This is a genomic window from Anaerobacillus alkalilacustris (genome assembly GCF_001866005.1).
In the GTDB taxonomy this organism is placed as follows: Bacteria; Bacillota; Bacilli; order Bacillales; family Anaerobacillaceae; genus Anaerobacillus; species Anaerobacillus alkalilacustris.
Genome location: NZ_MLQR01000003.1, coordinates 1 through 50,367, shown reverse-complemented (window position 1 = coordinate 50,367; position 50,367 = coordinate 1). Strand labels below are relative to the sequence as shown.

Sequence of the window (50,367 nt, the reverse complement as noted above, 5' to 3'; positions counted from 1 at the left end):
TTTATTTTTATTAACGTTAGATAAATCTTCGGTAGTGTATCTCCTGTGCCCTCCGGAAGTTCTTGTTGAAGTAATTTTACCTTCTTTTTCCCACCTACGTAACGTGGAACTAGAAACCCCTAAAATGTTTGCGGCTTCTTTTAGTGTATACATGAAAACACCTCCTATAAAACCATTTTATAACAACCTATTAATTATTTGAATAAAAAAATCTTACCTAAAATAGTGAATTTTAGATAAGATTAAATACTTTTAACTAAACTGTTATAGAGCCCCCAGAGGAAATAATACGATTAATGCCGCAATTACATTTACGAAATCATAAATGCAATAACACCTTCTATAACCAATGCTAATTTCTTCCCTTGCCCACCCTCGCTATTTAAAATCCTTTATTACAATTACTATATCAAAGTAGTTAATTTATGAACCATTCATCTTTCACAACGAAGCAAAAGCTAAACGAAGATTTGTAAACCTATCACAAATGAATTAGTATAACTGCACAGCTTTCGAGTGTTGAAGCTAGCCCCCTCAATAATAGTTGTTGACTTATTATTTAATACAACAAAAACACTAAAATCTATTAGGAAAACCGTCTATTAATTGCCCATTCCTAAAAGAATGGCATATTTTATGTATCATTTTATTATAAGCTTTCATAATTTGTACTATAAACCATGAAAGGGGTGTTCGTATGGGATATTATGGTGAACCGACTTATTCGACATCACCTATTAATCCATGCTGTCCTCCACAACCAATAGATCCTTGTTACACTCCACAACCTGTTTTTATTCCTGCATATCCACCACCACCGCCATCACGTTATGGTTCGGGTTTTGGAGCTGCATTAGTCGTTGTAGTTGTAATTCTTCTAATTATATTAGGGGCTGTTTATTATTATCAATCACCCAAAGTAAAATAGAGCGCCATTGCGGTGCTCTATTTTACTAAGTAGTAAGTAAAGTAATTTAAATAAGCTGGCTAATTTTTTTTCGCTACAAAACAAGCATCACAAATAGCAAAATTAAAGTTCCATGGTAATATTTTACTACAACGCTTGCATTTTTTAGTGAGGGTTCGAACATCAGTTTTTAGTCGCTCATGAACCTCATCACTAATTTCTTGACGAATTCTTTCCCAATATATTGCTTCTGTTCCTCGTCCTAATCGATACAAAAATAAAAGATGCAAACCTAATGATTTGTAGGAAAGCTCTAGCTCCTCCAAACTACCTCTTTTTATAACAGGCTCAGGAAGCTCATTTTGACGTACAAGTGCAAACATCGTTTCTCTCCACTGCTTAATTAGCTCTGGATCCTTTTGTGAAAAAGGCAAATGTAAAAATCCATAAAGGTCCATCATCGAGAGACGCGCTTCAACTTCAGTATCTCGTATAGTTGCGTAGAGCTCTCGTTCCTCTGATAAAGATGCTTTCCTTGTACCTTTTGGACTTTCAAATTTATACCAAAGCTCAAAAAATTTACTAAGGTCTCTATAGTACTTCTGAAATCTTTCAAACACTGCACTTGTTGGCGCAATGGCAAACGTAGAAATCAAAACATCTTCTTGATGTAGTAAACGTCTCATTAACTTTACTTCTCCAGTAAACGCTACCTTGCCAACATCGTAAATACCTTTCCTTCCGGCTCTCCCTGCAATTTGTTTCACTTCTTGTGAAGTTAAACGGCGCCGCCTAACACCATCAAACTTTTCATTCTCTAAGAAAATAATACGACGTATTGGCAAATTTAATCCCATACCTATTGCATCTGTTGCTACAATTACTGTTGTTTCCCCATTTATAAAGCGTTCCATTTGCTTTTTTCTCGTTTCTGGTGGCATACTCCCATATATCATACTTACAGAATGCCCAGCATTTTCTAACCTTGAAGCAGTCTCTAATACTTTCCTTCTTGAAAAGCAAACGAGAGCATCACCTTTCGTTGTATGATTAATCTTAAACTCCTTTTTTTCAACAATAAGAGGAATGTCACGGTAATATTCACGAATCTCTATTTCTGAGTTACCTAATAATTGAATAATCATTTCTCTTGAATTCATGCTACCAATAATATGAACCTCTTTGGCATTGGCTTTAGTAATTGCTTTATACCAAGAAAAGCCGCGATCCCGATCTGTAATCATTTGAGCTTCATCAATTACGACTATGTCAAAAAATGACTTTTCGTGAAACATTTCAACAGTACAAGATAAATGACTAGCACCCTCTACTTCCTTCTCCTCTTCACCCGTTTTTAAACCACACGAGACTCCTTCTTTGTTTAATTTATCATATACCTCTAAAGCTAATAATCTTAAGGGGGCAAGATATAAACCCGTTTCCGCTATTTTCATTTGTTCCAAAGCATAATGCGTTTTACCTGTATTAGTTTCTCCTATATGAAGAACATAACGAATATTGCGACCAGCAGATGGACTGTATTCTCTTCCGAAAATATCTTCTATCATTCGAGCTTCCTCTTCTTTTTTTCGCTCGATTTCAGCCAATTCTTCTTCTTTTTTTCGCTCTCGATCCTTTATGTCGTGTTCATAAATAGCCATATGAGCTCGGAGGTCAAAAGGTATCGTTGCCAATTTCAAAAGATCTTCCACATACTCTGCTTTAATTTTTGAGAAATAATCGGATTGGAGTGCTAAAAGATAATCTTGGATCATTTCTTTTAAATGGGTAATTGTAAGAGATTGTTTAGTTATCTCTTCATATTCCTCTACAATCGGCGAGCGTAGTTGTTCAATAATACCATTTGAAACAAGACCAGTAACATACTTGTCAACTAATGACTTATATTTAAATTCATACGTTACATATTCCCAGTGAAAAGTTTTATGGACTTCACCAGTTAACTCTGTAAAAAAGGTCACCATCGTTGTATATTTTGTAGGGTCAAAATGACCTTGTTCTACTAACTTTTCTTCAATTTTATAAGCTTCAACAGTTGAGTACTTCTGCTTCTTCTTAAAATCAGCAGTAAGTTTTATAGCTACATAATTCCTAACGAAAATGTATAAAGTAGTAAAATTGTCTTCAATGTATCTTGCTACGCATTCATCAATCTCATTTTTTATTTCGCGCTTTTTATAAGCTAAACACTCTTCTTCCATTCTCTCCAAATAGCTAGCTCGTGCTATCGGGTATCTTTGCCGCCAAGAATTTTCGTTCTCAAGAAATTGTTCATTTAGCCATTGTAATACTTCAAATGACGGGAATGATCTCATTTCATTTCGAAAAAGTTTATTAATTAATTTTTTATCTACCCCTTCAATTTGATAGCCCTTTTCAAATAAATATCGTTTTTTTTCTTTTCTTGGAACATCATTGTTTGTCATGTTCAGCCATACATTAATCCATATTTGTTCAACATAAGTAATTCTTTCAGTTATATATTGACTATAACTTTGAGCAACTGTTTTTGTTTCAAGAAAACGATCAATGTCTTCATATACTTTTATCTTTGTATGTTTAATTGCCTCTGTATAGAGGTCGTTTATTCGATCCATAAATACTCTCCCTTCTATGGATGAATTCTAATGTTGAGAAGAGTTTTGTAAGAAACTATCCAAATAAGAGTCATATATTATAGTTTCTACCTTCTTATTCAATTTATTTATCTATCCTTTTATTTCTCCTAATTCACTGTATTAATGGATTATGTAATATAAACATGTTAATCAATTTTATCATTGATTATTCTCGCCAATAAGGTACTATATTAAGTTACGTTGAAGCGCACGTCACTTAATATAGATTTATGTGAGTCACTTTTGGTAATTATAAAAATACTCATGTTAATAAACATTTCGACATAATTACATAATTTCCTTTTACAATTCTCCTCACTCCAATAAATAAACTTACTAGAACAAGTGCAAAAAATGTCTAATTATGCGATAATGGATTTAGCATGCGATATTCAAGTAGGAGGGATTTACGTGAAAAATAAAAACAAATTTCAAACGAATGATAAAGTAAGCATCCTAGCAACAGGTCAAACAGTTACAGTTAATAAATTTAAATACGTCCCAAATATGAAAAGATACTCCTACACTGTAAATGAAAACCCTCAAACTTTTTACTTTGAAGAGGAATTAGAAGCTAAAACAGAACAATAGTAAAGGACTCCTAGTGAGTCCTTTGTTGTTTTGTTTGCTTCATCCCTATTCAACAAATTAATTTTCTAAGTCTGATTATAAATTTTTATCTATTGAGTTAGTACGTTTGCAATTAAATTTAGCTAATTATCTGTTTTATTTAGCTTATGAAATCACTCACATAGAAAGGATAAAATAATATTATGAACGATAAAGATAAGCAAATAATTGACAACTATTTACGTGATGAGCAAATGATGATTCTCATTTTTGCCCAATGGTGTGTTAATCATGATTTAGACCCTAATCAACTATATAAAAGAGCTTATCCACAGCAATCTAGTAACGCCGCTTTAGAGGAAGCCTTAGCTAATACCGTTTCAAAAGAAGAATCCGAATGTATAACTGATGAAACACTTCTAACCGTTCTATCGGTATTTGGAAATGAAGAGCTCGCTTTTATTGTTACAGAAGAAATAAAAAAGCTCAAAATTTAGCGGGAATTCAAATGACATTTTTTGACAGTCCTTAATCTGGGCTGTTTTTTAATTCCAAACTAACTCCATTAAACGGTCTTTTATTTTTATCTCCTTAATATTATGTAATGATATACCTTTTGAAAGGAGATAAGTATATGTATCAAATATCTGGTATACCGAAGCAAACACCTCCATTAATAACGGTTTATGGAGAAGGCTCTTTATCGATTTCTCCCGATCAAGCAGCGGTTACCCTTGGTGTTATTATTGAGGGGGAACAATTACAAGAAGTTCAACAAGAAAGTGCTATGATTATTACAAGAGTAATAAATAGCTTGCTACAACTAGGAATAAGCTCAGAAAACATCCAAACTGTTGTTTATCGTATTGACGTCCAATACGACTACAAAGACGGCAGGCAAATTTTTCGGGGTTATCAAGTTAATCATCAGCTACAAATACTGGTTGATAATATTGAGCTTACCGGCAAAATTGTTGACACCGCTGTTTTAAATGGTGCTAACTCTGTTACAAATATTGAATTCAAAGTAGCTCATCCTACTCTCTATTATCATAAAGCTCTAACTCTAGCAATGAAAGACGCCCATGGAAAGGCTCGAGTTTTAGCTAATGAATTAAATGTCAGGATTAACCCAGTTCCACAAAAAGTTGACGAATTAATATCTGCTCCAATTGTTCCATTTTCTGGTCCGCTACTTGCTAAAGCCGAAACTACGCCAATACAACCTGGTGAAATTACCATAACCGCTAATATCCAAACAAAGTACTCCTTTTATTAAACTAATTCCTCCCTTGTGATTTCCTTATACATAAACTTTATATATATATCGCAAAATATATAAGGTAGGAATAAGGGGGGATACAATGAAGACAGCTTCTGGTGAAAAAGAAGAAAAGCCTTTAGCTTGGTGGCAACTCTCATTATTAGGTGTAGCTTGTACTATTGGGACAGGCTTTTTCCTCGGATCAAGCATCGCTATTAACATGGCCGGTCCTTCCGTCTTGTTAGCTTATGCTCTAGCAGGGTTAGGTACCTATTTTGTTTATGAAGCATTGGCAAAAATGATGATTGCTAACCCACAAAAGGGGTCTTTTCGTACATATGCTAAACAAGCTTATGGTCGTTGGGCTGGATTTACTAGTGGTTGGGTTTATTTCCTCTCAGAAATGCTTATTATGGGAAGCCAAATGACCGCACTATCGATTTTTACAAAGTTTTGGTTTCCAGACATTCCGTTATGGATATTTGCTAGTGGCTATGCTGCGTTAGGGCTACTTGTCATCTTAGCTGGTCCAAAAGGCTTCGATCGAGTTGAAAATTTATTAGCGGTTTTAAAGCTCGCAGCGATTGTCATTTTTATCGTATTAGCCATTATCGCACTTTTTGGTGTATTCGGCGGAGCTGAAGAGACGGCTAGATTTCCTAGAACTTATGATGGCATCTTCCCAAATGGCATTAGAGGTTTAATGCCATCACTTATTTTTGGATTTTATGGTTTTGGTGGTATTGAGATTGTTGGTTTACTAGCAATACGTTTAACGAATATGAAAGACGCTCCAAAAGCCGGAAAAGTAATGCTTTTTTCCTTATCTTTTCTTTATATCGGCTCAATTGGACTTGCATTGTTTATGGTAACTCTAAATAATTTCACAAACGATACTAGCCCATTTGTTACGGCATTAAATAATTATGCAATCCCCTATGTTACTCATATTTTTAATGGTGTTTTTATTATTGCAGGATTTTCAACCATGGTTGCTTCATTATTTGCTGTCATTAGGATTTTAGTAACGTTAGCCGAAGATGAAGATGCTCCGAAAGCACTAGCAAAAAGAGTTAAAAATAATAAAATAGCTATAAATGCGATTTTATTAACTACTGTTGGTATCATTGTCTCAATAATATTAGCCATTATTATGCCTGGCCGGATTTATGAGTACATTACTACTGCTGCTGGTTTAATGCTATTGTATAATTGGTTATTTATTATTGGTTCTTACGGAAAATTACTAGAGATGACGACAATTGATAACACAAAGCGTTTTCTCGGTTTTTTCCTTGTTGTATTAGCGGTAATTGGTACCTTGTTTCATGGAATAAGTAGACCTGGTTTTTTTGTTAGTATTGCCTTTGTTGCAATCATTGCGGTCGTAACCTTATTTATGAAACAACATTGGAAAAAACCGAAAAACCCATCAACCCCTTCTGTTTTTACGAAAATAAAACAGTAGCAGCTTGAATACCAAAATACACACCAAAACCAATTAACGATATTCCTGATAAAATTGAAATTACTACTAATAGCTGATTTGTTAAAAATTTACGTAAATTACTAGATAAAAGGGCCATTGTAATATCCCAAACGGTAATTCCGATAAAAATTGCTGCACTATATAACAAAACCGTACTTAATTCATTTTGAGTCAGTGTTTTCGCTAAAATAGAGCCAAAAATACCGAGCCAAAAGAGAATCGTTAATGGGTTAAATAACGATATAAAAAAACCAGATAAAAAGGATTTTAAATACGATGCTTTATTACGATATTCATAATTTATTGTAGCAACTTCCCGAGCACCAAGAATACTTTCAAACCCTGTATAGACAAGTACAAAAAAACCGAATAACCAAAGAAAGGTTTGCATAAAAGGAATTTCTAAAAAGTTAACGACGCCTACAAATACTAAAAGCATATAAATGGCATCGGCAACAGTTGCCCCTAAGCCAACTAACCAAGAATGTAAAAATCCATTTTTTATTCCCTTATCAAGCTGTGCAGCATTTACAGGACCTATTGGTGCGGCTAATGAAAGTCCTAAAAATATGTAACCTAAAAAGACGCTCATAAAAATATCCTCCAGTCTGTAAAAAGTCATCTAAAGTCAGTTGGACAACCGACCGCTTGTACATTGTATTCAGCAAAAAGACTTCTTACGACTAGAGGATGTTTTAACTTTACTAATACTTTCATTCTTATAGCAATTAAATTATTGCTTATCTAATTCGATATCTACCTTCTTACCACCAACAGAAATAAAAGTATAAACCTCTAACTCAGTATTTATTTTTGTTAATCCTTGCAAATACGGTTTTATTAAATCTTTAAAATCTTCACAAATTCCTTCTTCTTTCATATTGGCAAACACATACATTTTCGTTTCTTCCATTACAAATGATAAGTATCCAACAGCTTCATTCCGATCTGTAACTATATTTAAAACTTGAGCATTTTGATTGATGAATTCTGGGGAAAAATATATTTGCAAATGAATTCTCCTTTCTGTCCTTTGTTCAATTATTTCACTTTAGGTTTATAAATAAACTTCATAACTTTATAAACAAAACGCAAACTAAACCAGTAAGGAGGGATTACATGGTTAACAACAATCAAGATTTCGAAAAAATTTATGAACAATATCGAAATGAAGTTAAAATTTTTGAAGGTAACATTGAGGAAGGTAAAGAAAAAATTGTAGCTGTTCGTAAAAATAATGATGGAGACTTAATTGCATTCAAAACAGAGAGTGGACGTGAATTAGATTACATTACAGCTCTAAATGAAGCAAAGGCAGGATTATTAGCTCATGTTGATGTATTTCATAAATACGAAAGAGACATTTTACGAAGTGAACCAGATGGAATTAAAGAAAACAACTTAGATAATCTACCTGAATTTTAATATAACGTAAATAGTGTCAGCCACCCCAATACTAACAGTTTGAAGTAGCTGACACTTATATTATTACTCTTAACACGGAATTTCAAAAGTTTGACCACAAACTTCTTCGATCAATTTACAAAACAACCCAAACTCTTTAGGGAATTTATTACTTCCACTTTTACAGATTTTCCCTTCCTCTGTAAGGATTTGTACACTCCATTTATTACCACCCACTAAATTTGCCTTTTCATATTTAGGATTCCAATGAAGTATATTCGTATTTTTTAATTCATCTCTAAATTTTTCACACTCTTCATTAGAAAATGTGATTACCGTTTCATCATACGTCCCACTTTCTTGTGCCCATACACCTTGATAATTTTCTAAATTTAAGTCCACAGTAAAGGCCTTCCCAAAATATCCACGAACAGTGGCTTTTATTCTTTTAATTTCACTATAATCAATATTTATTTGAGCGTAACTAAGGTCTTTAACCTTTACAGATTTTTTTGAAATTTGCTTTTTGCGTTTCATATTTAAATTCAATACTTCTACCCTTTTGGTGAAAAATTGAGTACTAACTTTAGAATTTTCCATTGAAATCGCCTCCTACTTATATAAAAAAACCAATATCTCGTCACTTTTTCTGACAATAATGTAAGCGCTTTTAAAAACATGGGCAATAGAAACGATTCCACAAGTATTTGAGGTTATTTTTGATAGAAAATCTTACATTTCCCCTCAAAAAAAATTTCAGTTGAAACCGCTCTAAGCATTGATATATAAGGAATTTTCCTAGTTATAGTTTACCTAATTACGGCAATTTTTCCAAGGGTAATTACCAATTTTTTTAAAATTTATGAAACCATTTGTTCACATTTTGAACAATATTTCTACCATGGAAAAATTCATTTCTATGTTTATCATAATGATAATCTTTTTTCCACTCTTCTATATTTTCAATGATTTCAGCTATCGCATTCGTAATAAAAACTATTTCTGAATTAGTCATTGTTGGATGTAATGATAAACGTACCCACCCTGGTTTAGTTGAAAAAATTCCCTTATTGATGTTATCTGTAATTTTTTTCGATTTTTCTTTACCTATTTTTAATAAATAATGACCGTAGGTTCCTGCACAAGCACAACCGCCACGTACTTGGATCCCATACCGATCACATAATAGCTTCGTCATTAAATTATAATGGATTCCTTCAACTGTAAAAGATATAACACCAAGTCTTTTTATCGTATCTCCTTGTAAAATGGTTAGTCCTCTAATTGAGATAAGTTTATTAAATGCTAAATTTAACAGTTCTTTTTCTCTTTGGAGGATTTTATCTTCCCCCATTTCCTCTTTCAGGGTGATACAAAGTGCTGTTTTTATTACTTGTAGAAAACCAGGAGTCCCTCCATCTTCACGCATCTCTATGTCTGGATAATATTTCTTCCCTCCCCATGGATTTGTCCATAGAACAGTACCACCCCCTGGATGATCTGGAATATGACTTTCATATAAATTTTTATTAAAAATTAACACACCACTCGTTCCCGGTCCCCCTAAAAACTTATGAGGCGAGAAAAAAATTGCATCCAACCGCTCTAGTTCATTATGTGGTCTCATGTTAATCTTTACATATGGAGCGGAACATGCAAAATCTACAAAACAATAACCGCCATACTCATGCATAATCCTAGCCATCGCATGATAAGGTGTTTCAATTCCGGTCACATTTGAACATGCAGTAAATACACCAATTTTCAGCTTGCGATTTTTGTATTGTTCTACAGTTTTACGTAGATTTGTAAGACTTATACAATTATTTTTGTCAGGTTCTACTACTATAACCTCTGCAATCGTTTCAAGCCAAGACGTGTGGTTCGAATGGTGCTCCATATGTGTCACAAAAACAACAGGACGATTTTCGCTTGTAAGGTACATTCGTTTTTGGTATTTTTCCAGGATCCTAAGCCCCAGCATTCGTTGAAATTTATTTACAACATCAGTCATACCAGCCCCTGATGTAATTAGGATATCATGTTCCAAATCAGCATTTACATGCTTTTTAATTAGTTTCCTTGCATAGGAATAGGCAGCTGTCATTGCCGAACCAGTAATATTTGATTCAGTGTGGGGGTTTGCAACAAAAGGGCCAAATGTAGTCAGTAACTTTTTTTCAATCGGCTTATATAGTCTTCCGCTAGCAACCCAATCAGCGTAAAGAAGCTTTTTTTTCCCGTACGGTGTTTGATAGGTTTCGTTCAAACCCACAATATTTTTTCGATATGCTTTAAAATAGCGCTCTAAATTAGACATAGTATCTCTCCCCCTTTTCCACTATGTAAAAAGCCCTTCTTACTTATTGTATTTGAATTACATAAAAATTGTGATTTTGCCTCATAAATTAAAAGTGGTAAATTTTCCTATTGTATTTATTGTGTAATGGTGTTATATTAAACAAGCGATGAGCTCAAGTTGCATAAGTCGAGATTGACACACCTTTATGGTAATGCACTATGTGGAGTGCAGTCTCTCGCCGCAAGACGCAAGAAAGACGCCCTTTGGGCGTCTTTCTTTATTTTATCCAAGTAATAACATCTTCTTTTGCCTTACGTGTTTTAGGTCGTGGCTCGTCGATACGATAGCCGAAAGCCACCATAACAGAGACATCTAAATGCCCACCCTCTAATAAACCTTCTTCCTCAAAAATCTTATGTACACCATCATAGTTAAATCCTTCGATAGGACAAGAGTCAATACCGATTTGTGCTGCAGCCGTCATCATATTTGCTAAAGCAATATACGTCTGTTTACTTGCCCAATCAAACATTGTGCGTTCGTTGTCTAATAAGTGTTGATCTGACTCCTGAAAGTTTTTATAGCGTTCATGAACTTTACCAATTAAATCTTCTGGCAATCCTTTAACTTCCAATAAATGATTTTTTATATATTCAGAATCATATTTCGTATCTTTCATAGTTCTAGCTAATATAGCTACATAATGACTAGCAGTTGGGATCTGACCTTGAGCCCCCCAAGACACTTCTTTTAGTTTGTTCTTTAGGTCCTCATTTTCAATTACTACAAACTTCCACGGTTCAAGACCAATCGAACTCGGTGACCATCTTGCAGTTTCCAAAATAAAATCAAAATCAGCCTCTGATATTTTTTTAGTTGGATCAAACTTCTTTGTTGCGTGTCTAAATTGATACGCATCTAGAATTTGCTGTTTTATTAATTCCTTATTTTCCACATTAATACTCCCCTTTTTAATTCATACTATAACATTAACTATTGTTATCTATTTATTATAATAATAACATTTCTAAAGCGAAACAAACATAAACACTTTTAACAGTATTGTCACTCAAATATTCTACTTAGGACTAGAGATTATTCCACCTTCTAAGATAGACTTAAAACATAACGAAAGAAAGGAGAAAATCTTTCAACTCCTTTCTTTTCTGCTACCGAATATAACTTATTTATTTTTACTCAAGTTAAAGCATACTACTTTCGGCTCTGTCATTGCTTCAATTGCATACCTTACCCCTTCTCGACCTAAACCTGATCCCTTTATCCCCCCGAAAGGCATGGCGTCAATACGATAATCACTACTGTCGTTTACCAACACACCGCCTACTTGCAAGTTCTTTATTGTAAAGAAAGCCTTATCTAGGTTAGAAGTAAAAATTCCTGCTTGGAGACCAAAATTTACAGCATTAGACTTTTCAATTGCTTCTTCCAAACTTTCAACAGCTGTAACCATTACTACTGGACCAAAAATTTCTTCTTTCGCTATTTTGGCTGTTGCTGGAACTTCCGTTAAAATTGTAGGTTCGTAAAAGCTACCGTACCTTTTTCCACCTAATTTAAGCTGTGCTCCTTCATCTAAAGCTTCATTTACCCACAATTCAACTCGTTTGGCTTCTCTTTCAGTAATCATCGGACCAACATTTGTTTGTTCATCCATTTTATTTCCAATCCTGAGCAAGGCTGTTTCTTCAATAAATTTCTTTAAAAAGCTATCAAAAATTTGTTTCTCAACAAAAATACGTTGAACACCTATACAATTCTGTCCAACTGCCGAAAAAGCACCCGAAACACATGAACTCACGGCTTTTTCAAGATTTGCGTCGTTTAATATTATAACTGGAGAGTTAGAGCCTAACTCCATATTTATCTTCTTAAGCTCTGCTTGACGGATAATTTTTTTGCCAACTTCTAACCCTCCAGTAAAAGATATCATCTTTACAGATGGATGGCGTACAAGCGTTTCACCTATGTCACGACCCGAACCTGTAATTACAGATAGATAACCCTTTGGTAAACCTGATTGGGTAAATGCTTCGGCAAGTAATAAAGCACTTATTGGTGTTACTGATGCTGGCTTTACAACGATAGCATTTCCTGATGCAAGTGCTGGACCTATTTTATGTGCGACGAGATTTAGAGGATCGTTAAATGGAGTGATTGCACCGACCACCCCAATAGGAAAGCGATAATAATACCCTAATCGATTTTCACTTCCTTCTCTCTGGTCAAAGTTTATTGTTTCACCATTTATTCGTCTAGCTTCTTCAGCACTTAGTAGAATAGTTTGAATCGCGCGATGAACTTCACTTCTAGCTTCGCTTATTGTTTTACTACCTTCTAAACTTATTGTATATGCATATTCCTCAGCATGTTTTTCAATAAAGGCTGCCGCTCTATTGAGTACCTCTATTCGTTTATGAGTAGGCCATTTTTTAAAATTTCTAAACGCTTCAGCACCTTTTTCAATTGGACTAACCATCTCTTTCTTTGTTGCTAATGGGACTTTCCAATAATTTTATTATCTTGGGGATCTATGACATCAAACGACTGATTCGAATAGACCCAGTCACCTGCAAGAAGCATTTTCCGTGATTGGATTTTCATCCGCATCACACACCACCTTCCCCATTTATTTGTATTGCCATTGGTAATTAATGATATCAATTAACAAAGAATAACCTGTCTCTACTAGACCTGCTCCGGCTCCCGATAAAAATATCGGACCAGCTAAATCACAATCATACATAATTGCATTTGTCGCACCTGTCACACTTGCTAATGGGTCATTTTCATCTAACAGTTCAGGTTTTACACTCGCTATTACATTCCCATTTTCTTTTTTAATTCGAGCAAGTAACTTCCACTTCTTTTTCTTGCGTAGAGCTTCTTGAACCATTTTTTCGTTTAAATCGGTTATTCCCATACACGTTACATCTTCAGTAACTATTTCTCCCCCCATAATATAATTAGCTAATATCACTGCTTTATAACGAGCGTCATAGCCTTGGACATCAGAAGTTGGATCTGCTTCTGCATACCCTAATTTTTGCGCTTTTAGTAGTGAATCTTCATAAGAATGTCCTTGTTCCATTTCCGTTAAAATAAAGTTAGTCGTTCCATTTAGAATTCCTTTTATTTCTGAAATATCATTTCCAGCTAATGTCACGGTAGGCATTCTAAGTGCGGGAGTTCCACTCATAACTGTTCCTTCAAAACCAAAGAAAACATCGTTCTTTTTTGCTAAATCAGAAAGCTCCTTGTATGCGATTGCAACAGGGCCCTTATTAGTCGTAACGACACTTTTTTTCTGTTTAAAAGCGGTTCGACAATGGTCAATAGCTGGCTGTCCTGTTTTTACATCAGTATAGGTTACCTCAACAATCATATCAGCATTTGAATTTTTAATCGTTTTCATACTGTCCCAGCCTTTTATAAGACCAGGGGTATTTGGATAGTTTTCAACATTTCCGGTATCATTGACTACTTGTAATACTTTTTCAATATTTAATCCCTCTGGATGATAAACCGAACCTTTTTTTTTGTCACAAACCGATACTACGACTGGTTGTAAACTATACAATTTTTCTAGTTTCTTCTTTTCTTCTACTAATAACTTAGCTAACGCCTGACCGACTCCGCCAAATCCTATAAATGCTATATTCATAGGTGTTGTTCACCTCCAATATAGAGTAATAGATTTTGAGCGCATTTCGTTAGTAATGCTGTCCCGACTGGAAGAGCATCTTCGTCTAATTGAAAATAGGGCGAATGAAGCTCGCCTCTTAACCCACATCCTAAAAAAAACATCATACTAGGAATTTTCTCAGCAATAAAACTAAAATCCTCGCCACCCAAACCAAAAGGCTCTTCCAAAATGTTTATTGAAGGATATAAAATTTTAGCTGTTCGTTTCACAACCTCTGTAATCTTTTCATCATTGTATAGAGCTGGTTCACCATGTTCAATTTTAAGTTCGTAGCTACCACCTAAACTTTCTACGATGCTAGCTACGATTTTCAATTCATCTATTAACTGTTGTCGGACTTCTTTTTTATAAGAACGGATCGTTCCTCTTATCTGTACACGATTAGGAATTATATTAGCAGTTGTGCCACCATGTATTTCCCCTACACTTATTACCGCTACGTCTAGTGGGTTCACACGTCTACTTGTTAAACTATAAATTCCTTGTAGAACGAAACTTGCCATCCAGAGAGGATCTTTTCCTTGGTGTGGATACCCACCGTGTCCACCTACTCCTTTAATTGTTAGCATAAAATTGTCGATGTTAGCCATACTTGGCCCTTTGTTCACCTGTAATTCACCTGTTTTTCTCCAAGGACAAACATGCAATGCAATAGCTGCTTTCACATCATCAATGACTCCTGATCGTAAAAGGTGTGGGGCACCTGTAAGGCCTTGTTCATCAGTATTTTCTTCAGCTGGTTGAAAAATTAGTTTCACCGTACCATTTAGCAATCCGGCATCTGCATCTTCTTTTAATAGTTTTGCTGCACCTAATAACATCGCTGAATGAGCATCATGGCCGCAAGCATGCATCACTCCATGATTAGTTGATGCATATTCTAATCCCGTTTCTTCTTGAATTGGTAGGGCATCCATATCTGCACGTAGTCCGATGACTGGCCCTTTTTTTCCACTTATTGTAGCTACTATACCGTGTCCACCAATCCCAGTATGAAACTGTGTAAACCCTATGGCTTTAAGCTGTTCCAAAATATACGCACTCGTTTTAACTTCTTGAAAACTTAGTTCTGGGTTACTATGCAAATGACGACGCCAATTAATAAGTTCTTGTTTAAGACTTTCTGCTTTCGTTGCTATATTCAAAGGTGATCAACTCTCTTTTGGTAGGGCATCAAATGCTTGCTTCAGATCATAAATAAGATCGTCAATGTCTTCAATTCCTGCTGAATAACGAATTAGCCCTTCTGGGATCCCCATTGCTGCACGTTCTTCTGGGGTACATTCTACATGACTTGTCGTTCTAGATGGACCAACTATTGTTTCAACAGCACCTAGGTTTGCTGCCCGATTTGCGTATTTTAATTTCGGTAATAAATGCCTAACTGTATCTACGCCACCTTTTACTGCAAAACTTAACATTCCACCAAAATTAGACATTTGTTTTTTCGCTATTTCATGGCCTGGATGATCAATTAGTCCTGGATAAAACACAGCTTCCACCATATCTACTGTTTGCAAATATTTTGCAATGGCCATAGCATTTTCATTTTGTCTATTAATTCTTAAAGAAAGTGTCTTCATACCACGAAGCAATAAATAAGCGGCCATCGGATCAAGTGTCGCCCCATTTATTTCTCGGTAATGATAAATCGCTTCAACTAATTCTTTTTCGCCACAGACTGCACCACCTAAAGCGTCAGCATGCCCACCTAAAAACTTTGTTGCACTATGAATAACAAGATCAACACCAAGTTTTATAGGTTGTTGGTTGATTGGCGTGGCAAACGTATTATCAACAATAACCAGTGCATTTTGTTTTTTGGCTGCTTTTGTAATACGGTAAATATCAGTAATTTTCACTGTTGGATTAGTTGGCGATTCAATATAAACAACGTTACAACCTTTGGCAATCTCATCCTCTATTTCTTCATGATTACCGGTTTCGCATAAGGTTACATCGACTTTTTGTTTCGGTAAGAATTCTGTAAATATTTTATTTGTCCCTCCATAAGTATCTTTTATTGATACAACACGGTCACCTGGATATAAAAATGTACTTAACGTATTACTAATCGCAGCCATACCAGTTGAAAAACTAGTAGCAGCCTCTGCTCCTTCTAATATTCGAATCTTTTCTTCAAAAGCTTGAACGGTTGGATTGGTATTTCTGCCATAAATATGGCCTTTCTTATTTCCAATTGCCACTTCATACCATTCATCCATATCGTCATAGCCAAAAGATACACTATGAACGACAGGAACTTGGGTTGCTCCAAAAGCAAGATAGTCACGCTCACCCGCCCATACGACCTCAGTACCAATATTTGTTTTCTTCATATAGAAACCCTCCTTAAATGAACGATTTTGCCTGTTAATAAAAGTACTAACAGGCAAAAGGATGTCTTAGCTAATTTTCCCATCTTGGTTCGTATATGAAAAAGGATCCTGTAGGATTAATTGGCGTGGAAACGTCGTAAACGTTTCACACCCTTTTTCTGTTACTCTGAACGTTTCACTAATCTCTATGCCATAATTATCAAACCAAAGTCCTGGTATGAGGTGGAACGTCATATTCGGCTTTAAGATGGTTAGATCGCCATTTCTAATACTAGCCGTATGCTCTCCCCAATCTGGTGGATAATTTAAACCTACCGAATATCCTAAACGTGATTCTTTTTCAATTCCATGTTTCTTAAGACTTTTACACCAAGCACTCTCAAGTTCACCACATGTTAAACCAGGTTTGACTGCTTCTAATACTTCATTTAGACCCTCGATAACTATAGGAGACAGTCGCTTTAATTCTTCTGATGGAGTTCCAATTGTAATGGTTCGTGCGAGTGGGACATGATATCGTTTATAACAGCCTGCTAATTCAATGATAACTTCATCTCCCTCTTTAAACATACGATCAGTCCACGTTAAATGAGGACTCGATGTGTTCTCCCCTGAGGGTAACAATGGTGCAATCGCTGGATAATCCCCACCATACTCATCTGTACCAGCTATTATTGATTGATAGATCTTCGCAGCTGCATCACATTCTCTTAAACCAGTACGTACATATTCAACTCCATTTTTCATCGCTTGATCAGCAATTTTTCCTGCACGCTTCATATATTCAATCTCTTGATCTGACTTCACTAGTCGAACGAAGTTTACTAGTAACCCTGCATCTTTAAACGTTGCATAACATAGATGCTTACTCAGTTGCGCATATGCCTTTGCCGAAAAATAATAATTATCCATTTCCACTCCGATATAGCGTTTGCCATGCCCTATTCCCCTTAAAATATCGGCAATAAAATCCATTGGATGATGGATAGTTGAGTGAACGTAGTAATCTGGATAACCAATGACATTTTCAGAAGATAGCCACGTTGTTTTTTTGGCTCCATTACCATCCTGATTTCTCCCAATCCAAATTGGTTGAGCCTCATCTATAATAATCATTAGCATCTGATGCACATAAAAGGACCAAGCATCATAACCAGAAAGATAATTAATATTTGCAGGATCCGTAACAAGTAAAACCTCAATTCCTCGCTGGGCCATAAGCTGCTTCGTCTCACTTAAACGGTTTTGATATTCTGATATATCAAATGGAAGCATCGGATCCCCTCCTTGTGTTAATAGAAAACCTTGCTAAACTACCATCTGAAGAAAAATTATACTTACTTCTCGATAGTGTAAAAATGTTGGTTATTTGTTACTATCATCATATTAATTTCTTGGTTTATACGGAATGTTAAAATTGTATGAAATTTGGACGAATGATTTTATACAAAATAGTTAGACAATGTAAGATTTCCTACGAAAAATGACGAACAAGTGAAATATAACTTTATCTCAAAAAAATAAGGTATAGCTACCAAGCTTCGTAGCATACACCTTATATTTCCTTTAACATCCAGAGGCGAACACTTAGCTCTAATAAAAACAAATCATCAGAATCTACTAATGACAATTGAGTTAGAGACTCGATATTTCTTAATCGATGTAACAAAGATTGACGATGTAAATTTAAGACCCTTGCAGTTTGACTTACATTACCTTTGTATTTGTTATAAATCATAAATGTATAAATTAAATCAGTTTGCCTTTTGCGATCATAGTCAAGCAATGGTTGTATTGTAGTTTTCACAATTTCAGCTATTTCATCATCTTTGGAAATAGCCATTAACAATCGATTAATTTTCGTATCACTAAAAAATGTACGCTGTCCAACGTCTTTCTGTCGCTTGCCAATATCAAGTGCAGTACTGGCTTCTTTATAGCTTTCATGGAAGGCATAATGTCCATCTTTATGTGTAGCGATCCCCCACGATAATACAACCCCTGTTAATAATTCATATAACCTTCGTTCTATTATATCTAAAAATTGGTTAGCTGTTTCCATATATGGATGATGATCGGCTTCTAAAAAAACAATGACTTCACCATCCTCAAACGTTATCATATTACGTCTGTGCAGTAATTTAGCTGCATTAGTAATTTCCTTTTGCAAGTAATAATTTAAACTTTGAAGAGATTTGACTTCCTGTTGAACCTTACGTTTATTTTTAACTTCTTTAAGAGAGACTTCACCAACAATACATATATAAGGACGAGTTAAATCATGTCCGAGTAACTGTGCTTTTGAAATAATTTGACTTGTCACTACTCCCTTCGTTTTTGCCAAATTTAATATAAAATTATCATTTAAACGAATTTTCGTCATTTCTACCGCATTTTCCTTAACAAAATAAAGTGCACAAGCAGTTAAGGCGTGTTCAAGCACATTCATAACAAACCATGTTAACTGTTCCCTATCCTCTAACTGAATAAATAAACTTCCTTGACTTTTTTGATTGTTTAAAATGGAGAGTTGGAAGCACATTTGATCATTAACCATATATTCTTCCATGAAATGATAAAGTGGATGTTCACTAAATAAAATGTTTAAATGAGGAATTTGCTGAAGTTGCCCTAGTTCTTTTTCGAAAAAAACTTGTATTAACTTTTTATCAAAATGACGTTCTGCTCTAATTGTTTGAGTTTGATCTGTGATCGCAACTGGAATTTTTGTATATTTATAAAGTAAATTAGCTATATCTTGTAAACTTTTCCCGTGAAGAACACAGTTGATTAGTTCTTGTCTGACAGTTTCTGCTTTCTGTCGTTCTCCTTGCTTATCTTGATTTATTTTCTCTAAAACTATTTTTAGTATATCTCCAAATCTAATCTCCCATGGAATTTCAAGAATGATAAATTGATGTTTTTTCGCTAATTCCAATACTTGGTCTGGAATATCATAAATATATCTTCCTGTGGCTAATCCTAAGACAGAAGCCTCAGAATCAATAATATCTTTAACAAATTGTTCCAATAAGTTTGGATCGTCCTCACAACCGATACCAGTGCTTAATACAAGTTCGTTTTTTTTCACGAAATTTTCTACCGGAAGTTCAATCACTGTTACCCACTCAACCACTTTCTTATCTAAAAATGATTTCCCACACCTTATTTTAGCTGTTTGCATAATTGACATTTGGACAATATCCCTAACAGTTAATCCCACTAAAACACCTCACCCGTACAATATTCTACTTAATTACCATACTATGTTTTTAACCCACCTAATCATGACCCCAAATAGAGAATTATTCAAATCGAAGGCTAAATGACTAGTATTGGGGACAAAATTTTCAAAAGTTGTTGACCAATTTTCTTGAAATCAAATAATAACTACCCGGTACTGAAATTGGCAGAAAAATTTATTCTATAATTGAGTGAATATCATAATTACTAGGATCGATCGACATAAATCTATACCTAGTTACGAACAGTTCAACGTACATAGATATAAATTCTTAGTACGAGAATAATGAATGAAGCAATTCATTAAAAATTTGAAACATTTCTTTATCTTTAACGACTACATATTTGAATAAAAAATAATCACCTTTGGGGGTATAAAAAATGAAAAAACAATGGAAAATTTTATTATCTATCGCATTGGTTACTGTATTAATAACAGCTTGTGGGACTGGTGGGGAGACATCAGAAAACCAAACAAGCGGGAACGAATATGAAAATCTTACTGATGCTGAAAAACAAGTGGTTAACTTTGAAGAAATGGTTACTGCAAAAATTGAGTTGTTAGACGGTCAGTATTTCTTTACATTGATAAATAACAGTGACGAGGATATAGATTTGTCCTTTAGCAGTACTCAAGAATATGAGTATACGATAACAAACAGTAACAAAGAGCACCTATATACGTATTCAATGGATAAAATGTTTGCAGAAATGTTCGTCGAAAGAACGATCGCTCCAAATAAAGATTATGTAACAGAAGTCGATGTAGAGTATTTGGTGAACCTTGAAGATGGCACATATACTTTAGAAATTTGGTCAGTAGCATTAGAGACCAATGATTTAAGATCAAAAATTGAAATTACAATTAATCAAGAAAATCTCGGTACCTACGTTGGGCAAATTGACAACAATTCCGTTGAGATTATTGATAGTAACGGGGAGCCAAAAGCTTATCGTCTTACTGACGAAGTTAGATCATCTATTTCTACCCTTGAAACAGATGATAAGGTAAAATACCTTTTCTATGAACAAGATGGACAATTATTTTTAACACTAATTGAAGAAAGCAACTAATTCAAGAAAAGCGTAGGCGCTGGAAGGCCTTTGACAGAAGCCGCTCTTTGGCTTCCACGTGCTTCTGCGTCTAACAACACTGCTTCGAAGTAGGCTTCTTCGAAGTAGGCTTCCTCGAAGCAGTGTTTTGTGCGACGAGTAACCGCAGGAGCAAAGTAGCATGAAGTATCTTCAAAGAAGGAATCCAGAAAGTCATTGAAGTCAGAAACTTGACTGAAGTGACCGAGCTCGTAGGCTGCTTGCGCTAGACAGTTTCCAAGTTAGAAATTTATAAATTCTGATACTGTAAGAAAAAACTAAGACTCAAGCTATAATTAGGTAGCGAGTAGTCTTAGTTTCTCTTTACACGTTAGGATTTTTATTTACAAAAAATGAACTACATCGTAAGGTCTTCAACTAAATCTTTTAATACACGAGCCGCTATTACACAATCATTTAATGATGTCCATTCCATTGGATTATGGCTAATACCACCTTTGCTCCGCACAAACACCATGGCAATAGGGAGGTGGCGGCCAACAATCATTGCATCATGCCCTGCTCCACTAGGTGATAAATGGGATGACCTCACATGATTTTCAACAGCTTTCATAACTTTCCCTTGCATTTGAATGCTAATTGGCACAGGTGTAATTCGAAAATTCTCAGTTATTTCTACTGATATTCCTCGATCACTTGCTACCTGTTTTGCTGATTCAGTAATTTTATCTACCAGAAGATCTCGTGTCTCTTTATGTATATCCCGAATGTCAACACAAAGAGTTACTTTACCTGGAATTACATTCACTCCATTCGGGTGTACATGAACTTTGCCAACAGTTGCTACTGCTGAAGGACTAACCTTACTCGGTAACGTTTCTACTTGTAAGATAAATTGGCTCGCTGCAGTTAAAGCGTCTGATCGATCATTCATTGGTGTATTTCCAGCATGACCTGCAATCCCTAAAAACGATACTTCTATCCAACATGGTCCTGCTATTCCTGTTACAACGCCTACAGGTAAATTTTCCTTTTCTAATTGTTTTCCTTGTTCAATATGAACTTCAACAAAGGCTGCAATTTCCTTCAAATTACGTTTTGCTGATAAATAACCATCAACTGTTAAGCCAGCTTCTTCGAGTACTTGTTCAAATGAATTTCCAAAAACATCAATTAGTTTTAGCTGCTCCTCACGAATCACCTCTCCCACCATTGCTCCACTACCACTTAATCCACCATTGAACCGAGATCCTTCTTCATCAGTGAAAATGACTACTTCATAAGGTTTCGTTGGTTGGTAGCCCTTTTCTTTCCAAGCTGCTACTACCTCTAAGGCAAGTAGAACACCAAGAGTACCATCAAAGTGGCCGCCATTAGGTACAGTGTCAAGGTGAGATCCAGACATCACAACAGGCGAATCATTCTCTTTTCCTTCTAAACGTCCAAAAACATTGCCAGCTCCGTCTTCACGAACTTCTAAGCCAGCTTCTTTCATCCATTCTTTAACAAGTTTCTTTGCTTTTCGTTCTTCTTCAGAAAAACCCATTCTACTTGAACCGTTGTTAGGAGTTAAACCAATTCCAGCTAATTTGGCTAAACGCTCAGCAAGACGCTTACCATTAATTCCTTCAACATTTAACTTATGATCATAATCTAATAGTAACCTTTGATAAAATCGCTTTGGAAAATCTGTCATTTCATTATGCATGTTTTCTCTCCTTTACACTCTGAGATAACGTTTTTTCTATTCTAAGATAAAATAACAATCGTAATCATAACACTAATTTCCACATTGTTAGAAGAAATAACTTGTACTTTTTATTATCTATTATTCTTTTTTAATTTTAAAGAAGAATATTCCTATAAAGCTGACCTAACAATCATTGGGAAAGAACCCCCCACTGATTGTTAGTTATTCTATATCAGACCTTTAGGGACAGTTAATCCCCAACCTAAACTTTTCGATTTTCTTAAGCTTTGAGGTGGCGGTCTGACTGCCTCTTAAGAGTGGGATAAAACAACAACTCTAAATAAAGAATTATGTAATTCTTTAACTTTATGAATTGAAAAAAAGTATGTTATGATATTTTTATCAAAATTAAGGAGAATGTATGTGCATTATCGTTGGATCGCATTATGGTGGATCTCTCTAGCTCAATTATTTGCACTAAGCCTTTGGTTCAGTGCCTCTGTTATTATCCATGATTTAAGATTAGCTTGGGGGTTAAGTACGTTTTCAGAAGCATTTATTACTTCATCAGTTCCCATTGGCTTTATTGTTGGTGCTCTGTTTAGTTCATATTTTGGTTTAGCTGATCGATTTAACGCAAAGAAAATCTTTGCTTTCTCGGCACTATTAGGGGCAATTATTAATGCCTTGATTTTATTATCAACAACAGCATGGGTAGGTATTGTTCTACGTTTTATAACAGGTGTAACATTAGCCGGCGTTTATCCGATAGCTGTAAAAATTCTCACACAATGGTTTCCGAAAAATCGTGGACTAGCAATTGGCATATTAATCGCTGCCTTAACCATTGGTTCAGCGCTCCCTCATTTTATCGTTGTATTTTTCTCAGGCTTTCATTGGCATTTTATTATAATTAGTAGTTCTAGCCTAGCCATGCTTGCTTCTATCATCATGTGTTGGATTGTTAGAGACGCTCCTAACACCATGAACAAAACTGCCTTTTCCTTTACATTATTAAAAAAAGTAATTCAAAATAGACCTGTCATGCTAGTAAACTACGGTTATTTTGGTCATATGTGGGAGCTTTATGCCATGTGGACATGGCTACCGGCCTTTATGACAGCAAGCTTTATGACATTTTCACCCGAGATTAAGCCATGGTTTAGTGCTTTGGCTTCATTTATTTGTATCGGAATTGCCGGGGCTATCGGGTGCATTCTCGGTGGCTATGTTGCTGATAGAATTTGCCGAGCTCGTTTAACAATTATATCAATGGGGATCAGTGGTCTTTGTGCTGTTCTCATTGGATTTACATTTGGCAGAGCAATCTGGCTTACGATGGTGGTCGCAGTAATTTGGGGTGTTTTCGTTATTGCTGATTCAGCTCAATTTTCAGCAGCGGTTTCAGATTTTGCAGAAATAGAGTACGTAGGAACTGCATTAACATTTCAAATGTGTATCGGTTTTATGATAACCATTATTACAATTCAACTTTTTCCTTTATTACAATCATATATCGGTTGGGAGTTGGTATTTCTATTCCTTGCCGTTGGACCTTTATTCGGAATTTTATCAATGCTTAAATTTCGTTTATATGAATTTAACAAGCCGACCTAGTGTGATCGGCTTTCTTTTGATTGTCTATGATTTCTGTACTTTTCTACTAAACGTGCGCCAGTTCACGTTCTTCAATATTAAGTGGTGGAGGTACTAACCAACCTTTTTCCTTTTGAATACGTAATAAACGAAGTCCATATGTGGCTTTTTCCACATGGTATTTACCAAATATTGTAGCAATGTCTTCACGAATTGCTTCACCCATAATTTGGCTACAAGAAACTAAACCAGTAGCAATGTTTTTGGCAATAGTCATAGCTATTTCACTATCGTTAAACCGTGCCCCTACCGGAATACTTTCCAAATTTGCTATTGGTCTTTCAGGTGGTGCTGGTGGAAGTGCAATTCCATTTTCTTTTAATAAGGCTTCTAGTTCTTGTACCTGTGGCTTCATCTCATTACGGATTTTATCCTCAATGAATTTCTTTAAATCTCCATCCCCTGTATGATTAATAAACGTTTGATATGCTGCAATCGTACTATTAACTCCTGACAGGTACACCCAAATTGAAGATACTTCGCCGTAATGCATTGGTTCATCTTTTGGATTTCCACTTAAGATTCCCATTTTTAAATCCCTCCATATCGTTGTTAGACAATGTGTCTACAAAACATAGATTAACCTATCTGTAACAAAACTCTCCTGATAATATTTGGAGAGGATAAATGATAATCAAGAAGTATGACCAAGAAAAATATCATTACGGGAAGAAAAAATTCACATGCGCTACATATCATAAAAATTCTGTTTTACAATGACCGAAAATAGTTTCGACCGTATCCAGTTAGAATTACTAGTGTTTTTTCTTTTTTGGAAATACTTTTTTTCACATTTTAATTGTTCGTATTCAATCATGTTACCTGCTACCTTCTTTTCTTCAACTACAACCCAGTGATCATTTTTTAAAGTCAAATATACCATCACATTTGTATTTGACGTTTCTTTGTATAGGAAATAGGCATGATAAGGTCTAACAAAGAGTCTTGGTGTACCCCTTGTACTTGCTTTTATATTTTTAAAAAGACCTGACAACGTATGATAGTATTGATCGTTTTCTTTACCTCCATAAGCCAAATGTGCGGCCTCAATATCTCTTATTGTAAATTTTTCATAAGTGTCGTCGATATCAAGTTGAAAGCTATTAATAATATCTTCCATTACTTTTTTGTTGAATAGTTCATCTCTCAATTTTCCTTCTTCCACACACTCAGGAGAAAGTGACTCAGATGTATCATCACTTCTTACGAGTAGTGTATTTAGAGAAATGCTCATAACAAACATCGAGAAAGCGACAAAAAGATACTTCAACTCTCTTTTCACCTCAAATTATTTTTTTGTTATTATCTACCAAACAATTGAGATTATACAGTGGCATTACTCGTTACATCTCTGCAATAATTTTTTGCGATCCTCCCATTTGTGCACGCTCTTTCCAATTTATGCACCATTCCTCCTGGCTTCTGCTACTATGGTCAGTTAGAAATTTATAAATTCTGATTATGAAAAAAAGTTATGATCATTTATTAATCATAACTTTCTTCTAAAACCTTCAATTCTGTGATAACTTTTCTACACTTACCCTTCCAGAGAAAAATGTTGCTCCTCCACCCATATCTGCAATTCGATCAGGCGTAAGTGCGTTGACAAAATATTTTGTCCCTAGTGCATCAGCCCATAAACCTTGCGTAACGACAACACCCGGAAGTACATTTTGTCCTACTGCTGCAAGAAGTTCACATTCACCACGTTCATTCCAGATTCTTACTTTGTCACCATTTTCAATTCCCAGTTTGAAAGCATCCGTTTCATTTAAATGCACTCTAGCCACCTTCTCTAAACGAACATGCTTTTCATTGTTAGAAAACGTAGAGTTTAAAAAATTATGATTAGGTGCAGGAATAAATAAAAACGGATGCTCGCTCTCTTTTACAAGAGGCATATATGAAGGCAATGCTGGAAATCCTTGTATTGTCAGAGCTTCAGAATAAAGCTCAATTTTTCCACTAGGTGTCGGAAGCCTTTCCTCTAATATCGATTTCCTCTTTGCTTTTATATATTGTTTCTCACTAAGAGATTTGTAATCTATTCCTAGTAAATGAGGATTGTTACAATTCAACCCTTGATGAATCATCTCCACGTCGCTATCTTTAAAGCATTCTTCTTCAAATCCAAAACTTTGTGCAAGCAAACGAAACACATCCGTATTAGATTTACTTTCCCCGTAAGCCTCAATAACAGGTTGTTGAATTTGAACAAAGTGATGCCAATATGACGTATAGAAATCTGTATTTTCATAGGATGAGGTTGCTGGAAGAACAAGATCTGCATACATTGCTGTTTCTGTTAAAAATAAATCGTGAACAACAGTAAACAAATCTTCTCTAGCTAGCCCCACGCGAACTTTATTTCCTTCCGGTGCTACTATCGCCGGGTTGCAGTTATAAATAAATAATGAACGAATTGGCTGATCCTTATCCAAAAGTGCCTGTCCAATCACGTTCATATTTATGATACGTGTATCCTTTTTTTCTAATAAATCAAGACGCTCGAGAGCTTCACTATTATGATTTAAAATACTACTATTACTTTTTATCGCACCGCCGCCTTTGATACGCCATTGACCAACTAAAGCAGGAAGGCAAGCAACTGTTCGAACACACATTCCACCATTATCATGATGTTGCATTCCATTTCCTATACGTATAAACGATGGAGAAGTTTCACCGTACATTCGAGCTAGTTTGTAAATGTTTTCAATTGGAACTCCAGTCAGTGCGGAAACTGTTTTGGGATCATATTGTTTCACATGCTCCTTTAACTGTTTATGCCCTACTGTATAACGCTCTAGAAAATCATTATCTGTCAGTTCTTCCGCAAACAATATATGCATAAGACCTAAAGCAAGGGCTGCATCAGTTCCAGGTAATATTGAAATAAACCAGTCCGCCCAACGTCCTGTCTGGTTTTTATGAACATCAATTACGACTATTTTTGCTCCATTTTTCCTCGCTTTTTCGGCAATGGCAACTTGATGCATATTTGTACTTACCGCGTTAACGCCCCAAAAAATAAAAAGTTTTGTGTTGATCGTTTCTTCTGGGTCTGTTCCAAACCCTCCACCCATTGTATATTTATATCCTGTAGAACCCGCATCTGAACAAATCGTTCGATCTAATAGACTCGCTCCTAATCGATGAAAAAAACGTCGATCCATCCCTTCAGAATTTAACTTACCCATATTTCCATAAAAACTATAAGGTAGAATACTTTCTGGACCTGATTCATCGATTAATTTTGACCAACGCATACGGATCGTTTCAATTGCCTCATCCCATGAAATTCTCTCGAAATTCCCTTCTCCTTTAGCACCAACTCGCTTTAAAGGGAATGAAAGTCTCTTTGGATCATAAATACGCTCTGTCATATGGCGTACCTTATTACAAATATTTCCCTTTGTTACTGGATGATCCGGGTCACCTTGAACTTTTACAATTTTACCATCTTCCTTAGTAATAAGTAATCCACATTGATCTGGACAGTCAAGGGAGCAAACAGATGGAAATACTCCATTTTTCTCACTTACATATTCGTTCATACTATATCACCTTTAATATCCAAAATAATTGAAGTGCAAAGCACGATGCACTTTGCACTTCAGTCTAAACTTATTTTACTTCCGTTGTCCAGTTATATGGATCTGCGATTTTACCTGTTTGAATGCCAGTTAATGTGTCATACAATTTTTGAGACAAATCTCCAATTTTATTGTTATTAACTGTGATCTTTTGCCCATTCCATTCTAACTCGCCAATTGAAGAAATAACTGCCGCTGTTCCTGTACTAAACACTTCTTCTAAAGTTCCTTCTTTATGATATTGGAAAATTTCTTCAATGGAAACTTTTCTTTCGGTGACAGGAACTCCCCAATCTTTTAACATTTCAATAACGGACTTTCTCGTAATTCCAGGTAAGATACTCCCACTTAATTCTGGAGTTATAACTTCACCATTTACTTTAAAGAATGCATTACTTGTACCAACTTCTTCAACATATTTCTTCTCAATCGCATCTAGCCATAATACTTGAGTGAACCCTTCACTAGTTGCTTTTGTTTGTGCGTTAAACGTTGCACAATAATTCCCTGCTGTTTTGGCCATTCCTGTTCCACCACGGACAGCTCTTGTATAGTGTTCTTCAACTTTAATACTAACCGGTTTTATCCCACCTGTATAATATGAACCTACAGGTGAAAGAATCATGACTAATTTATATTGTTTTGATGCAGCTAACCCTAAAAATGCCTCTGTTGCAATAATAAACGGTCGAATATAAAGCGATGTTCCTTCTGCAGTTGGAACCCAATCTTTTTCTACATTGATTAATTGCTTTAAGTACTCTAGTACTTCTTCTTCATTTACAGGCGGCATAGCTAAACGTTCGCTAGACATGTTTAATCTTTTGAAATTTTCATCAGGTCTAAATAATAGAATTTTATTATCGCTCGTACGGTATGCCTTCATTCCTTCAAAAACTGTTTGTCCATAATGGAAGATAACCGCTGCTGGATCTAATGAAATTGGCTCATAGGGTGTAATTTTCGGTTGAATCCAACCTTTCTCAGACGTATAATCCATCACAAACATGTGATCAGTAAAATATTTTCCAAAACCTAATTTATCATCATTAGGCTTTTGCTTTAAATTTTTTGATTTAACAATTTCAACTACTGTGGCACTCATAAACTGATCCCCTTTTTCAAAAATTCTTGTTCAATTTAAATTTTTCTGTTAATTTCATTTTAAGTTTTATTGATCGATATGTACAAGGGAAATTTCAAGAAAATTCAACATTATTTTTCGAAACCATTATTTTTTTGACAAATTTTTCAGAAATAAAAATCTCCCCCTCCTAGAAATAACCATTTTTCATTGTACAAATTTCGATTTTATCCAATAATTTTAATTTTTTACAAATCTATAAGTAATTGTACAGGACAGTGGTCACTACCAATGATATCTGCATGAATTTTCGCATCGACGATCTTTTCTTTTATATTATCGGAAACAACAAAATAATCAATTCTCCAGCCAATGTTACGTTCCCTGACTTTATTCATATAGGACCACCACGTGTATACTCCCTCTTTATCCGGGTAAAGGTGTCTATAAGAATCAACAAAGCCGCTCTTAAGTAGCTCTGTCATCTTTCCGCGCTCTTGAATTGTAAAGCCAGAATTACCATGGTTTGATATTGGATTTCTTAAATCTTTTTCCTCATGAGCAACATTTAAATCTCCACAAATGATCACAGGCTTTACCTTTTCTAATTCAAGTAAATAGGACCTGAAATCCTCTTCCCAACAAAGTCGGTATTCAAGTCTAGACAAGTCACGTTTTGCATTTGGTGTATACACGTTAACCAAGTGGAAATCATCATACTGCAAAGTGATTACTCTACCTTCTTGGTCGTGTTCCTCGATACCAAGACCATATTGAACGGATAGAGGCTCCTTTTTTGTAAAAACTGCAGTTCCTGAATAACCTTTCTTTACAGCATAGTTCCAATATTGATTATATCCTTCTAGCTGTAAATCAATTTGACCTTCTTGCAACTTAGTTTCCTGAACGCAAAATATGTCTGCATCTATTTCATCAAAAAAGGCTAAAAATCCTTTTTTAACACAAGCCCTTAGTCCATTCACATTCCAAGATATTAATTTCATACCGTTATTTTGATCTCCTTGCTTTAATAATATAACAACATGTTAGATTATACTCTCATTTTTACAAAAGGCACAACGAAAAAAGCTTTAACTTTATGTTCAGCTTTTTCAAAAATCTGGAACACTGGAATAAAACCTCTACTACAAGAAAAGCGCAAGCGCCTTGGTCACGAGCGATAGGCACTGGAAGGCCTTTGACAGAAGCCGCTCTTTGGCTTCCGAAAAGGTCTGAAGTGACCGAGCTCGTAGGCGCTGGAGCTAGACAGCTTCCAAGTTAGAAATTTTATACTTTCTTACCTTGTAAGAAAAGCGCAAGGCGCCTTGGTCACGAGCGAAAGGCACTGGAAGGCCTTTGACAGAAGCCGCTCTTTGGCTTTCTACGTGCTTCTGCGTCTTCTATTATTGCTTCGTAGTAAGCTTCCTCGAAGCAGTGTTTTGTGCGACGAGTAACCGCAGGAGCAAAGCTGCATGAAGCTATTCAGAGACGTTATTCATGTAGTTATTGAAGTTAGTAGCTTGACTGAAGTGACCGAGCTCGTAGGCTGCTTTGCGCTAGACAGTTTCCAAGTTAGAAATTTATAAATTCTGATTACTATGAAAAAAAACTAATGTATATTTTAAACGTTAACATAGTGGAAACGAGACAAAACGTGATAAAATAATTAAAAACGAATGAAAGGGTGATTGCATGACTCAACAATTTGAAGTTGGCCAAATTGTTACAGGGATTTATAAAACAGGGAAATACATAGGGGAAATCACAGTAATAAAAGAATTAAATTTTGTCATACGTGTCTTAGCCGTTCTCAAACACCCTACACAAGGTGATCTCCATAATCCTAAAAAGATAGATGTAGGATTTTTTCATGAACGACGAGCCTTAGCTTTTTGTGAACAAGTAAATATTCCAAAAGTATACGTAAAACCGTATGAAAGCGAAGTACCAACTTATGAAGAATCATTAAAAACCGCATTGAATGAATTAGTGAAAGAACTAGCCGAAGATCGTACTCCTTTTGCGAAAAAGTCTTTAGACATATTAGACTCACTTAAAACTGATTATTTCAAGTAGTATTAAACTTCCGAAATTATTTAGTATACCATTTAGCTTCGGAAGAGAAAACAGCACAAAATAACACACCAATTAGCTTATTGGTGTGTTATATTAATTTTTCTTTTGTTAACTGCAAAATAATTTATTATAACTTTACTTTTCCTTGTGTATCTCTTATGTGTTCTTCATGTTTATTTTCATCTTTGATTTTGCTTAATAGATCCTCTAATTTGCACTCTTTTTTCTGAGTTTGTTCTTTTTCACGACTCATTTTTCAGTACTCCTTTATATCAGGTTTTTCCAGAGTGAAACTAGGTGCTAAATCAGCTTTTTTCTCCAAAGCCTGAAACCGTCAACTACATCCGCTCTTCTCTTAATAATATGAATGACTTTTTTTCTTGTGATTTTCACCACCATTACGTTTCGATAATATATCTTCGATCATCTCTGTATGTACATGCGCCCATGCATTTTCACGAAAATGAACAATGACACTTGTAAGTAAAATGAATACATAAAGAATAATAAATACAACCCATAAGTAAGCACCCTCTTGGAACAACCACTGTTGTAATTGCTTTGAAAAAATAAATAATAGCCAAGGAATTGCACTTACAAAAACCGGTATCATCCCAGAACCCTTTTTTTCTTTTAACATTCGATAACGAATGTTTATTAATGCTCTATCTTCTATTGTTTCATAAAAAGTTTGAATTTCATCTAGCTCATTTAGTTCTTTTAATTCATTTAAATTTCTACCTTTTTTCTTAGTTCTTCTTAATTTACAATAAAACTTCCATGCATCTCCTCTAAATGTTATCACCTAACCCCTCCTTTCTTATTAATATGGGCATCTTTCACAAAATTAGTGATTATTATTACAAAAACCTTGTATTACGCTGCCGACTGTGGAACACTATTGATTACATAATAATAAAGCTGAACTTCAATCAGTGAGGGTTTTATTCCATCCCCACTAGATTGTTAGTTTAACTTATACCACAGGCATAAGAGTGGGATAAAAACAAACTAAATTATGTAGGAGTTGAAGAAATTGAAAAAATGGGCGTTTGTATCAGATTTTGATGGAACAATTTCAAAACAGGATTTTTATTGGCTAGTTATTGAAAAATATTTCCCTGAAGGACAAGAACTATATAAAAAATGGAAAGCTGGGGAACTATTAGACATTGATTTTCTTAAAGAAGTCTTTTTATCCATTCACCAGGACGAAGAAAAAATAATCAACGACATTGTCTCAATAGCGATTGACGAATATGTACCTACCTTTTTCAAAAATGTTCAAAATAATAACGGTGATGTATACATCTTAAGCGCAGGAACAGATTATTATATACATCACCTTTTGAAAGACTATAATATAAAAAACGTAAAAGTACTTTCTAACCCTGGGTTTTTCCATGAAAAAAATGTACATTTAAACATCGATGAAAACCATCACCACTTTTCTAGTCGATATGGGATTGATAAGTCTAAAGTCATCCAAGACTTAAAAAAAGAGTATGAAAATGTTTACTTTATCGGTGATAGTGAACCAGATAGCCACCCTGCCGTTTATGCAGACATCACATTTGCTAAAGATGCACTTCAAGAGATCCTAGAGGAGAAAGGTGTGAGCTTTGTTCCTGTGGAAACGTTTAATGAGGTGGAGATATATTTACAAGAAAAAGGAGTTATGACTGTATGAACAATCCTGTGACTAGTGTACCCATACCAGCTATTTTGGAAATAAATAATGGGGCCATACATAAGTTGGGGAATATTTTACAGAAACATCATTTTTTTAATGTTGTAATATTATATGACGATTTTACATTTGAAGCTTTCAAAGATGATATTGAGAACTCTACAAAAGGGATAGAGGTTGAAACAGTTATTCTCCATTCCAATTTGGACATCCAAGATCTAATAAAGAAAGCATTTGCTATGCCGCGTTATGACGTCGTTATCTCCATCGGTGGCGGATCAATTATAGATTATGGTAAATATATTGCTTATTCTAGAAGAAGTCCATTCATAAGCATCCCTACCTCTGCTTCAAATGATGGGTTTGCTAGTAGTAATTGTTCCATTCACGTGAACGGTAAGAAAACGACTGTTCCAGCGAAAGTTCCATATGGAATTATTGCTGACTTAAATATGATTCAACACGCACCAAAACATTTTCTACTAGCTGGAGTCGGTGACTTAATGAGTAATATTACAGCACTTTATGATTGGGAGTTTGAAGAACGTCAAGGTGTCTGTCTTGTTAACGCCTTTGCGTCTATGCTAAGTAAAAAAGCTGTTAACAGTTTTGTTCGCACACCCATGAATGATATTAATAGCACGATATTTCTAAAAGAGCTAATAAGTTCAGCAACTATGGGAGGAATTGCTACTGCTATTAGTGGAAATAGTTCACCAATAAGTGGTTCGGAACATCTTATTTCTCATGCTCTTGATAAAATCTCAATAAAACCCGAAATGCACGGAATTCAAGTAGGGATCGCAACATACATCATGGCTCATGTTCAAGAGCACCGAGCAGAAAGAGTGAATAAAGTTTTACAACGTACAGGATTTTTTGATTACGTGAAAGGTTTACAGCTAGTAAAAGAAGAGTATATAAACGCAATAAAACTAGCACCTAGCATCAAACCAAACCGCTATACTTTTATTCACGATGAAATAAATAGAAACAAAGCAATACAATTACTTGACGAAGATCCTATCTTACAGGAGATTTTTAATACTTAGGCAAATACTTAATTTTTTACGTATTTAAGTCTAATACCCATCCGTTTTTATCGTTTCTACATAGCTATATAGTGTAGCCAAACAAAAAGGAGGGTTTTCCATGATGTATGGCGCACCACAACAATTTCACGCATATCCTAGTGCTCACGGCACAGGTAGTGGGTTCACACTAATCGTTGTTCTGTTTATCCTACTGGTTATTGTAGGTTCAGCTTATATAAAATAACAGACTAACTAGGCAAGGGATTGCTCCCTTGCCTTTTTCACATGGGCATTAGTTTATTTTGCCATGAAAAGTTATAAATGATCCTTTTTTTTACAACAAGGATACTACCACTACATTTTTTAATATCTTCAAGATAGGTTTGGATACTCCCTTCAACAAAAAACGATTTCTTCTTCCTTTGAACATTTCGTCAGTTCAGTACATAATTCCCATATATATTCGATCATTTCTTTGTTATCTGCATATTTAGGATAAACTCCTTTATCAAAAAATTGTTTTATACTATCACGCCCATTGGCACCATATTGAGATGGTTGAACGACTTCAACCTTATCATTAATTAATTTACCTGTTACATCGCTCCATTGTTTTGAAGTACAAATGGAAAAGTACGTTTCAGCCATTGTTGAAGGATTTGGAGTAAACAAATTTTGAATTCTCGCGGCTGTTCTCCACCAAACAGAATCTATTTTTTGAATTGTCCTTTTAGATATCTTAATGGCAGGAATTTGTATCGCATTAACTTTTATATTTTTATTCTTGTATTCGTCTGCCATTTTAATTGTCGTCATTAATAATGCCATCTTTGAATCGCCATAACGTTTATAAACGTTGTAAGGCTCATCTTTCTCTCCATATAAGTTATCAAGCTCAATTTCCCGTTTTGGATCAAAGAAGTGACGGATATTTGTCGTGCAGGCATTTAGAATTCTAGGATCTTCTGATTTTGCAAGCTCATCAACTAGCAGTTGTGTTAATAAGAATGGTCCAAATAAATTTGTAGCAAATGTTAATTCAAGATTATCGTTAGACAGCTGAAATTTTTTCTCACCATGATTAAAATATGCTGCATTATTCACTAGAACATCTAACTTTTGGTATTTGTTTTTAAATTCGGAACAAAAAGTACGAATAGAGTTAAATGAAGATACATCTATTTGCATTAAGTCTACGCGGCTAGAACCTGTAACCTCCTTTATTTCTTCTTGAACTTGCTTACTAATTTCGAGATTCCTACATGCCATGACAACATGATAGCCAGCCCTCGCAAACTTTTCGGTTGCTGCTTTCCCTATTCCTGAATTAGCTCCTGTTATTATGACAATTCTCTCACTCATCTCTAAACACTCCTTAACTTTCAATGTTATACAAACAATACAAAAGCGCTCCATCCTTCTGAAGAGTACCCCGAAAAACCATCATTGCAAAACTAATAAACAATGATGGCAAGATTAATAACTATTATTTAGATGACTAAATTCTCACTTTCATATATTAATCCATTTGAAATAATAACTATTCTTGATCATTACAATTATTACCATTCACAAAACCTTTTCTCTAGAAACTGGGAACTTAATAGTAAAAAAAAGTTCCCCACCTCTTGTTTACTAGTAACATCGATACGACCGTGCATTGATTTTACAATGCTATATGTAATTGAAAGAACCAACCCCGGTTCCTATTTCTTTTGTAGAATAAAAGGGTGTTCCTAATCGTTCAATTTCCGTTTCTGTTAATCCCTTCCCCTGATCACAAATAGTAATAACATGATAATCAATTTCCTGGAATAATGTAATTTGTATTTCTCCAGATTCACAACTAGCTTCGATGGCATTTTTAATAATATTTACGAAAACCTGTTGAATTTTCTCTTTATTGCCAAAAACTAGGAAAGGTTCGTTACCTCTTTTGTCTATAGTTATTTTTACGCATTTCATTTAGGCATAAGAATTCATCGTCTGAACGATTAATTCTGCTTGTTCTTTTAAACGATAGTACCATTATTTCCTGCTTGGGGTTTTGCTAATGTCAAATAATCATTAATAATGATCTGAGCAGGTTAAGTTCAGTCATCATAATATTTATTTGCTCCTTATGGTGCTTAGGTATTTCGTTAGATTGGAACAAATTAGGTTTTCTCCCTTACCAAAACTTTGTATTAAAATAAATTTCTACAACGCCACGTATTTTCCTTTATTGTTTATTAGAATTCTTCTTAGAATTCATAGAAAAAAGTGCTTCCATATTAGGAAACACTTTTTCTATGAATTATTCTCGATTAAATTCGTCTGGATTAGGACCAACACGACGATCTTCGTTTAAACTATTAATTTTCTTCATATCTTCAGTACATAACTCAAAATCAAAAATATCAGCATTTTCCTTCATTCGCTCAGGCTTTACGGACTTAGGAATAGTTACAACTTCGTTTTGTAAATCCCAACGTAAAATGACTTGAGCTACAGACTTATTATATTTGTTCGCGATTTCCATTAATGTTGGATCATCAAGAAGCTGGCCTTGCATAAGTGGTGACCATGCTTCTAGCTGAATTTTGTTTTTCTTACAGAAATCATGAAGTTCTTTTTGTGTTAAACGTGGATGATACTCTACTTGGTTAACCATTGGTACGATTTCACAATCTGACATTAAATCTTCTAGGTGGTGAACTTGGAAATTACTAACTCCAATTGCTCGAATACGGCCGTCTTTATAGAGCTTTTCTAACGCTTTCCAAGTTTCTTTATATTTACCCTTTTCAGGCATTGGCCAATGCACCAAGTAAAGATCTAAGTAGTCTAACCCTAATTTTTTCATACTTTCATCAAAAGCTGCAAGTGTCGTTTCATAGCCTTGTTCGGAGTTCCAAACCTTCGTTGTAATGAAAAGCTCTTCGCGAGGTATACTAAATTCAGCAATTGCTTGACCTACTCCTTCTTCATTTCGATAAACAGATGCTGTATCAATACTTCTGTAGCCTAATTCTAGGGCCGATTTAACAGCGCTTACAGCTTCCTGGCCATCTTGCATTTTGAAGACCCCTAAACCAAACCAGGGCATTTCTACACCGTTATGTAATGTAGCTGTGCTTTGCAAATTTTTCATTTCTCCTCACACTCCTCAAAAATTTATTTCGCTTTACTACAAAATTATATCTCATTAATGGTAAAATAAACAAATGATTAATAACGGAGGTAGGAAGATGAAACACAAAATTATCGAAGAAATTGAACAATTACGTAAAGAATTTTATAAAATTAGTCAATATATTGGTCAAAACCCTGAGTTGGGTCATGAGGAATTTAAAGCTTCAAAGATCCTTTCAGATGAACTAAAAAAACATAATTTTCAAGTTGAACTAGGGACAGTAGGACTTGCTACTGCTTTTGAAGCAGTTTTTGATAGTGGGTCACCTGGTCCATCTATTGGTTTTATGGCAGAATACGATGCCCTACCTGAAATTGGACATGCTTGTGGCCACAATTTAATCGGGACAATGGCCATTGCCGCAGCAATTGGATTAAGTAAAGCATTGAAAGAAGTCGGTGGAAAGATATACGTTTATGGTACTCCTGCAGAAGAAACTCATGGTGGGAAGGTGACAATGGCTGAAGCTAGAATTTTTGATCATCTAGATGTTGCCATGATGGTTCATCCATTATACCGTCATGAAAAAAGTGGTTCTTCCCTTGCAATGGATGCAATTCAGTTTGAATTTTTTGGTAAGCCTGCTCATGCAGCTGCCGCCCCACACGAAGGTATTAATGCACTGGACGCTATTATTCAAACCTTTAATTCAATTAATGCATTAAGACAGCACGTCACACCCGATGTTCGGATTCACGGAATTATCCCTGAAGGTGGAAAAGCTGCGAATATTGTTCCTGATTACGCTGTTGCCCAATTTTATGTTCGTGCCCAACACCGTAGCTATTTAAACGAGCTACTAGAAAAAGTAAAAAGGTGTGCAGAAGGGGCTGCCCTTGCTACAGGTACTAGATTAGAAACCTCTTTTTATGAGCTTTCCTATGATGACTTGAATACAAATGAAGCATTATCACAAGCTTTTACAGATAATTTAATTCAACTAGGAATAAAAGAAGAAGAAATTCACAGTAAAGAAAGTGGAGGCTCATTAGATATGGGCAACGTCAGTCATGTTGTCCCATCGATTCATCCATATGTCAAAATTTGTGATCAGCCACATGCATGCCATACGAATGAATTTCGGGAAGCTGCCTTGAGTGATCAAGGATTTGAAGGTTTAATGTTAGGTGCAAAATCAATGGCTAATACCGCCTTTGATGTAATAACAAATCCTGATTTATTAGCAACAATTAAGGAAGAATTTATAGCTTCAAAGTGAACTCGTTTCAGCAAGCTGAAACATCGAAAATCAGGTGGAGAGTCTACTCCACCTGATTGGAATATCCCACCTACGCTTAGAGGTGGGGGGTCTTATACCCCAAAAAAAAATTCAGATAAACTGAGCTCGTAGAAATTGGAGCTAGTCAGCTTTCCAAATATTGTTTAAAGTTAGCAGCACACTACCTTTCTAACCTTTTTATCACTTCTTTTGCTGCTCTTTCCCCTGATTGCACGGCCCCTTCCATATACAATCTCCATTCTGTAGCTGTTTCTGATCCAGCCCAATGTAGTGAACCTACCGATTTTAGTAACGTAGAATTGTAATTCGTTATGATACCAGGGGGGAAATGAAAACCATAACCGCCTCTAGTCCATTGTTCTTCAGACCAATTCTTCTCAAAATATTCCAAAGGATATGCTGCTTCCTCACCATAAAATCGTATTAAACATTTAATGACCTCATTCCTCCTCCTATCATAAGGAAGATTTTCAAGCCTTCTTGCTGATTGACCACTAACAATTACTGATAATACCCCTCTTTTTTCATCTTGAGGGGAAGTATCCATCGTCAACTTTATAGGCCCTATATCGGAATAGGATATACCGCTAAGTCCTTGTTTTCTCCAAAATGGCCTTTGATAGACAATCATAATCTTTGTTACAGATGGTAATCCAGCACGTTCTAATAACTGCGCACGAGAAGCAGGAAGTGGTGGATTAAAATCAATCTTTGCTTGTAAGTTAGGCGGTAGTGCAACAATTACTTTATTTGCTTTCCAACAAAAATTTTTCACATGTACATTTGCAAAATTTTCATGATCTGAAATTGAGTAAACCGGACAATCATAATAAATATTATCTTTTAAATCTTCAGCTATACGTTGTATTAACGTTCCAACACCTTCTTTTATATGGTAAGACTCAGAAGATTGAATAGCTTGAATTGAACCTGCCGTTGCTATACACCATAAAACATCAAGTGCTGAAACTTCATACAAATGAGAGCATAGATTTTCTTCAAGTAATAATGAAAAGTATTTCCTTCCATCACGTGTATACATTTTTGTTTGTAACAAGTGCTCAATAGAAACCTTATCATAGTGTAATGCCTCACCAAATTCCCATGGTGCATTATTATTTATCTGTTTACTAATTTTATTTAATTGTCTTGTAAATTGAAGGGTATCCATAAGTGATATAAATGGTATTGGCGGTTGCTTGCTTTTTACTAATTTCCCATTTAAGTCATAAATGTTTTTCCCTTTTTTAAATGTAGATACCGTATGTAAGCCAAATTGAGAAACTAATTTTTTTAAACGAAGATGTTTTCCACTTATCCACTGAGCACCTATATCAATTGGGATATTCGCCTCTGCCCTTAAGCTCTCAATTCTTCCACCAGGTCGGTCTCTTGCTTCTAAAACAACAAATGAAAGCTTTTGCTTTGCTAATTTTAATGCTGCTGATAATCCAGAAAGTCCCGCTCCGATGATAATCACATCAACCTCATGAGTATTTGACATGATTTAATCCCCTTTCTCTTGTTTGTTTAACTTACCGAAACGAGGTCAAGTAATTTTATAATAAGAATTTCCTTGATAAATTTTGTTAGAGATTAAATAGATCAGAAAATAAATGGGCAAGGAGTGTATATGCTTCCAAGCAACCGGTTGGTAAAGTTCGATCCAAATAAAAAAAGGTTCACCCACATATGATGTACCAACTGCAAAAATCAATCCTTTAAAATAAGGACTCGTTTTTGGTTTAATTTGAAGTAAAAACATGATGACAACAGGCATCAATGTTGTATCCCAAGGAAAAAAAGCTGGAATAAAAGGAAGAGGAGCATACTTGTAGTACCAAAGACCCAGTTGAGCTCCGATAGAGTCTAAAAAGGTTGATAAAAACATAACAAAGAACCCTACCGACAATAACCTTAGCGTACTCTCTTTTTTTCTGAAGAAAATCCATAATATCCAAGGAATAATACTTAGTCCTACTCCTACCCACCATTGCCATGTAAATACTACACTATTTAACCATATTGAAAATTTATCATATGTACTAATACTTATGTGTTCATATAGTTCCTTTATTTTACTTGGATCATGCATTTTAATACCTCACCAAAAGTTATTTAATTAATTGATTTTCATTATTACTAAAAACGAGCCGGTAAATATATATTCAGTTTCAAACGGTCCACGGGAACTATATATATATCTGTGATGAAATTATTGAAGTATGATATTCATTAAAACACGAAAACTAGTAAAGAGAATTTTATTTGTCATTATTATTGCCAAATAATTCAATTCTATGATGGGAATAACAATTTAAAGAAACACTAATCTTATTTTTTAAAATGAGGTGTCATTTTCACTCATTTATCAAAAAATTTTGCCATTCCTTCTAGAAACATAAATAATTACCCACCTAAACTTTTACGTTTCAATTACTATGGAATACAGAAAGCACACTAATAATGTTGCTATTTAGTGTGCTTTTCTCATTTTATATTAATTTATTTTTATAAAATTGAGCTAACTCCATAATCATAGCACCCATACGTTCTCTATCAGGCGACAAATAATTATTTATGCCTTCCTCACGTAACGCTTCAGCTGTAATCTTCCCTACTGCTACAGCTAGGACATGATTTTGAAAAGCATGGACGACCAAGTCATTAAGATTATATTCTCTTGCATATTGAAAGAGGGAACGAACTTGAATAGCTGTTGTAAAGCAAACAGCATCCACCTCTTGGTCTTGTAATTCCTTACAAAGAAGTTCAACAGTCTCTTGTTTAGGTAGTGTATGTTGATACGGTAGGATTTGCTGCACAGTAGCACCATGATCTTCAAGAAACTGAATTAAACGAGGTGCTAAATCACCATGAAGCTGTACGGCAACTTTTTTTCCAGAAAAGTTATAGTTTTGTAATGCACGAATTAGTCCATCAGTTGTTCCGTCTTCATCTACTGCTACTAGATGAACACCAAGTTTTTTTAAAGCAGCAAACGACTTATAGCCTCTTGAAGCAACATCTACAGTTTTTACAAGGTTAAGAAATTGTTCTTTAATTCCTATTTTATCAGAAATATCAATCAATGTTTCAATACCTATTCCAGTCGTAAAAATGATTACGTCACATCCTTCTTGAACCAGTTTTTGAAGTGTTGGCTCAACCTGCTTTTCCGCTAAAAATACAGTACCTTGTAAAGACCGAATTAAAGGCACCCCACCTTGCTTCTCTACTAATAAACTCATTTCCTCTAACTTTCTAGAACCAGCAATAACAACTTTTTTTCCTGTTAAACTCATGATTTTTCACTTCTTTCATCTTTTATTTACCTATTAAATCTAGATAGTTGATCTAACATATTTTCTTTCGTTAATATTTCTATTTGACGAATACCCAATAAGTCAAAATGAGGATATTTAGATCGGTTATCTATATATTTTGTTGGTATGTTATATTGTTTTCCCCAGTTAGATAAGCGCTCAAGATCTGCACACCCAACTTTAGTGACAGTTTTACAATCCGGAAAACGCGGGTCATACCAGTAATGCGTAAGATAGGCGATTTCTCCACGCTGCACTTTTTCTTTCCAAGCTATTAATTCTTCCCTTTTAATTCCAAAAGCCACTATTTCTCACCTCTTTTTAAGTATCGTATCACAATTTTCTTTAATCATTTATTGATGTGCTCATCAGGCTTGAAAAGCTAAAGCTAAATCAATAATTTAATCCAGAAGATTGTACGTATTTTCGTTATATTGAGAAAATTTGTATTTTACTAGCACATGACATCATTTTACTGTCCATAACTTGATTATACTTGCTTGAAATTAATGAAAATTTGTAATATATACGACTTTCCTTCCAAGATTACAATAAATTACTTATACACAAAAAAGCTAAGCACATTTAACGAAAAACGTTCGTATAATGTATAGTACTAGCAACAACACTTCTTACTATCTTCACATTTTTTATCTCACTCTTAATTTGCAGTAAGATTACCACTAACTAAAGATATTTTAAAGACATTACCGGTGTCTAGCTTTCCTATTTTTGTATATGTAAAGACTTAATTTTTTAAAAAACGAATAAAAACCATATTTTCCCACAAGCTATTAGAAAATATAATAAAATGGAGTGTTACAAATGGGAATTTTCAACCACTTTTTTGATATGATTGCAGCCAACCGTGAGAAGAAATTAGAAAAAATGAGAGATCAAGGGATTTGTCCTGAATGTCGCGGTAAGGGCTATCATGCCCCGATAGGTAATGCTTACGTTTATATGCCTTCATTTGATTATCGGTGTTATAGTTGTAATGGGACAGGATCTTTTAATGACTGGGAAAATCAAACTCATTCCCCAACCTAAGTATCTTTTAAAAACTTATTGTGTTATAATAAAGAGATTAACGGAAGGGTGATGAAATAATGAGTAAAAAGAATTATGCAACCCAGTTACTGAAAATTGTAAAAGACTCAAAAAAGGCTATTTCCTACGAGGACGCAGCGAAATGCTTAAAAGCAGCAAATCCACAGTTACAAGATACTCAGAAAAATACTATGGGTATTAAAAATATTTTAGAACGTTTTGTGGAAATTGGAAAAATTACTAAAACAAAAACTGGCTATTACAAGTGCTAACATAAGTCAAGGTTCACTCTATACAGAGTGAACCTTTTTTGTTTAAGGTCTCAAGACAACCTTTTAAACAATCGTCAATTCGTTAGTTAAACTTTTCATAACCTTCACTTGCTTCCTCTTACGGTAGCTGGTGTGTGACAATCAGTCGGTATATTATTTAGTTTAAGAAAGATAAGCATTCCCGATTGTGATGGTATTTATCTTGTCCGCTTAATATAATTTCGACGTTTTTGTCTTTCCTGTTTTTTAGTAAACTTCCCTACATTCTTTCGGAATTCTTTTTGAGCACTAGGCAGCTCAAACACTTTCCTATCAAGAGTCATTCGAAGCCCTTTTTCGATCATTTCCAAAAACATTCGATCCTTTGGTGCTATTAAGGTCACCGCTACACCTTCATCTCCAGCTCTTCCTGTTCGGCCAATGCGATGAATGTAACTTTCTACATCATGAGGGATGTCATAGTTAAAAACGTGCGTAACTCCCTCGACGTCTAAGCCCCGTGCTGCAACATCAGTAGCCACTAACAAGTGAAGCTTTGCTTCACGAAACCTCTTCATAACATCTTCACGTTTTGCTTGTGATAAGTCACCGTGTAGTTCATCAGAAAGAAAGCCACTTTCTTTTAACGCTTCATTTAATGTTTTAGCTCTACGTTTTGTTCGACAAAATATAATTGCTAAAAACGGGTGATAGTGTTTAATTAACGTTTTTAGTGTTTGTTGTTTGGCTCGATCTGTCGTTTCGATGACAACTTGGTTTATTTTATCAACTGTAATTTGTTCGCTTTTCACACGAACTTCTGCTGGATTTTCCATATATTGTAATGCTAACTCACGAATTTCTTTTGGCATAGTAGCAGAAAAAAGCATTGTTTGCCGAAATTCTCCTACTTGTTGAATTATTTGTTTTACTTCTTCTAAAAATCCCATTTGCAGCATTTGGTCCGCTTCATCTAATACAAACTTAGATACATTGGTTAAGGCAATTGTCTCTCTCCGCAAATGATCTAATAAGCGTCCAGGAGTCGCTACGACAATTTGCGTCGCCTTATTTAATTTTCGAATTTGACGCTCTACATCTTGTCCACCATAAACCGAAAGTACATTTAGACCTTCGACGTTACTAATTAATTTTTCTATTTCTGCGGTAATTTGAATCGCTAACTCTCTCGTTGGAGTCACAACTAACGCTTGAATAGATACGTCTTCAACTTTAATTTTTTCTAAAATCGGTAAAAGAAAAGCTAGCGTCTTTCCAGTTCCGGTTTGTGCTTGGGCTATTATGTCTTGCCCATTTAATAAAATAGGAATTGCTTTTTCTTGAATGGGTGTTGCTTCTCTTATTCCGTTTTTTTTCAGAATTTTATCTATTGTTGAGCTAATACCTAGCTTTTGGAAGTCTGCCAAGTACCTCACCTCTTCTTCCCTCTTTGTTGTACAAAACACTTATTCACTAACTTGATTTATTATTTCAGAGGCTAAAAGCATAATCGTAGCATCATCCATCGGTGGATTATGTAGACCAGCCCTAACATCACGATAGTAACGTTGCAATGGATTTTTCTCAGAAAGACTACGAGCCCCTGTCACACGCATTGCTAAATCAACTACCTGCATCGCATGGTTCACGACAGAATGTTTTACTGCTCCTAATTCACCTAGCATTTTCTGACGCTCAAAATCTTCTTTTTCATCCCAGGATCTTGCAACAGAATATAAGAAATGCTGACTTTGTTTTATGTATAGTTCCATCTCTCCTATTTTTTGTTTCACAAACGGTAAGTCAGCGATCGATCCCTCAATGCTATTAGGTGTATAACTACTGGCAAAACGTACTGCATACTCTTGGGCAGCTCTTGCAATTCCTAAATAACAAGCTGGAATATGCAACAACCAACCTGCTGCTTGTTTTTTCCCAGGTGTGATATTTTCTACTAGATTTTCTAGAGGCACTTCCACTTCACTAAGTACTAAATCATGACTTCCTGTCCCCCTCATCGCAACAGAATCCCACGTTTCTTCTATTCTAATTCCCTTACAACTTTTATGAATTAAAAAATTACCAATTTCACCTGAATTATGTATTTGAGCACTAACTACAAAATAATCGAGAAAAGGAGCCATTGTTGTAAATATTTTTGTTCCCGTTATAACCCAACAATCTTGATTACGAACCGCTGTCGTTTCCGGCTTCCCACCCCTTGTTGGGCTACCTGTTGCTCTCTCAGAAGCTGCATTGTTTAATAACGCACCGTTATGAAGTACATCTTCACAAAACCTTTTGTATATTTCCTCTTTCCATGTTTGCTTTTCCCCTAAGTGTTTGACAATACCCATATGCCAACCAATTGACAATGCTGTTGAACCGTCACTTTTCGCAATTGTTTCCTGTAATTGAACAAGCTCAAGTAGTGAAATTTCAGACCCACCATACTTTTTAGGTACTGTTAATGTGTGATAACCGTTTCTTTTTAAATCCTCAATATTCTCAACTGGGAAAGAGGCTTTTTGATCATACTCCCATGCTCTTCCATGAAAAGGTTTGACAATATCTTCTAAAATTTTTAAACGGTCTTGATTATTTTTCGTTTCTGTTAATATCATTATTTCTCCTCCTTCTCTCCATCGCTCTAAACTTTATTATAGTATAACCATAGCTCTTATAGTTACATTTCTGGAAGGATGACTTTACAAAAAGTCACCCTTTACTTTTAAAAATTTATCTGAATTTTTTTAGGGTAAAAGACCTACACCTCTAAGCGTAGCGTAGGTGGGATTTTCCAATCTGGTGGAGTAGACTCTCCACCAGATTTTCCGATGTATCAGCTTGCTGAAACGAGTTCACTTATCAGCCAAGACCTTAATAAACTCTCTCATATAATCTGGAAGATCCGGTGGACGACGACTAGACACAATATGACCATCAACAACTACTGGTTCATTTACCCAGATTGCTCCAGCATTCATCATATCATCCTTAATGCCAGGTGTACTTGTTACTTTCTTACCTTTTAAGATATTCGCAGAAATTAACACCCAACCAGCGTGACAGATTTGACCGATTGGTTTTTTTTGTATATCCATCGTTCTTGTCATCGAAAGTACTTCTTCATAGCGACGTAATTTATCTGGGGACCATCCACCAGGTACCAATAACGCATTATACTCATTTGGATCGACTTCTTTAAAAGCTAGGTTACTTTCAATAGGAACACCATATTTACCAATGTATTTCACATTAGCTTCTTCACCAACGATATCAACTTGAGCCCCTTCTTCCCGTAAACGGAGTACAGGATACCAAAGTTCTAAATCTTCAAAATCATCACTAACTATTTGGATTACTTTCTTTCCTTTTAATTTCAACTAATCCACCTCTTTTTATAGTATCTTATTCATTTTTCGTTCTTTTGCATAACTTCACACTTCAACCAATAAAGTTTAACTAGCCATTATGAGTGTGAATAAATAATGTAAGCTTTAATAACTTATGCTAAATTTGTAAAAAATAAAATCAACATTTTTATGAGGTACAAACATATGCAACCCGATATCTTTCCATATAAAAATGAAATATTTTTGTGATGTTTATATAAATTGTTAATTTTACCCAAACGAAAAATGGTTCCCATCTGGAAACCATTTTATTTTTCCTTATTTCCTTTTAACAGTGCCATTTTCATTTGAACAAACGAAAAAATTTCTTCTAACTCTGTCTCCGAAAAGGTGAAATCGTTAGTCACTATTACATTGTCCTCTTGTTTTTTCGAGGAGAAAATAGCTTTAATACCAGCAATATTAATTTTTTGATCAATATAAGATTTAATTTCAAGTAAGCGTTCAATGTCATTAAGTGAGAAAATTCGTTGATTACCTTTATTTCGCAACGGATTAATTAAACCTTGTTCCTCATAATAACGAATTTGTCGTGCAGTTAAATTAGTCATTTCCACGACATTACTAATTGGGAAGATTGCTAAATGTTGAGGAATTTTATTTTTCATGCCACCTCCACTCCTTTTTTCCGTCAAGTTGTTTCTTTATTTTAATGTTGCTAAATAAGAATAAACATCTTTAAGATGCTGAAATCCAAGTCCTTGTATTTCGCGTACGGTTTCAGACCACAACTTTGCTGTACCAACAGCATCATGTAATGCATGATGTCTTCTTTCAATCTTAATTCCAAAGTGTTTACAACAATCATCAAGGCTTACTAAATTTGTTTTTGGTTCAACTATTTTAGTTAAAAATGAGGTATCAATCACCCGGTGTTCGAAGCGCGTTTTCAAGACTGTCCATGTAACGTGTTGCATAAAGCTTTTTTCATGGCTAGCATGGTGCGCTACAAGAGGAGCGCTTTTAATAAATTGATAGAAATTGCTGAGGACTGTTTCGACTGGCGGTGCTTTTAATAATTCATCCTTTGTAATTCCCGTTAATTGTTCAATTTCATTACTTAAGCCTACTGTATTATGAATTAGTGAATAAAAGGTTTCATCCTCTAATACTTTTTCACCTTCCATTTTCACAGCACCAATCGATACTATTTGATCTCCTTTATTGGGGAAAAAACCAGTTGTTTCTAAATCAAAGACAACTAACTTTAATTCAGAAAACGGCACCTCCAAAATATCCTGCTTCTTTAAATCCCTCTGAAGCTGCCTTACAAATGCAATGTTACTTGCTGTGTTTTGATTCATGACGGAAGCATACATATTCGGACTTACTTTTCCAGATAACTGTTTTAAATATTGAAACATCTGGTTCATGTTCATCGAGAACACCTTTTTTCTATAATATCCTTTGTTATAGCAAAGAGTTTGTATCCTTTTTTCATCATTTTCTTTAATTCTTTTCTTTCATTTGTTGATAAAGCTTTTATATTGAGTAGATGAACTTTTTTATAATTAGTTGCTTCTTTTTGAAAGTATAAGCGATAATTTAAAAGTTTCATAAAATCTGCTTGATATGTCTTTAATGAGTGAAAGTGTTCCGGTAACTGCTGAAAGCGCTCAAGCGTAGGAGAAGAAGTAATTTTTTCCATTAGAGCTAACAACCGTAATGAGTTTACAAATGGGAAGAAGATGGTTTGCTTCAAGTTAATACAACCAGCATCTTCACCTTTTTGTTCAGGTAATAATTGCCCAAATATGCCGATTCCTTTCTTGATAAAACCGACATTCTCATACATCCTTTTATAGAGGAATGGTTGTTCATCAAGTTTTTTCATTGCATAGACTTTTATTTTATCTACTAAGTTATCATCTCCGTACAATGCACGCGAATCAAAAAAAGTAGAAAAATACCGTAGTGATTCCCAGTCCGCTTTATCAAACCAGATATTAATTTGAGTTTTCCATTCTGATAATGATTTACACCAAAAAGGATTAGACGCCATTACATTCCCTTCACAGCGTTCGTAGCCAACAAGTGCTAACCCATCTGTAATTTCTTCACCGAGTTTAAGAAAATATTCTTGACACTCTTTTGTTGAGTGATCATATACAATTCCATGGTCTTGATCACTCCAGACCGATTGTTCCTCTCTTCCTGCACTTCCCATTACAAAGAAAGCAAAGTGAGTAGGGGGATGCCCCCACTCACCTTCTACTTTCTCAAGGGCGATTTGTACAGTTTTTTTCATTAATTCATCATGAAATGAGTTCAACTTCTGATGATCCCAGGAAACTGAATGAATATACTGTTTGCGCCATTGTTTTAATTCTTCATAACTTTTCAATCTAAAATCAATCTCCCCATATTAGAATGGTGATCAAGAAACTTTTTAAGTTTTAAAGGGTATTAAGCTCCAGTCTTTTCTGAAGAATTAGGCATGCTCTCTGGATATCCGTAGCTACCATGTTCACTTAGGTCAAGTCCAATGATCTCTTCTTCTTCAGTTACACGGATACCACCCATTGTTTTATCCATAACTTTCAAGATAATGAATGCTACTACGAAAGCAAATATTCCAGAAGCAACGACACCAATTGTTTGTACTCCTAATTGTCCGAATCCACCACCGTAGAATAAACCAGCTGCTCCACCATTCATTTCTGCTAATTCAGGTGTTGCAAAAAACCCTGTAGAAATTGTCCCCCAAACACCTGCTACACCGTGAACGGAAAGAGCGAAAATTGGGTCATCAATACGTGCTTTATCAAAGAATTTCATACTATAGAATACGATTAAACCAGCAATAGTACCAATTAATACTGCAGCCCAAGGCGCTACAAACGCACACGATGCTGTGATTGCAACTAGACCTGCTAAAGCTCCATTTAATGTTGTAGGAATGTCTGCTTTACCTGATACAGCCCATACGATAAACATTGCGGCAATTGCACCAGCTGCAGCTGCAAGATTTGTATTTAATGCAACATACCCAAAGAATGCATCATCTACACCTAACGTACTACCAGCGTTAAATCCAAACCAACCTACCCAAAGTACAAGTACACCTAAAGCTGTATACACTTGGTTATGCCCTTGAATATCATTAGCTGAACCGTCTTTGTTATATTTCCCAATACGAGGTTTTAAGATTATTGTAGCAGCTAGTGCTGCCATTGCACCAGTTAAGTGAACTACTGTTGATCCAGCAAAGTCTTGTTTTCCTAAACTTCCTAACCAACCATCTCCCCAGATCCAGTGAGCAACTACCGGGTAAATAAATGCTGAGAAAAGAATTGCAAATAATACATAAGCTGATAACTTTCCTCGTTCTGCAAATCCCCCGAATGCTATTGTTAAAGCAATTGCAGCAAATGCTAATTGGAAGATAAAGTCAACTGATCCAGCTAAGCCGTCTACTACACTTGTAAAATCACCATAGAAGAAATCTGAAAAACCTATAAGTCCAATACTCTCACCATAAATAAATCCATAACCTACTGCCCAGAAAATGATTGAAGCAACACCAACTGTGAAAATTGTTTTTCCGGCAATGTGACCGGCATTTTTCATTCTTGTAGAACCTGCTTCAAGTAAGATAAATCCACCTTGCATTAATAGTACTAACGTAAAACAAATGATGATCCAAACATTATTCATTAAAAAGATAGGATCCATTTTCCAACACTCCCTTTTGTTTGTATTAGTTAACTTGTCGTTAACATCTGTTGTTAAGTTAGATTATATATTTCTGAAAATTCATAACAACAAATTTGATAAGTTTTCTAACACACTAGATTTTTCAGAAAATTCTCGAAAGCGCTCTATAAGTTGCTATACTAAGAGTTTTAATCATATTTGTTTTTTTGAACTTCCATGTTTATTTTAGTTCTTTCAAGCTGCTTCACTAGTGTTGCACTAATTTTGTTTTACTATTAAAAACATTCGAAATCTTCAATAAATTATTTTATGCAAAGAAAAAGTCCTTTATAATGGATAAGTCAGGTGGTAACCCGTCCAAATCCACTAATAAAGGACACATCTCATGGACAAGATTACACGAAAAACTTCATTTGGACAATGGTTTTCACCAATAAATCTTGAATTATTTGAAGAACAGGTGAAAACACTGAAATTAGATTTTTATACGAA

49 protein-coding genes and 1 pseudogene are annotated in these 50,367 nt (G+C 35.0%); 15 read left to right on the top strand and 35 right to left on the bottom strand.

Annotated features, from left to right (window positions below):
* A partial coding sequence (locus BKP37_RS04680) for a MerR family transcriptional regulator (RefSeq protein WP_139193062.1) occupies positions 1-153 on the bottom strand: 153 nt, incomplete at its 3' end.
* Positions 154-697: 544 nt separating this feature from the next.
* Between BKP37_RS04680 and BKP37_RS04675 the strand changes: the two genes are divergently transcribed.
* On the top strand, positions 698-928 hold the full coding sequence (locus tag BKP37_RS04675; RefSeq protein WP_071308527.1) for a YjcZ family sporulation protein: 231 nt from the start codon (positions 698-700) through the stop codon (positions 926-928).
* 59 nt (positions 929-987) lie between these two features.
* Here BKP37_RS04675 and BKP37_RS04670 read toward each other — a convergent pair whose 3' ends face one another.
* Positions 988-3,525 carry a DEAD/DEAH box helicase gene (locus BKP37_RS04670; RefSeq protein ID WP_071308526.1) on the bottom strand — a complete coding sequence of 846 codons (2,538 nt, stop codon included), beginning with the start codon at positions 3,523-3,525 and terminating at the stop codon, positions 988-990.
* Between the two features lie 432 nt (positions 3,526-3,957).
* Here BKP37_RS04670 and BKP37_RS04665 point away from each other — a divergent pair, with 432 nt between their 5' ends.
* The 4 genes from BKP37_RS04665 (at position 3,958) to BKP37_RS04650 (ending at position 6,848) form a co-directional block, all read left to right on the top strand.
* A complete protein-coding gene (locus BKP37_RS04665) occupies positions 3,958-4,137 on the top strand; it encodes a hypothetical protein (RefSeq protein ID WP_071308525.1) in 180 nt (59 codons plus the stop codon).
* A gap of 182 nt (positions 4,138-4,319) precedes the next feature.
* Positions 4,320-4,613 carry a hypothetical protein gene (locus BKP37_RS04660; protein WP_071308524.1) on the top strand — a complete coding sequence of 98 codons (294 nt, stop codon included), beginning with the start codon at positions 4,320-4,322 and terminating at the stop codon, positions 4,611-4,613.
* Between the two features lie 137 nt (positions 4,614-4,750).
* Complete coding sequence (locus BKP37_RS04655; RefSeq protein WP_169823078.1) at positions 4,751-5,395, top strand: SIMPL domain-containing protein; 645 nt, start codon at positions 4,751-4,753, stop codon at positions 5,393-5,395.
* 85 nt (positions 5,396-5,480) lie between these two features.
* Positions 5,481-6,848, top strand: coding sequence for an amino acid permease (locus BKP37_RS04650; RefSeq protein WP_071308522.1), 1,368 nt, complete (start codon positions 5,481-5,483; stop codon positions 6,846-6,848).
* Here BKP37_RS04650 and BKP37_RS04645 read toward each other — a convergent pair.
* Together BKP37_RS04645 and BKP37_RS04640 are read right to left on the bottom strand one after the other, a co-directional pair.
* Entirely contained in the window at positions 6,829-7,461 is a 633-nt protein-coding gene (locus BKP37_RS04645) for a LysE family transporter (RefSeq protein WP_071308521.1), read from the bottom strand. The two genes, BKP37_RS04650 and BKP37_RS04645, sit on opposite strands and share 20 nt — an antisense overlap.
* A gap of 141 nt (positions 7,462-7,602) precedes the next feature.
* Positions 7,603-7,881, bottom strand: coding sequence for a hypothetical protein (locus BKP37_RS04640; protein ID WP_071308520.1), 279 nt, complete (start codon positions 7,879-7,881; stop codon positions 7,603-7,605).
* A 107-nt stretch (positions 7,882-7,988) separates the two neighbouring features.
* Between BKP37_RS04640 and BKP37_RS04635 the strand changes: the two genes are divergently transcribed.
* Entirely contained in the window at positions 7,989-8,294 is a 306-nt protein-coding gene (locus BKP37_RS04635; protein ID WP_071308519.1) for a DUF3892 domain-containing protein, read from the top strand.
* Positions 8,295-8,363: 69 nt separating this feature from the next.
* Here the strand turns inward: BKP37_RS04635 and BKP37_RS04630 are convergent, their stop codons facing one another.
* From BKP37_RS04630 to BKP37_RS04590, 9 genes and pseudogenes are all read right to left on the bottom strand, one after another.
* Complete coding sequence (locus tag BKP37_RS04630) at positions 8,364-8,873, bottom strand: hypothetical protein (protein ID WP_071308518.1); 510 nt, start codon at positions 8,871-8,873, stop codon at positions 8,364-8,366.
* 253 nt (positions 8,874-9,126) lie between these two features.
* Positions 9,127-10,593 carry an aminotransferase class V-fold PLP-dependent enzyme gene (locus BKP37_RS04625; RefSeq protein WP_071308517.1) on the bottom strand — a complete coding sequence of 489 codons (1,467 nt, stop codon included), beginning with the start codon at positions 10,591-10,593 and terminating at the stop codon, positions 9,127-9,129.
* A gap of 259 nt (positions 10,594-10,852) precedes the next feature.
* Positions 10,853-11,530 carry an NAD(P)H-dependent oxidoreductase gene (locus BKP37_RS04620; protein WP_071308516.1) on the bottom strand — a complete coding sequence of 226 codons (678 nt, stop codon included), beginning with the start codon at positions 11,528-11,530 and terminating at the stop codon, positions 10,853-10,855.
* 228 nt (positions 11,531-11,758) lie between these two features.
* Positions 11,759-13,203 (bottom strand): annotated as a pseudogene (locus BKP37_RS04615) (aldehyde dehydrogenase family protein).
* Positions 13,204-13,222: 19 nt separating this feature from the next.
* Positions 13,223-14,257 (bottom strand): homoserine dehydrogenase, encoded by a 1,035-nt coding sequence (locus BKP37_RS04610; RefSeq protein ID WP_071308515.1) that lies wholly within the window; start codon positions 14,255-14,257, stop codon positions 13,223-13,225.
* On the bottom strand, positions 14,254-15,444 hold the full coding sequence (locus BKP37_RS04605; RefSeq protein ID WP_071308514.1) for a M20 metallopeptidase family protein: 1,191 nt from the start codon (positions 15,442-15,444) through the stop codon (positions 14,254-14,256). Before BKP37_RS04605 ends, BKP37_RS04610 begins: the two co-directional genes overlap by 4 nt.
* Before the next feature lie 6 nt (positions 15,445-15,450).
* Positions 15,451-16,638 carry a cystathionine gamma-synthase family protein gene (locus tag BKP37_RS04600; RefSeq protein WP_071308513.1) on the bottom strand — a complete coding sequence of 396 codons (1,188 nt, stop codon included), beginning with the start codon at positions 16,636-16,638 and terminating at the stop codon, positions 15,451-15,453.
* 66 nt (positions 16,639-16,704) lie between these two features.
* Positions 16,705-17,913 carry a M24 family metallopeptidase gene (locus BKP37_RS04595; protein ID WP_071308512.1) on the bottom strand — a complete coding sequence of 403 codons (1,209 nt, stop codon included), beginning with the start codon at positions 17,911-17,913 and terminating at the stop codon, positions 16,705-16,707.
* A gap of 280 nt (positions 17,914-18,193) precedes the next feature.
* The gene (locus BKP37_RS04590) at positions 18,194-19,861 is read right to left on the bottom strand and encodes a PucR family transcriptional regulator (protein WP_071308511.1); all 1,668 of its coding nucleotides are present in this window, start codon (positions 19,859-19,861) and stop codon (positions 18,194-18,196) included.
* 401 nt (positions 19,862-20,262) lie between these two features.
* Here BKP37_RS04590 and BKP37_RS04585 point away from each other — a divergent pair, with 401 nt between their 5' ends.
* On the top strand, positions 20,263-20,955 hold the full coding sequence (locus tag BKP37_RS04585) for a BsuPI-related putative proteinase inhibitor (protein WP_071308510.1): 693 nt from the start codon (positions 20,263-20,265) through the stop codon (positions 20,953-20,955).
* Positions 20,956-21,331: 376 nt separating this feature from the next.
* Here BKP37_RS04585 and BKP37_RS04580 read toward each other — a convergent pair whose 3' ends face one another.
* On the bottom strand, positions 21,332-22,642 hold the full coding sequence (locus BKP37_RS04580) for a Zn-dependent hydrolase (protein WP_139193061.1): 1,311 nt from the start codon (positions 22,640-22,642) through the stop codon (positions 21,332-21,334).
* Positions 22,643-23,047: 405 nt separating this feature from the next.
* Here BKP37_RS04580 and BKP37_RS04575 point away from each other — a divergent pair, with 405 nt between their 5' ends.
* The gene (locus tag BKP37_RS04575) at positions 23,048-24,241 is read left to right on the top strand and encodes an MFS transporter (protein WP_245712445.1); all 1,194 of its coding nucleotides are present in this window, start codon (positions 23,048-23,050) and stop codon (positions 24,239-24,241) included.
* A 46-nt stretch (positions 24,242-24,287) separates the two neighbouring features.
* On the opposite strand, the gene BKP37_RS04570 is transcribed toward BKP37_RS04575, so the two are convergent.
* From BKP37_RS04570 to BKP37_RS04550, 5 genes are all read right to left on the bottom strand, one after another.
* The gene (locus BKP37_RS04570; RefSeq protein WP_071308508.1) at positions 24,288-24,809 is read right to left on the bottom strand and encodes a DUF3231 family protein; all 522 of its coding nucleotides are present in this window, start codon (positions 24,807-24,809) and stop codon (positions 24,288-24,290) included.
* A gap of 159 nt (positions 24,810-24,968) precedes the next feature.
* Positions 24,969-25,550, bottom strand: a complete 582-nt coding sequence (locus BKP37_RS04565; RefSeq protein WP_071308507.1) for a hypothetical protein — start codon at positions 25,548-25,550, stop codon at positions 24,969-24,971.
* 241 nt (positions 25,551-25,791) lie between these two features.
* Positions 25,792-27,837: a molybdopterin oxidoreductase family protein gene (locus tag BKP37_RS04560; RefSeq protein WP_071308506.1), complete on the bottom strand. Its 2,046-nt coding sequence runs from the start codon at positions 27,835-27,837 to the stop codon at positions 25,792-25,794.
* 70 nt (positions 27,838-27,907) lie between these two features.
* A complete protein-coding gene (locus BKP37_RS04555) occupies positions 27,908-28,981 on the bottom strand; it encodes a branched-chain amino acid aminotransferase (RefSeq protein WP_071308505.1) in 1,074 nt (357 codons plus the stop codon).
* A gap of 227 nt (positions 28,982-29,208) precedes the next feature.
* Entirely contained in the window at positions 29,209-29,964 is a 756-nt protein-coding gene (locus BKP37_RS04550; RefSeq protein WP_071308504.1) for an exodeoxyribonuclease III, read from the bottom strand.
* Between the two features lie 688 nt (positions 29,965-30,652).
* On the opposite strand from BKP37_RS04550, the gene kapB reads away from it, so the two are divergent.
* Positions 30,653-31,036, top strand: coding sequence for a kinase-associated lipoprotein KapB (gene kapB / locus BKP37_RS04545; RefSeq protein ID WP_071308503.1), 384 nt, complete (start codon positions 30,653-30,655; stop codon positions 31,034-31,036).
* Positions 31,037-31,163: 127 nt separating this feature from the next.
* Here kapB and BKP37_RS20645 read toward each other — a convergent pair whose 3' ends face one another.
* Positions 31,164-31,289: a hypothetical protein gene (locus BKP37_RS20645; RefSeq protein WP_281242998.1), complete on the bottom strand. Its 126-nt coding sequence runs from the start codon at positions 31,287-31,289 to the stop codon at positions 31,164-31,166.
* A 102-nt stretch (positions 31,290-31,391) separates the two neighbouring features.
* Positions 31,392-31,841 (bottom strand): hypothetical protein, encoded by a 450-nt coding sequence (locus BKP37_RS04540; protein WP_071308502.1) that lies wholly within the window; start codon positions 31,839-31,841, stop codon positions 31,392-31,394.
* A 231-nt stretch (positions 31,842-32,072) separates the two neighbouring features.
* On the opposite strand from BKP37_RS04540, the gene BKP37_RS04535 reads away from it, so the two are divergent.
* The 3 genes from BKP37_RS04535 to BKP37_RS19075 all read left to right on the top strand — a co-directional run bounded on the left by BKP37_RS04535 (position 32,073) and on the right by BKP37_RS19075 (position 34,004).
* A complete protein-coding gene (locus tag BKP37_RS04535) occupies positions 32,073-32,726 on the top strand; it encodes an MtnX-like HAD-IB family phosphatase (protein WP_071308501.1) in 654 nt (217 codons plus the stop codon).
* Positions 32,723-33,778 carry an iron-containing alcohol dehydrogenase family protein gene (locus tag BKP37_RS04530; RefSeq protein WP_071308500.1) on the top strand — a complete coding sequence of 352 codons (1,056 nt, stop codon included), beginning with the start codon at positions 32,723-32,725 and terminating at the stop codon, positions 33,776-33,778. Before BKP37_RS04535 ends, BKP37_RS04530 begins: the two co-directional genes overlap by 4 nt.
* Before the next feature lie 100 nt (positions 33,779-33,878).
* A complete protein-coding gene (locus BKP37_RS19075) occupies positions 33,879-34,004 on the top strand; it encodes a YjcZ family sporulation protein (protein WP_084034548.1) in 126 nt (41 codons plus the stop codon).
* A 152-nt stretch (positions 34,005-34,156) separates the two neighbouring features.
* Here BKP37_RS19075 and BKP37_RS04525 read toward each other — a convergent pair whose 3' ends face one another.
* From BKP37_RS04525 to BKP37_RS04515, 3 genes are all read right to left on the bottom strand, one after another.
* Entirely contained in the window at positions 34,157-35,122 is a 966-nt protein-coding gene (locus tag BKP37_RS04525; protein WP_071308499.1) for an SDR family NAD(P)-dependent oxidoreductase, read from the bottom strand.
* A gap of 312 nt (positions 35,123-35,434) precedes the next feature.
* Positions 35,435-35,725, bottom strand: a complete 291-nt coding sequence (locus BKP37_RS04520; RefSeq protein WP_071308498.1) for a sensor histidine kinase — start codon at positions 35,723-35,725, stop codon at positions 35,435-35,437.
* Positions 35,726-36,056: 331 nt separating this feature from the next.
* A complete protein-coding gene (locus BKP37_RS04515) occupies positions 36,057-36,893 on the bottom strand; it encodes an aldo/keto reductase (RefSeq protein WP_071308497.1) in 837 nt (278 codons plus the stop codon).
* A gap of 97 nt (positions 36,894-36,990) precedes the next feature.
* Here BKP37_RS04515 and BKP37_RS04510 point away from each other — a divergent pair, with 97 nt between their 5' ends.
* The gene (locus BKP37_RS04510; protein ID WP_071308496.1) at positions 36,991-38,154 is read left to right on the top strand and encodes a M20 family metallopeptidase; all 1,164 of its coding nucleotides are present in this window, start codon (positions 36,991-36,993) and stop codon (positions 38,152-38,154) included.
* A 181-nt stretch (positions 38,155-38,335) separates the two neighbouring features.
* Here BKP37_RS04510 and BKP37_RS04505 read toward each other — a convergent pair whose 3' ends face one another.
* From BKP37_RS04505 to BKP37_RS04490, 4 genes are all read right to left on the bottom strand, one after another.
* The gene (locus BKP37_RS04505) at positions 38,336-39,679 is read right to left on the bottom strand and encodes a flavin monoamine oxidase family protein (protein WP_071308495.1); all 1,344 of its coding nucleotides are present in this window, start codon (positions 39,677-39,679) and stop codon (positions 38,336-38,338) included.
* A gap of 45 nt (positions 39,680-39,724) precedes the next feature.
* Positions 39,725-40,270, bottom strand: coding sequence for a CBO0543 family protein (locus BKP37_RS04500; protein WP_071308494.1), 546 nt, complete (start codon positions 40,268-40,270; stop codon positions 39,725-39,727).
* 400 nt (positions 40,271-40,670) lie between these two features.
* The gene (locus tag BKP37_RS04495) at positions 40,671-41,480 is read right to left on the bottom strand and encodes a uroporphyrinogen-III synthase (protein ID WP_071308493.1); all 810 of its coding nucleotides are present in this window, start codon (positions 41,478-41,480) and stop codon (positions 40,671-40,673) included.
* 26 nt (positions 41,481-41,506) lie between these two features.
* Positions 41,507-41,806 (bottom strand): hypothetical protein, encoded by a 300-nt coding sequence (locus tag BKP37_RS04490; RefSeq protein WP_071308492.1) that lies wholly within the window; start codon positions 41,804-41,806, stop codon positions 41,507-41,509.
* 520 nt (positions 41,807-42,326) lie between these two features.
* Here BKP37_RS04490 and BKP37_RS04485 point away from each other — a divergent pair.
* Both BKP37_RS04485 and BKP37_RS04480 read left to right on the top strand, forming a co-directional pair.
* A complete protein-coding gene (locus BKP37_RS04485) occupies positions 42,327-42,551 on the top strand; it encodes a hypothetical protein (protein ID WP_071308491.1) in 225 nt (74 codons plus the stop codon).
* 59 nt (positions 42,552-42,610) lie between these two features.
* On the top strand, positions 42,611-42,823 hold the full coding sequence (locus tag BKP37_RS04480; RefSeq protein ID WP_071308490.1) for a hypothetical protein: 213 nt from the start codon (positions 42,611-42,613) through the stop codon (positions 42,821-42,823).
* 197 nt (positions 42,824-43,020) lie between these two features.
* Here BKP37_RS04480 and BKP37_RS04475 read toward each other — a convergent pair whose 3' ends face one another.
* The 7 genes from BKP37_RS04475 to BKP37_RS04445 all read right to left on the bottom strand — a co-directional run bounded on the left by BKP37_RS04475 (position 43,021) and on the right by BKP37_RS04445 (position 49,893).
* A complete protein-coding gene (locus tag BKP37_RS04475) occupies positions 43,021-44,229 on the bottom strand; it encodes a DEAD/DEAH box helicase (protein ID WP_071308489.1) in 1,209 nt (402 codons plus the stop codon).
* 39 nt (positions 44,230-44,268) lie between these two features.
* On the bottom strand, positions 44,269-45,426 hold the full coding sequence (locus tag BKP37_RS04470) for an acyl-CoA dehydrogenase family protein (protein WP_071308488.1): 1,158 nt from the start codon (positions 45,424-45,426) through the stop codon (positions 44,269-44,271).
* A 237-nt stretch (positions 45,427-45,663) separates the two neighbouring features.
* A complete protein-coding gene (locus BKP37_RS04465) occupies positions 45,664-46,188 on the bottom strand; it encodes a type 1 glutamine amidotransferase domain-containing protein (RefSeq protein ID WP_071308487.1) in 525 nt (174 codons plus the stop codon).
* A 278-nt stretch (positions 46,189-46,466) separates the two neighbouring features.
* Entirely contained in the window at positions 46,467-46,826 is a 360-nt protein-coding gene (locus BKP37_RS04460) for a MerR family transcriptional regulator (protein ID WP_071308486.1), read from the bottom strand.
* Between the two features lie 36 nt (positions 46,827-46,862).
* Positions 46,863-47,597 carry an exonuclease domain-containing protein gene (locus BKP37_RS04455; protein WP_071308485.1) on the bottom strand — a complete coding sequence of 245 codons (735 nt, stop codon included), beginning with the start codon at positions 47,595-47,597 and terminating at the stop codon, positions 46,863-46,865.
* On the bottom strand, positions 47,594-48,562 hold the full coding sequence (locus tag BKP37_RS04450) for a DUF294 nucleotidyltransferase-like domain-containing protein (protein ID WP_071308484.1): 969 nt from the start codon (positions 48,560-48,562) through the stop codon (positions 47,594-47,596). Before BKP37_RS04450 ends, BKP37_RS04455 begins: the two co-directional genes overlap by 4 nt.
* 62 nt (positions 48,563-48,624) lie before the next feature.
* Positions 48,625-49,893 (bottom strand): ammonium transporter, encoded by a 1,269-nt coding sequence (locus tag BKP37_RS04445; protein WP_071308483.1) that lies wholly within the window; start codon positions 49,891-49,893, stop codon positions 48,625-48,627.
* Between the last annotated feature and the right edge of the window lie 474 nt (positions 49,894-50,367).

Excerpts from the sequence above, each read along its gene's own strand:
- BKP37_RS04675 (WP_071308527.1), top strand. The coding sequence starts at position 698 with ATGGGATATTATGGTGAACCGACTTATTCGACATCACCTATTAATCCA.
- BKP37_RS04670 (WP_071308526.1), bottom strand. The coding sequence starts at position 3,525 with ATGGATCGAATAAACGACCTCTATACAGAGGCAATTAAACATACAAAG.
- BKP37_RS04660 (WP_071308524.1), top strand. The coding sequence starts at position 4,320 with ATGAACGATAAAGATAAGCAAATAATTGACAACTATTTACGTGATGAG.
- BKP37_RS04655 (WP_169823078.1), top strand. The coding sequence starts at position 4,751 with ATGTATCAAATATCTGGTATACCGAAGCAAACACCTCCATTAATAACG.
- BKP37_RS04650 (WP_071308522.1), top strand. The coding sequence starts at position 5,481 with ATGAAGACAGCTTCTGGTGAAAAAGAAGAAAAGCCTTTAGCTTGGTGG.
- BKP37_RS04645 (WP_071308521.1), bottom strand. The coding sequence starts at position 7,461 with ATGAGCGTCTTTTTAGGTTACATATTTTTAGGACTTTCATTAGCCGCA.
- BKP37_RS04635 (WP_071308519.1), top strand. The coding sequence starts at position 7,989 with ATGGTTAACAACAATCAAGATTTCGAAAAAATTTATGAACAATATCGA.
- BKP37_RS04630 (WP_071308518.1), bottom strand. The coding sequence starts at position 8,873 with ATGGAAAATTCTAAAGTTAGTACTCAATTTTTCACCAAAAGGGTAGAA.
- BKP37_RS04625 (WP_071308517.1), bottom strand. The coding sequence starts at position 10,593 with ATGTCTAATTTAGAGCGCTATTTTAAAGCATATCGAAAAAATATTGTG.
- BKP37_RS04610 (WP_071308515.1), bottom strand. The coding sequence starts at position 14,257 with ATGAATATAGCATTTATAGGATTTGGCGGAGTCGGTCAGGCGTTAGCT.
- BKP37_RS04600 (WP_071308513.1), bottom strand. The coding sequence starts at position 16,638 with ATGAAGAAAACAAATATTGGTACTGAGGTCGTATGGGCGGGTGAGCGT.
- BKP37_RS04595 (WP_071308512.1), bottom strand. The coding sequence starts at position 17,913 with ATGCTTCCATTTGATATATCAGAATATCAAAACCGTTTAAGTGAGACG.
- BKP37_RS04585 (WP_071308510.1), top strand. The coding sequence starts at position 20,263 with ATGAAAAAACAATGGAAAATTTTATTATCTATCGCATTGGTTACTGTA.
- BKP37_RS04580 (WP_139193061.1), bottom strand. The coding sequence starts at position 22,642 with ATGCATAATGAAATGACAGATTTTCCAAAGCGATTTTATCAAAGGTTA.
- BKP37_RS04570 (WP_071308508.1), bottom strand. The coding sequence starts at position 24,809 with ATGGGAATCTTAAGTGGAAATCCAAAAGATGAACCAATGCATTACGGC.
- BKP37_RS04560 (WP_071308506.1), bottom strand. The coding sequence starts at position 27,837 with ATGAACGAATATGTAAGTGAGAAAAATGGAGTATTTCCATCTGTTTGC.
- BKP37_RS04555 (WP_071308505.1), bottom strand. The coding sequence starts at position 28,981 with ATGAGTGCCACAGTAGTTGAAATTGTTAAATCAAAAAATTTAAAGCAA.
- BKP37_RS04550 (WP_071308504.1), bottom strand. The coding sequence starts at position 29,964 with ATGAAATTAATATCTTGGAATGTGAATGGACTAAGGGCTTGTGTTAAA.
- kapB (WP_071308503.1), top strand. The coding sequence starts at position 30,653 with ATGACTCAACAATTTGAAGTTGGCCAAATTGTTACAGGGATTTATAAA.
- BKP37_RS20645 (WP_281242998.1), bottom strand. The coding sequence starts at position 31,289 with ATGAGTCGTGAAAAAGAACAAACTCAGAAAAAAGAGTGCAAATTAGAG.
- BKP37_RS04530 (WP_071308500.1), top strand. The coding sequence starts at position 32,723 with ATGAACAATCCTGTGACTAGTGTACCCATACCAGCTATTTTGGAAATA.
- BKP37_RS19075 (WP_084034548.1), top strand. The coding sequence starts at position 33,879 with ATGATGTATGGCGCACCACAACAATTTCACGCATATCCTAGTGCTCAC.
- BKP37_RS04525 (WP_071308499.1), bottom strand. The coding sequence starts at position 35,122 with ATGAGTGAGAGAATTGTCATAATAACAGGAGCTAATTCAGGAATAGGG.
- BKP37_RS04520 (WP_071308498.1), bottom strand. The coding sequence starts at position 35,725 with ATGAAATGCGTAAAAATAACTATAGACAAAAGAGGTAACGAACCTTTC.
- BKP37_RS04515 (WP_071308497.1), bottom strand. The coding sequence starts at position 36,893 with ATGAAAAATTTGCAAAGCACAGCTACATTACATAACGGTGTAGAAATG.
- BKP37_RS04510 (WP_071308496.1), top strand. The coding sequence starts at position 36,991 with ATGAAACACAAAATTATCGAAGAAATTGAACAATTACGTAAAGAATTT.
- BKP37_RS04505 (WP_071308495.1), bottom strand. The coding sequence starts at position 39,679 with ATGTCAAATACTCATGAGGTTGATGTGATTATCATCGGAGCGGGACTT.
- BKP37_RS04500 (WP_071308494.1), bottom strand. The coding sequence starts at position 40,270 with ATGCATGATCCAAGTAAAATAAAGGAACTATATGAACACATAAGTATT.
- BKP37_RS04495 (WP_071308493.1), bottom strand. The coding sequence starts at position 41,480 with ATGAGTTTAACAGGAAAAAAAGTTGTTATTGCTGGTTCTAGAAAGTTA.
- BKP37_RS04485 (WP_071308491.1), top strand. The coding sequence starts at position 42,327 with ATGGGAATTTTCAACCACTTTTTTGATATGATTGCAGCCAACCGTGAG.
- BKP37_RS04480 (WP_071308490.1), top strand. The coding sequence starts at position 42,611 with ATGAGTAAAAAGAATTATGCAACCCAGTTACTGAAAATTGTAAAAGAC.
- BKP37_RS04470 (WP_071308488.1), bottom strand. The coding sequence starts at position 45,426 with ATGATATTAACAGAAACGAAAAATAATCAAGACCGTTTAAAAATTTTA.
- BKP37_RS04460 (WP_071308486.1), bottom strand. The coding sequence starts at position 46,826 with ATGAAAAATAAAATTCCTCAACATTTAGCAATCTTCCCAATTAGTAAT.
- BKP37_RS04455 (WP_071308485.1), bottom strand. The coding sequence starts at position 47,597 with ATGAACATGAACCAGATGTTTCAATATTTAAAACAGTTATCTGGAAAA.
- BKP37_RS04445 (WP_071308483.1), bottom strand. The coding sequence starts at position 49,893 with ATGGATCCTATCTTTTTAATGAATAATGTTTGGATCATCATTTGTTTT.